At 49.3% G+C, this 52,921-nt stretch carries 49 protein-coding genes; 21 read left to right on the top strand and 28 right to left on the bottom strand.

Going from position 1 to position 52,921, the window contains the following annotated elements:
• From IQ256_RS11350 to IQ256_RS11380, 7 genes are all read right to left on the bottom strand, one after another.
• Positions 1–818: metallophosphoesterase (locus IQ256_RS11350; RefSeq protein ID WP_193855662.1), on the bottom strand; the 818-nt coding region annotated here is incomplete at its 3' end.
• A gap of 155 nt (positions 819–973) precedes the next feature.
• Entirely contained in the window at positions 974–1,873 is a 900-nt protein-coding gene (gene argB / locus IQ256_RS11355; protein ID WP_193855663.1) for an acetylglutamate kinase, read from the bottom strand.
• Positions 1,874–1,921: 48 nt separating this feature from the next.
• On the bottom strand, positions 1,922–2,659 hold the full coding sequence (locus IQ256_RS11360) for a shikimate kinase (RefSeq protein ID WP_228024793.1): 738 nt from the start codon (positions 2,657–2,659) through the stop codon (positions 1,922–1,924).
• A 32-nt stretch (positions 2,660–2,691) separates the two neighbouring features.
• The gene (locus tag IQ256_RS11365) at positions 2,692–3,246 is read right to left on the bottom strand and encodes a DUF3038 domain-containing protein (protein ID WP_193855664.1); all 555 of its coding nucleotides are present in this window, start codon (positions 3,244–3,246) and stop codon (positions 2,692–2,694) included.
• Between the two features lie 106 nt (positions 3,247–3,352).
• Positions 3,353–4,321, bottom strand: coding sequence for a hypothetical protein (locus IQ256_RS11370; RefSeq protein WP_193855665.1), 969 nt, complete (start codon positions 4,319–4,321; stop codon positions 3,353–3,355).
• Between the two features lie 167 nt (positions 4,322–4,488).
• Positions 4,489–5,301: a Nif3-like dinuclear metal center hexameric protein gene (locus IQ256_RS11375; RefSeq protein ID WP_193855666.1), complete on the bottom strand. Its 813-nt coding sequence runs from the start codon at positions 5,299–5,301 to the stop codon at positions 4,489–4,491.
• Between the two features lie 121 nt (positions 5,302–5,422).
• On the bottom strand, positions 5,423–6,340 hold the full coding sequence (locus tag IQ256_RS11380) for a hypothetical protein (RefSeq protein ID WP_193855667.1): 918 nt from the start codon (positions 6,338–6,340) through the stop codon (positions 5,423–5,425).
• 173 nt (positions 6,341–6,513) lie between these two features.
• On the opposite strand from IQ256_RS11380, the gene IQ256_RS11385 reads away from it, so the two are divergent.
• Positions 6,514–8,325 (top strand): SpoIIE family protein phosphatase, encoded by a 1,812-nt coding sequence (locus tag IQ256_RS11385; RefSeq protein WP_193855668.1) that lies wholly within the window; start codon positions 6,514–6,516, stop codon positions 8,323–8,325.
• The gene (locus tag IQ256_RS11390; protein ID WP_193855669.1) at positions 8,319–8,792 is read left to right on the top strand and encodes an ATP-binding protein; all 474 of its coding nucleotides are present in this window, start codon (positions 8,319–8,321) and stop codon (positions 8,790–8,792) included. Before IQ256_RS11385 ends, IQ256_RS11390 begins: the two co-directional genes overlap by 7 nt.
• Positions 8,793–8,870: 78 nt before the next feature.
• Here IQ256_RS11390 and IQ256_RS11395 read toward each other — a convergent pair whose 3' ends face one another.
• Entirely contained in the window at positions 8,871–9,572 is a 702-nt protein-coding gene (locus IQ256_RS11395) for a hypothetical protein (protein WP_193855670.1), read from the bottom strand.
• A gap of 119 nt (positions 9,573–9,691) precedes the next feature.
• Entirely contained in the window at positions 9,692–10,384 is a 693-nt protein-coding gene (locus IQ256_RS11400) for a rhomboid family intramembrane serine protease (protein WP_370623418.1), read from the bottom strand.
• Positions 10,385–10,567: 183 nt separating this feature from the next.
• Between IQ256_RS11400 and IQ256_RS11405 the strand changes: the two genes are divergently transcribed.
• From IQ256_RS11405 to IQ256_RS11450, 10 genes are all read left to right on the top strand, one after another.
• Positions 10,568–11,164 (top strand): pentapeptide repeat-containing protein, encoded by a 597-nt coding sequence (locus tag IQ256_RS11405; RefSeq protein WP_193855671.1) that lies wholly within the window; start codon positions 10,568–10,570, stop codon positions 11,162–11,164.
• 37 nt (positions 11,165–11,201) lie between these two features.
• Positions 11,202–12,662 carry a cytochrome P450 gene (locus IQ256_RS11410; protein WP_193855672.1) on the top strand — a complete coding sequence of 487 codons (1,461 nt, stop codon included), beginning with the start codon at positions 11,202–11,204 and terminating at the stop codon, positions 12,660–12,662.
• Between the two features lies 1 nt (position 12,663).
• Positions 12,664–13,620 carry a folate-binding protein YgfZ gene (locus IQ256_RS11415; RefSeq protein ID WP_193855673.1) on the top strand — a complete coding sequence of 319 codons (957 nt, stop codon included), beginning with the start codon at positions 12,664–12,666 and terminating at the stop codon, positions 13,618–13,620.
• Between the two features lie 217 nt (positions 13,621–13,837).
• Positions 13,838–14,113, top strand: a complete 276-nt coding sequence (locus IQ256_RS11420) for a DUF4160 domain-containing protein (RefSeq protein WP_193855674.1) — start codon at positions 13,838–13,840, stop codon at positions 14,111–14,113.
• Positions 14,106–14,402: a hypothetical protein gene (locus tag IQ256_RS11425; RefSeq protein WP_193855675.1), complete on the top strand. Its 297-nt coding sequence runs from the start codon at positions 14,106–14,108 to the stop codon at positions 14,400–14,402. The genes IQ256_RS11420 and IQ256_RS11425 overlap by 8 nt, the downstream gene beginning before the upstream one ends.
• A 254-nt stretch (positions 14,403–14,656) precedes the next feature.
• Entirely contained in the window at positions 14,657–14,983 is a 327-nt protein-coding gene (locus tag IQ256_RS11430) for an NfeD family protein (RefSeq protein WP_193855676.1), read from the top strand.
• Positions 14,984–15,135: 152 nt separating this feature from the next.
• Positions 15,136–15,708 carry a DM13 domain-containing protein gene (locus IQ256_RS11435; protein WP_193855677.1) on the top strand — a complete coding sequence of 191 codons (573 nt, stop codon included), beginning with the start codon at positions 15,136–15,138 and terminating at the stop codon, positions 15,706–15,708.
• 20 nt (positions 15,709–15,728) lie between these two features.
• Positions 15,729–16,643, top strand: coding sequence for a shikimate dehydrogenase (locus tag IQ256_RS11440; protein ID WP_193855678.1), 915 nt, complete (start codon positions 15,729–15,731; stop codon positions 16,641–16,643).
• Positions 16,644–16,734: 91 nt separating this feature from the next.
• Positions 16,735–17,205, top strand: a complete 471-nt coding sequence (locus IQ256_RS11445; RefSeq protein WP_193855679.1) for a hypothetical protein — start codon at positions 16,735–16,737, stop codon at positions 17,203–17,205.
• 27 nt (positions 17,206–17,232) lie between these two features.
• The gene (locus IQ256_RS11450; protein ID WP_193855680.1) at positions 17,233–17,820 is read left to right on the top strand and encodes a dihydrofolate reductase family protein; all 588 of its coding nucleotides are present in this window, start codon (positions 17,233–17,235) and stop codon (positions 17,818–17,820) included.
• A 39-nt stretch (positions 17,821–17,859) separates the two neighbouring features.
• On the opposite strand, the gene IQ256_RS11455 is transcribed toward IQ256_RS11450, so the two are convergent.
• From IQ256_RS11455 to IQ256_RS11510, 12 genes are all read right to left on the bottom strand, one after another.
• Positions 17,860–18,246 carry a response regulator gene (locus IQ256_RS11455; protein ID WP_193855681.1) on the bottom strand — a complete coding sequence of 129 codons (387 nt, stop codon included), beginning with the start codon at positions 18,244–18,246 and terminating at the stop codon, positions 17,860–17,862.
• Between the two features lie 112 nt (positions 18,247–18,358).
• A complete protein-coding gene (locus IQ256_RS11460) occupies positions 18,359–21,118 on the bottom strand; it encodes an ATP-binding protein (protein WP_193855682.1) in 2,760 nt (919 codons plus the stop codon).
• Positions 21,115–23,187, bottom strand: coding sequence for a response regulator (locus tag IQ256_RS11465; RefSeq protein ID WP_193855683.1), 2,073 nt, complete (start codon positions 23,185–23,187; stop codon positions 21,115–21,117). Before IQ256_RS11465 ends, IQ256_RS11460 begins: the two co-directional genes overlap by 4 nt.
• Positions 23,188–23,569: 382 nt before the next feature.
• The gene (locus IQ256_RS11470) at positions 23,570–23,710 is read right to left on the bottom strand and encodes a photosystem I reaction center subunit IX (RefSeq protein WP_193855684.1); all 141 of its coding nucleotides are present in this window, start codon (positions 23,708–23,710) and stop codon (positions 23,570–23,572) included.
• Positions 23,711–23,793: 83 nt separating this feature from the next.
• Positions 23,794–24,300 carry a Photosystem I reaction center subunit III gene (locus IQ256_RS11475; RefSeq protein ID WP_193855685.1) on the bottom strand — a complete coding sequence of 169 codons (507 nt, stop codon included), beginning with the start codon at positions 24,298–24,300 and terminating at the stop codon, positions 23,794–23,796.
• Positions 24,301–24,423: 123 nt separating this feature from the next.
• Positions 24,424–24,636 carry a hypothetical protein gene (locus IQ256_RS29595; protein ID WP_228024794.1) on the bottom strand — a complete coding sequence of 71 codons (213 nt, stop codon included), beginning with the start codon at positions 24,634–24,636 and terminating at the stop codon, positions 24,424–24,426.
• Positions 24,637–24,788: 152 nt separating this feature from the next.
• Positions 24,789–25,313 carry a photosystem I reaction center subunit XI gene (locus tag IQ256_RS11485; RefSeq protein WP_193855686.1) on the bottom strand — a complete coding sequence of 175 codons (525 nt, stop codon included), beginning with the start codon at positions 25,311–25,313 and terminating at the stop codon, positions 24,789–24,791.
• Positions 25,314–25,597: 284 nt separating this feature from the next.
• Positions 25,598–27,829 (bottom strand): photosystem I core protein PsaB, encoded by a 2,232-nt coding sequence (psaB, locus tag IQ256_RS11490; RefSeq protein ID WP_193855687.1) that lies wholly within the window; start codon positions 27,827–27,829, stop codon positions 25,598–25,600.
• 94 nt (positions 27,830–27,923) lie between these two features.
• The gene (gene psaA / locus IQ256_RS11495; protein WP_193855688.1) at positions 27,924–30,272 is read right to left on the bottom strand and encodes a photosystem I core protein PsaA; all 2,349 of its coding nucleotides are present in this window, start codon (positions 30,270–30,272) and stop codon (positions 27,924–27,926) included.
• A gap of 71 nt (positions 30,273–30,343) precedes the next feature.
• Complete coding sequence (locus IQ256_RS11500) at positions 30,344–31,618, bottom strand: photosystem II q(b) protein (protein WP_193855689.1); 1,275 nt, start codon at positions 31,616–31,618, stop codon at positions 30,344–30,346.
• A gap of 358 nt (positions 31,619–31,976) precedes the next feature.
• On the bottom strand, positions 31,977–32,825 hold the full coding sequence (locus tag IQ256_RS11505) for a hypothetical protein (protein WP_193855690.1): 849 nt from the start codon (positions 32,823–32,825) through the stop codon (positions 31,977–31,979).
• Positions 32,826–33,297: 472 nt separating this feature from the next.
• The gene (locus IQ256_RS11510) at positions 33,298–33,885 is read right to left on the bottom strand and encodes a YqhA family protein (RefSeq protein WP_193855691.1); all 588 of its coding nucleotides are present in this window, start codon (positions 33,883–33,885) and stop codon (positions 33,298–33,300) included.
• Positions 33,886–34,191: 306 nt separating this feature from the next.
• Between IQ256_RS11510 and IQ256_RS11515 the strand changes: the two genes are divergently transcribed.
• Complete coding sequence (locus IQ256_RS11515; RefSeq protein WP_193855692.1) at positions 34,192–35,913, top strand: hypothetical protein; 1,722 nt, start codon at positions 34,192–34,194, stop codon at positions 35,911–35,913.
• A 145-nt stretch (positions 35,914–36,058) separates the two neighbouring features.
• Positions 36,059–37,051, top strand: a complete 993-nt coding sequence (locus tag IQ256_RS11520) for a 2-hydroxyacid dehydrogenase (RefSeq protein ID WP_193855693.1) — start codon at positions 36,059–36,061, stop codon at positions 37,049–37,051.
• Between the two features lie 337 nt (positions 37,052–37,388).
• Here the strand turns inward: IQ256_RS11520 and IQ256_RS11525 are convergent, their stop codons facing one another.
• The 4 genes from IQ256_RS11525 to IQ256_RS11540 all read right to left on the bottom strand — a co-directional run bounded on the left by IQ256_RS11525 (position 37,389) and on the right by IQ256_RS11540 (position 42,493).
• Positions 37,389–37,865, bottom strand: coding sequence for a hypothetical protein (locus IQ256_RS11525; RefSeq protein WP_193855694.1), 477 nt, complete (start codon positions 37,863–37,865; stop codon positions 37,389–37,391).
• 54 nt (positions 37,866–37,919) lie between these two features.
• Positions 37,920–39,326, bottom strand: coding sequence for an ammonium transporter (locus IQ256_RS11530; RefSeq protein WP_193855695.1), 1,407 nt, complete (start codon positions 39,324–39,326; stop codon positions 37,920–37,922).
• A gap of 214 nt (positions 39,327–39,540) precedes the next feature.
• Positions 39,541–41,484 carry a primary-amine oxidase gene (locus tag IQ256_RS11535; RefSeq protein WP_193855696.1) on the bottom strand — a complete coding sequence of 648 codons (1,944 nt, stop codon included), beginning with the start codon at positions 41,482–41,484 and terminating at the stop codon, positions 39,541–39,543.
• A gap of 106 nt (positions 41,485–41,590) precedes the next feature.
• On the bottom strand, positions 41,591–42,493 hold the full coding sequence (locus tag IQ256_RS11540; RefSeq protein WP_193855697.1) for a phytanoyl-CoA dioxygenase family protein: 903 nt from the start codon (positions 42,491–42,493) through the stop codon (positions 41,591–41,593).
• A gap of 319 nt (positions 42,494–42,812) precedes the next feature.
• Between IQ256_RS11540 and IQ256_RS11545 the strand changes: the two genes are divergently transcribed.
• The 6 genes from IQ256_RS11545 (at position 42,813) to IQ256_RS11570 (ending at position 48,865) form a co-directional block, all read left to right on the top strand.
• Positions 42,813–43,583 (top strand): ABC transporter substrate-binding protein, encoded by a 771-nt coding sequence (locus IQ256_RS11545; protein ID WP_193855698.1) that lies wholly within the window; start codon positions 42,813–42,815, stop codon positions 43,581–43,583.
• 160 nt (positions 43,584–43,743) lie between these two features.
• Positions 43,744–45,264 carry a glutamine synthetase family protein gene (locus IQ256_RS11550; protein WP_193855699.1) on the top strand — a complete coding sequence of 507 codons (1,521 nt, stop codon included), beginning with the start codon at positions 43,744–43,746 and terminating at the stop codon, positions 45,262–45,264.
• A 73-nt stretch (positions 45,265–45,337) separates the two neighbouring features.
• On the top strand, positions 45,338–46,129 hold the full coding sequence (locus tag IQ256_RS11555; protein WP_193855700.1) for an MOSC domain-containing protein: 792 nt from the start codon (positions 45,338–45,340) through the stop codon (positions 46,127–46,129).
• A gap of 342 nt (positions 46,130–46,471) precedes the next feature.
• Positions 46,472–48,031 (top strand): sodium:alanine symporter family protein, encoded by a 1,560-nt coding sequence (locus IQ256_RS11560; RefSeq protein WP_193855701.1) that lies wholly within the window; start codon positions 46,472–46,474, stop codon positions 48,029–48,031.
• Between the two features lie 83 nt (positions 48,032–48,114).
• A complete protein-coding gene (locus tag IQ256_RS11565) occupies positions 48,115–48,543 on the top strand; it encodes a universal stress protein (RefSeq protein WP_193855702.1) in 429 nt (142 codons plus the stop codon).
• 136 nt (positions 48,544–48,679) lie between these two features.
• Complete coding sequence (locus IQ256_RS11570; RefSeq protein ID WP_193855703.1) at positions 48,680–48,865, top strand: hypothetical protein; 186 nt, start codon at positions 48,680–48,682, stop codon at positions 48,863–48,865.
• Positions 48,866–48,875: 10 nt separating this feature from the next.
• On the opposite strand, the gene puuE is transcribed toward IQ256_RS11570, so the two are convergent.
• Positions 48,876–49,778: an allantoinase PuuE gene (puuE, locus tag IQ256_RS11575; RefSeq protein WP_193855704.1), complete on the bottom strand. Its 903-nt coding sequence runs from the start codon at positions 49,776–49,778 to the stop codon at positions 48,876–48,878.
• A 92-nt stretch (positions 49,779–49,870) separates the two neighbouring features.
• On the opposite strand from puuE, the gene IQ256_RS11580 reads away from it, so the two are divergent.
• Entirely contained in the window at positions 49,871–50,776 is a 906-nt protein-coding gene (locus IQ256_RS11580; protein WP_193855705.1) for a GNAT family N-acetyltransferase, read from the top strand.
• Positions 50,777–50,823: 47 nt separating this feature from the next.
• Here the strand turns inward: IQ256_RS11580 and IQ256_RS11585 are convergent, their stop codons facing one another.
• Together IQ256_RS11585 and IQ256_RS11590 are read right to left on the bottom strand one after the other, a co-directional pair.
• Positions 50,824–51,372 carry a hypothetical protein gene (locus IQ256_RS11585; protein WP_193855706.1) on the bottom strand — a complete coding sequence of 183 codons (549 nt, stop codon included), beginning with the start codon at positions 51,370–51,372 and terminating at the stop codon, positions 50,824–50,826.
• 145 nt (positions 51,373–51,517) lie between these two features.
• The gene (locus IQ256_RS11590; protein ID WP_193855707.1) at positions 51,518–52,873 is read right to left on the bottom strand and encodes an NAD(P)-binding domain-containing protein; all 1,356 of its coding nucleotides are present in this window, start codon (positions 52,871–52,873) and stop codon (positions 51,518–51,520) included.
• Positions 52,874–52,921 lie beyond the last annotated feature (48 nt).

Here is a 52,921-nt window from a genome sequence, read left to right on the forward strand (position 1 = left end):
AGCGTAATTACGGTCAGCTCTGGATTGCACATGAATCGCCCTGGGAAATAGGTTCCTAAGCCTCGATTGACGTATAGCCAGTTGTTGCCAACCCGGTGAAGTCCTCGGCACCATTCCCAATTGCGGGCGACATGAAAGCAGCGATCGCTCAAGAAGGGCACTCGATTGCGAATCAGGCTCGGCACCCGGTGACGAATCCGTTGCCATACCTGTGGAGCGGGGCCTAATCCTGGCAGGTACACTTGTCCGCCATGGGTGTGTCCCGATAGCTGCAAATCTACACGATGTTTCGATAAAGGTTCTGCTGTATCAGGGTTGTGCGAGAGAACCAGGCGCGGTGTTGTGGGTGAAATCTGCTCTAGAATGCTGGGGTCGAATTCTCCAGACCACAGATCGGCAAAGCCGACTATCGGAAAATCTGCTCCAAAAGGCGTCGCGATCGCGTTCCACAGTACCGGGATATTGCCCTTCTCCAAAGCCTGGGTGACCATCGCTTTTGCCCCAGGTACTGAAATGTCGTGATTGCCTAATACCGCAAAGGTGCCGTAGCGACTAGGCAGCGCTTTGAGTCGGCGAACCAGCTCATAAATAGGTTCTGGCGCTTGGGTAACGAAGTCGCCAGTTAGAGCAATCAGATCGGGCTGGATGGCTTCTACTTTAGCAATCGTTTTGGCTAGCAGCTGATTAGAGAGTCGCAGTCCGTCGAAGTGAAAATCAGAAAGCTGGACAATCACTATGCCATTTAGCCTAGATGGCAGATTTGGGATAGAAATCGTGTACGCATCTACAGAAAGTGCGCCTGATAAAAGCCTGTACATAAGCTTGTAAGTAGAGAGTTACGAGTCTCTGCCGCGCAGTTTCCTTACTATAGCGTTTGCCGACTACGGCTTTTGTCGCCTGAACTTCTTATATCTAAATCTTCGCAACCTAAATATGATTAAACGCTATTCACCGAAAACACAACAAGATCGCCTTACCCGCTAAAACTAGAGGCTACTAGCATGGTACCAATACCCATATCTGAAAAAATTTCGAGCAGTAGTGAATGCGGCATGCGACCATCGAGAATATGGGCCGCGCGAACTCCTTGAGCGAGTGATCGCACGCAGCAATTCACTTTAGGAATCATGCCGCCAGCAACTGTGCCATCGGCAATTAGGTCTCTAGCCTGCTGAATATCTAGCTGATTAAATAGCGTAGTAGGATCGTGAAAGTCTTTCATAATCCCAGGTGTATCCGTCAGCAGGATCAGTTTTTCTGCGCTGAGGGCCGCTGCTAGCTCACCAGCGACAGTATCGGCATTGATGTTGTATGCCTGGCCTGAGGGATCAGCGGCCACGCTAGAGATAACTGGAATGTAGTCTGCGCTCACGAGCGATCGCACTAGGTCAGGTTCTACATGGCTCACATCCCCAACGAAGCCGACGCCTGCTGCTACTGACTGGGGTCTAGCCGTTACTAAGTTACCGTCTTTTCCACATAGACCGACAGCTTTACCCCCAGACTGATTGATCAAAGACACCAGTTCTTTATTGACGCGGCCTACTAGCACCATTTCCACTACGTCCATAGTCTTAGCATCGGTAACGCGCAAACCGTCTTTGAACTGGGGCTCAATACTCAGCTTGGTAAGCCAGGTATTAATTTCGGGGCCGCCGCCATGCACAATCACCGGGCGAATGCCGACACTGGCCATAAAGACAACATCGCGAATGACACTAGCCTTTAGACTGCTGTCTTTCATTGCCGCGCCGCCATATTTGACGACAATAGTACGACCGTGAAACTGCTGAATATAAGGCAGCGCTTCGCTGAGGATACGAACGCGTAGGGCTTCACTTTCAGGGGTGTGGGTATTCGGGTCGGGGGCCATAGGAATAAAGGCTCAAAAAGACTGGCCGTAGAAGGGAGCTTAAGTATCTTAAATATTAGGGGAGACCGGATTGATCGAGGTTTGATTAATTTGAATTTGGTCTACGGCTAGCTTTGGATCGGGGCGAATGCTGGCCTGAATAGCTTTGAGAATGCGATCGCAAGTTCGGCCAACTGACTTTCCTTCATATTCAATGCGAATATCAGCTTGAGCATAGAGATCGCCCCGTTTAGCCATCAATTCTGTGAGCTTGTTAGATAAGTTCGCATCTTTTAGCAGCGGGCGAGAGCTATCACCAGAAAGTCTAGCTACCAGGATAGGGATGGGCACATCTAGCCAGATCACAACGCCATGGTGTAGGTAGCTCCAGTTCATCTGGTCGATGATGATACCGCCACCTGTAGCCACCACCAGGTTGGTATAAATAGATACTTGAGAGAGAACCTGCGTTTCTAGCTGCCGAAACGCAGGTTCGCCAGCACTAGCAAATAGCTCACTCACTTTTTGGCTAGCTGACTGTTCGATCAGCGCATCGGTATCGACAAACCCATAGCCCAAGCGGTTTGCTAGCTTTCGCCCAATGGTTGTCTTGCCAGCGCCCATCATGCCAATTAGATAGAGATTTGTTTTCTTCAGATCGGCCTTAAGTTCGTCGATCCGAAGATTACTGATTTTTGGTTTACTAATTTTGGATTTACGGGCTTTGGGTTTGCGGGCTTTGGGTTTACGAGCTCGGGACTTGCCGGAGGGTTGATGAGGTTGTGTAGCTGAAGTCGGGGGAGTCATGGGCCTGATGAAGCATGTCCTATTATGGCACCTCAGCGCGCCCGGTCGATCAGCGCCAGCCAAAGCTGTCGTTCACCACCGGGCGCGCTGTAAAATAATAGATCTATCAAAAGTCGCAAGGCTAGCTGTGTGAGGGCTTCGGTCTTTAGGCCAGGCGTGGCCATGCGATCGCTATACATATTGCTGAAGTTATCTAGATAATCTCCTAAAACGGCTGCCCTATGAGGGGGTTCTCCCACGGTGCTCAGTGCCTCTAGCCGAGTGATCGCCTCACGCACTCGATCATGGTGGGCTCTAGCCAAGTGACAAACCACTAGAACTAGCGCCCGCGCCTCCTCAACGTCTAGCTTTTTGCGCCCTTGTCCTTTACGCAGTGGACTGGACTGGCGCAATCGCCACAGTCCTACTCGATCGGAGAGCATTTCTGATAGCTTTAGATCTTTGGCTGCTACTAGCACCGCATCGGATCCAATATCTGCCAGTGCCTCTATCGCCATCAGCACCAAGTCTAACTGAGCTTTGATGCTGATAAGCTGAAGCGCTGATAGGTTTGTTACGGGCAAAGACGCATCCACAGCAGTCGACATGATTCAAAAGACTACGGCAATTGTGCCATAGCGAAGTCACCCTTCTATGACTACAGGTATGACTACAGAACTAGCGGCTTATAAGACTAGCTGTGGGTAGAACCAACTATAGAGCGCAGACTTGTTTGCCCCACTGTAACCGCGCGTTCGCACCCTGAGATCTATTTAGACAGTCAAACAGGCTAACCCTCAAAGACTGGCGACCGCGAACGGATCGTCGTTCGAGTAGTCCAAATATCCTTTCCTCTTCTAAACTATTAGCACCAAAAAAAATCGCGCCTACGGACGAGCAGCTTTCTATTAGCTCACTAGATAGCCGTTCCAAGAATTGAGGTGATTGCAATATTGAGGTCGCTGCTGCGCCGCTGAGCGATAGGTACATGCCGTAAGGACGACTCTCTGGGATGGACTCATATAGTCGGCTTAGCTGTAAGGAGCTTACTAGCACGCTGGTTTCTCTGTTCGTCTCGATTTCTTCGGTAGCACTAAGAATAGTATTGGTGCAGATTAGTGAACTTCCTGGCACTGCTGCTGCTGCTAGCGTTCTAGCTAGGCCCTCTCGGCTTTCTTCGACGTCTATTCTGATCCTATAGCTGCCTTCTCTACCGGATTCGTAGCTATTGGCTAGCACGGTGTACCTACCAGTAATCGGTAAGCGAACTACCAGCCTAGAATCGTCGTTAGTCCGGCTAATATCATCGTTCTCACTAATTCTTTCTCCGGTTGGGTCTAACAAAATTAGATACGGATCAAAGTCTTCGCTTTCTAAATAGATCGTGGCATATTCTCCGCTTCGCCCCATAAAGTCGTAGCGGTCGTAGAAGCTACCGTCATCTAGCCGCGTATCTACGTCGCTTAGATTTCCTTCAATGCTAGCCCCTTCAACAATCAAGGGAGCAACAGGGCTAGTTGGTTGACCCAAAGAGCTGCTGGCTAGCAAACCCCAGCAAGCAGCCACTGTTCCTACTGTTGCTCCTAGCGTTAGGGCAACGCTTCCTTTTAATACTGTATTTGATAAACACAGTTTGTCTGGGTTGGGTGTTAATAGCTGATGGCCTAAACGATTTTCAGTCACTTGTACTAATTGAACCTAGGTAACCTAGTTCTATTTATTCACTCCTTACTATTGCATCCGCTCGGACTAATCCGATACTCCGACATGGTCAACTTGACTATCTGCTTATTTACGATCTCACGCAGCCCTCTATTCTTGTCGGAAATTTAACTATCAGGCGTCTATTGTTAGAAAAATTGCCTGAAGTCTTCATCTTGTTCGCTAAGCTGAGACCAAGTAACGCCTTGGCGCTGAAACCAGCCCACCAGCTTTTGACAGGCAGGTCTTTCTGTAGCGTAGTGACCAGCATCAATCAGCACGAGGTCTTGGTCGCGGCTAGCTTGAAATTGATGAAATTTGCAGTCCGCAGTGAGGTAGGCCTGTGCGCCTGTTTGCTTCACCGCATTAATGTAGCTAGCACCAGAGCCGCCTAGTACGGCTATTCTTTCGATGGACTGCTGTAAGTTAGCAGCCGGAGAGTATAGCAAACGCGGTGGAGCCATCACTGACTGAATTTTTTCTAGTAGCTGCTGAAGCGTTTGTGCGGGTAGAAGATTGCCAACTCTGCCGTAGCCCCTGGCGGTATCTTGACCAGGCGCGGTAGGTACTACTGGGGCGATCGCCTGCAAGTCTAGCTGCTGGGCAAGTACGTCGGCGGTGCCATCTGCGACCTGATCAAAGTTGGTATGGGCAGTGTAGATGCCGATATCGTGGGCGATCGCTAGCCGAATCATATCGCCCACACTGTCACCTGCCATCACTGACGAGAGCCCGCCAAAGATCAGCGGATGATGGGCAAAGATCAAGTTGACAGGCAGTCCGTTAGCTTTTAGGGCGATCGCCTCATGCATCACCGCTAGCGTCGGTGTCAAGCACACGAGTATCCCGGCGGGTTCGCGCAGTATGTCGGGCTCTACCTGCCAGCCGCAGTTGTCCCATTTTTCTTGCCAGGTAGGGTTTGCCCACTGCTCAAAGGTGCTGATTACATCACTAATGATCATCTATGGCTTCAGATCGTTTCTTGAAGGGTGCTGTGTGTCTTCAACATACCAGTCTTCTTAACGGTTATTTCTTGTCAGTTGCTTGCTATCGGCTGCTTGAGTGAAGTTATTTTGAGGGAAGTTATTTGAGTGGGACTACACGATTCAACAGTATGCTAGTAGGCGTAGCCCCTGAGAAACTTAGCGTGTAGTCAAACCGTCCGCCGCCGTCATTCTGCCAGCCACTGATTCGATTGTCTTGAGACAGAATCGGATCGTTGTTATAGCTGGTGACGACTGCGAAATAGACATTCGTTTCTGGAATAATCAGCTCGTCGATGTGAGATTGCCGCCCTCCGGCGCTGTCATCCACGCTGGCTAGTAATCGCCCTGCTTGATCAAAGACGAATAGCTGAGAATCGTCGCTAGTATATAGACTGCCAGTTAGCACCTGAGTGACTTCTAGGTTGATAGAGACGCGATCGCCTCGTCCGGCCACGAATCCGTATACCTGACGACCCTGACCGACTCTCCCTGAGACCACGGTCAATCCACGATCTAAATTGACGGATTCGGCAGGCAGCAGCGCAGAGCGATCGCTAAGGTTTAGCGGCACCGCCAGGCGTTCGGCTTCTGTTAGCAGCCTAGTGCGATATTGATTGTCCGTCGCCTCGGCAACGCCAGATTCCCACTCCAGGTACCGGCTTGGGGGCTGGTTTGTTCTAACCGAGTCTAAAGGCGTGACAGTAAGCTGATAAGAATTAGTGCGATCGCAAGCTTCAGAAGCCGCTAAAATCCTATTTGTTAAACGGTACTGCTCCATCTGACGGCGTAGTGCCATCAAAGATAGCCGCTGAGTATCGGTCGTTTGTTCGTCGGCTATAAGGATGCCAGCAACTGTGATCGCCTCACTCCAGCGGCTGCTGCAGATTGCCCGGTCTAAGTCAAAAGTAGTATTTTTTTGCGCTTGTGCAGGCGATCTAGTGAGCAGCATCGCCAATAGTACTCCCCCACAGCCTATGCAACGACCAAACTTTTGCCAGAAGCGAGTTTTTCGCACTTTTGCTTTCTCCTATTCTCCTAAAAAGAGCAACTCCAACCTGTGTATGCGCGCTAGTAAGTATCCCAAGGCGGGCACGTTATGCCTGTCAAATATGGCTAGGTAGGTAATAGATTGTCATGACTTCAGTATGCCCGGCTCATTTTCTATAGGCACTCATAGATAAACATAGAATGCAAGAGAAACTGAAAGTGCTTGTCGTCGATGACGAGCCAAACAACCTAGATTTGCTGCACCGAACGTTTCACCGAGATTTTCAGGTGTTTAGAGCTGCTAGCGGCGCTGAGGCTCTCAAAATTTTGGATGACAAAGGTGAGATGGCTGTCATTATCTCTGACCAGCGCATGCCAAAGATGAACGGTACAGAGCTCTTTAGTCGCACTATTGAGAGTTTTCCTGACACCATCCGCATCGTGCTAACAGGCTATACCGATGTGGAAGATTTAGTGTCAGCTATCAATGCTGGAAAGGTGTTCAAATACATCACCAAACCCTGGAAGCCGAAAGCCTTAAAAGAGACCGTGACTCAAGCTGCCCAAGCGTACAAGCTGGTCAAACGTCGTACTCTCACGCTTAGTCGTGCCCTTAGGCAAGAGTCTCTTAGCAACGAAATTATGACGGCTGTGCGGAGTTCTCTTGACTATCGCAGTACTCTACAGTCAGTTGTCAGTGCTCTAGGACAGGCGGCAACGGCAGACTTTTCAGTGCTCTATCCAATAAATCTCCCGATAAGTCTGACGCCGGTAGATCCTGCGGCAGTAAAATCATCAGAAAGCTGGCAGACTTCAGAAAGCTGGCAGACTTCAGAAAGCTGGCAGACTGTGGAGAGCGTTCTAAAACCGTTGATCTACTATCGGGATGCTGAGGCTGAAAAGCTCGTAAGATGCCACTCTCTTAGTCTTTCGGACTACAGCCAAACTTGGCGACGTTCGTCTCTTATCTCTAGTATAAAAGAGATAAAAATTTTCTCTGAAACATTAGAAATAGAGAACAAAGTTTTCACCAGGATATTTGTTCCTTTTTTGGAAAAAGATACTTTGCTAGTCAGCGTTTGTCTATACAAAGAAACGCAAGATTCGCAATGGATCTCAGAGGCGACTAAGCTGCTGACGCACATCACAGACCAAGTAACATTAGCAATCTCACACGCTAAGCTATATCGGCAAATTCAGTGCCAGTCGATGAAAATGCAGGCAGAGCTGGAGGTTGCTAGACAGATCCAGAGCAATCTTTTGAGTCAGAACTGGCCAGATACTCCGGGGTTGAAGATTCAGGCCCGCTGCCAGCCTGCTAGAGAAGTCGGCGGTGATTTTTTTGAAGTATTTGCTCATCCCCAAGGAGATATTTGGCTAGCTGTCGGCGATGTCTCTGGGAAAGGGGTCCCGGCAGCACTGTTTATGTCGAGTGCAATTTCGGTGCTGCGCCGTGAGCTGGCGCAAGAGCACTCTCCTGAACCGGAAAAGGTAATGAGCAATCTAAACCTCGCGCTCTCTAACGATCTAATCAGCAGTAACTGCTTCATTACGATGGCTTTGGTTCGCTATAGTGCAAAGACATGCCAGCTAGTGTACGCTAACGCAGGCCACGTCTACCCTGTGGTCTGGCCCCATCGAAGACTGGTCAATCAGCTTGAAAAGGATGGATCGGCAGATGAGATAAAACCGACATACTTGAATGTTAGGGGCGTTCCTTTGGGAATTTTGTCAGATTGGCAGGCAGAGGCTGGGAAGCTCAGTCTCTCGGTTGGCGATGTTGTGCTATTGACAACTGATGGCATTACAGAAGCAACGGTAGCTGCGTCAAAGAGCGGTGGCCATGGCAATGGGCACGGCTGTATGTTGAAACAAGAGGGTCTTTGGCAGTTTCTACAGCAGCAGCCTGCTGATCTAGATTTAGACGTTTTACTCTCACATGTTCGCCTTCGCGAGGGAGAACAAGAAGACGATCAAACAATCTTGTCGCTGGAGGTGACATCATCATGTTGAAAACCGAGCTGACTGTCCCTAGCGATCTACGGTTTATGGAGGTGGTGGAACACTGGCTGCTAGAGTCTTTGCGGCTAGAGATTGATCAAGATAACGTAGACTGGGCCGAGGTGAGAATGCGGCTGCGATTAGTGGTGGTAGAAGTCTATTCCAACATTGTTCGACACGCCCATAGCGATCAGCCAGATCTACCCATCCTTATTCGTATTGAGCTAGACGAGAAGAATAACCTTCTGCTAGAAGTTTGGGATCAAGGTGAGGGGTTTCGGCTAGATGACTACGCAGCGCCTTCTCCTTCTGACTTTCAAGAGGGTGGCTACGGTTGGTTGATTCTTAATCGGATTATGGATCGAGTCGAGTATCATCTTCAGGTGGGGGGCGATCGCAACTGCTTGAAGTTGGAAAAAGATTTAGCTTCAAACAATAAGCACCAGAAGCCCCAAAAGCCTCACACAAATAGTGTCTAGAGAAAAGGACACTAGCCAATGCTGGTGCCCCGAGGATGTTTATTGGGTTGAATCGAGGTATTGGCCTCGAAGTGAGTATTAAATAGCGCGGTTGGTGTACAGCGCGATCGCATCTTCTGGTTTGACCACAACGACAGAAGGCGCGGTCGTTCTACCTACCAAAACACCGGCTGCTGCTCCTCCGGCCACTTCCCATATATCGGGTCTACCAAAAACTTCACCGAGAACATAGCCACCAACTGCGCCAATTGCGGCATCACCTAGGATTGCACCTGTTGACGTCTGTCTGGGATCTTTGCGCTCAGATAATAGGTCGGAGCGGGCACTGATGCTAAAGATTTGATTGTCGATTTCGATGGCGTTAGCAACATAGACTAGGCCACCGTCTGAAGGCTCAAACCGACCGCGAATCAAGGTGCCAACTGGTAGCTGTCGCCCGTTTAAGTTAGAGACGTTTTTGATTACAAGATCATAGTCATGTGATTCTCTTTTATCTAGATATAGCGTCTGATTCTGCCTCAGCTTGGTATCTAGAACAGATTGCTGTGTGCTTTGAGTGGGCCTGTTTTGAGCGGTCGTGCTTTGAGTAGGTCTGCTTTGGATGGTGCCAGAGGGCTGTGCGGTCGGATTTGAGCGCTGAGACGAAAAGACCTGAGCACTTGCCTCTAGGGATAAAGGACCAGTGCCCAGCATCAACAGAGCAGAAAGCCCGCCAAAAGCAAGCGGGAGAGCCCAGAATCGAGTGGAATGAGAAGTGAGCGGTCGAGCTAGGGATTTCATTTGCAACTTTCCTTCAGATAAACGCTAATAAGCGCGCAGTCAGTGCGCTATTCAACATGGACCAGCACAGCGTATCGGTCATCTGATGTTGCCTTCAGCCTTGACCTTAATAACTTTGATTAATATAGCCTGAACAGATTGTCAATGGCCATCTGTATGTGCCGTTGAATACTCGTGAGCAGATCTGGCCTGATACCGGCGATGAGGCCACCAACAAAGCCAAACAGATGTCCTTCCCAGGAAACTGCGATCGCCCGAGAATTTGGCAGCATTGCCCAAAGCTGTGCGCCGTATAAGACGAACACAACAATTGCTAGGCCGACTGTCCATAGCGTCGGGACTACATAGCTACCGACTAGCAGAAATCCGATGTAGCCAAAGATCAGGCCGCTAGCACCTAGATGAATCGCCTCTCGACCAAACAACCAAGTACCTAGCCCACCTGCCAACAAGATGATGCCAGTAACCGTGTAAAAGCCGCTGGCACCCTGAAGTCCTTCTTGCAGCAGAACTAGCCAGCCCAGCACTAAGAAAGGCAGCGTATTCGCTAACAAATGGTTAATATCCCGGTGCAGAAAAGGGGCAAACGCAATTCCCAACAGACCGACGAGCTGGCGAGGTCGAATCCCCAACAATTGGCCAAGGCTACCGCCAAATATCCAGTTAGTGAGACTGACCAGCCAGGCCAAAATCAAGCTGTCGCGAAGGATTTCTAATTTGAGGCTCCAAGCCGGGTCTCTAGAGTAGAGAACAAGCGCAATCGCCACCAGCGCTAGATAGATAGATAAAGCTAACGACCTGGATTTGAACACGCTGATTGTCCAGATATTTCTGAAGGGTTGTGGGACAATGTATAGCAATTCTGCTCTTAGCTTGCACCCTCCTCGGAGACTACAACTTTATGTCAAGTAGAGCCAAGTAAAGCTAAGTGCTTAGCGATTCAGGCGAGCTTTGATAGATATGAAGCCCGCTAGATCTAACCCTCAGATGAGACTATGGAAAACGGCATGAAGATGAGAAACTGGGCAGCTTCGTTAGCTGCGGTATGTGTTGGCTGGTGTGTTGGCCTGATAGTGCTGCTGGGATTTGCAGCGCCGAGCTGGGCCTATCTACAAGAAGATGTTGACATGCTAATGAATGACAAAGATTGCCCGGTATGCATCTTGAATGAGGCCGATCTAGCTGGCGCTCAGCTGAGCGGGGCTAATTTGAAAGTGGCTTCTTTGACGGGGGCAAATCTGACAGGTGCAGACTTGAGTAAAACCAACCTGATGCTCTCTGAGCTGATCGAGGCCGATCTGACTAACGCTAGTTTGGCAGGGGCTCAGATGAACGGCGCTCAGCTCAGAGATGCCATTTTGACAGGCGCAAATTTGAGCGGGGCGAACCTGACGCAGGCCAATCTAGAGGATGCTAATTTGGTCGGCGCTAAGCTGATTGATACCGAGATGACAGCGGCAGTTGTAGGCGTTGCTAATTTTACAGATGCAGATCTAACCGGTGCGAATTTGCGGGCGGTGAACCGCAGCCGCGCGATCTTTTGCCATACGACTATGCCAGATGGCGATGAAGAAAATAGAGATTGTGACTAGCATAGGAACAGCGAGCAATTGAGCAGAATGAGAACCTATGTCTAAGTCGGGTGCGATCGCTTCAAAATCAACTAGCCCATCAGACGGCCAGCCAAATAGCCAGCCAGATAGCCAGCCAGTTTCGGTTGAAAACCAGCTGAAAAAACCGCGCGGTCTGACGCTATTTCGGCGACTGGAGTGGGTATTGAGTCCGGTGACCTATCTAGAGCGAACCAAGACAGATACGCCCGACTTTTTTGAAGAAGATACGCTGGGCTTTGGCACGGGTTCGACAGTGATCACCTCTCACCCAGAGGCGATGCAGTATATCTTGACGCGCGATCGCACCACGTTCAGTGCCCCTGGAGACTTCAATCGCATTCTGTCGCCTTTTTTGGGTACTCAGTCGGTAATCATGCTCAGCGATCAGCAGCACAAGGTCAGACGCCAGCTGCTGACGCCTGCTTTTCACGGCGAACGGTTGACGGTATACGGGCAGCTGATCTGCGATTTGACCAAAGAGCTGGCCGGGGCTCTGCCCAAAAATCAGCCTTTGCCCATTCGCCAGCTCACTCAGAAAATCTCTTTGCAGGTTATTTCCCAAATTGTCTTTGGCTTCACAGATGGGCCACGTTCAAAAGAGATCATGGCGACGCTGGCAGCAGCGGCAGATAGTGTGGGTTCACCTGCCTCAGCAGCGCTGCTATTTTTTGACGGGCTGCAAAGAGACTTAGGCCCGTGGAGTCCGTGGGGCAAGTTTTTGCGAAAGCGGCAAAAGATAGATGATTTGGTCTATGCAGAGATACGCGATCGCGCCGCTGAAATTGAAAAAGACGGGGGCAAAGCAAACAGTGAGCGGACTGATATTCTCTCAATGCTGATGGCGAGTCGCACCGAAGACGGTGAGGCGTTGAGCGAACAAGAGCTGCGAGACGAGCTGATGGCGCTGCTGTTTGCGGGTCACGAGACGACGGCTTCGGCGATGGCCTGGGCGATGTATTGGATTCATCAGCTGCCAGACGTGAAAGAAAAGCTGCTAGCAGAGCTTGATCAGCTAGGGCCAGAGGCCGATCCGATGGCGATCGCTCAGCTTCCCTATCTAACGGCTGTGTGCAAAGAGGTCTTGAGACGCTCTCCGGTAGCGATGTTTACCTTTCCGCGTACGGCCCAAGAACCCGTCGATCTGATGGGCTATCGGTTCCCAGCAGAAACGACCTTCCTCGGCTGCATTTTCTTGACCCACCAGCGAGAAGATCTCTACCCAGCTCCTAAAGAATTTCGACCAGAGCGATTTTTAGAAAGCAAGTTCTCCCCTTATGAATTTATTCCTTTTGGCGCTGGATCTAGGCGCTGCGTGGGAGAAGCGCTGGCCCGATACGAAATGAAGCTAGCGGTGGCCAGCATGGTGGCAAACTATCGGTTCGAGCTAGCAGACCAGCGGCCTGAGAACCCCGTTCGCCGAGGGGTGACACTGACCCCAGAAAGAGGGGTGCCAATGATCTTAAAGGGTACTCGATAGCATGGCTACATTCTTTGATCGCAGTCACTGGGGACGCATTCGGCTAACTGGCGCGGACCGAGCGAGATTTTTGCACAATCAAACTACGAATAATATCGAGCAGCTTTCGGCTACTGAAGGCTGTCATAGCGTGTTTGTGACTTCGACCGGGCGGACGATTGATCTCGCAACGGTCTATGCTCTTGAAGCGTCTCTTTTGGTGATAGTGTCTCCGGGTATGGGCAAGCAGATCTATGACTGGATGGATAAATACATCTTCTTTTCTGACGAGGTGACGCTGACAGACGAAAGTGATGAGACTTTCTTATTTACGGTTGTGGGAGAAGGCTGTGACGAACTGGCGCGATCGCTAGGTGCAGACAAATTAGTTGGCAAAAGCGCGTTTACTCATCAGGCGATCGCAGACGATATCCACATCGCCTGCGACGCCGAGCTGGCCATACCGGGCTATACGATTTGGGGACCTGTTGCCAAAGCAGATACTCTCAAGCAGTCCATTCTATCGGCAGGCATCGTCACCGGAACAGAAGCAGAGTGGGAGCGCCTGCGTATTCAGCAGGGACGCCCCGTACCTAACAAAGAGCTCACTGACGACAACAACCCTTTAGAAGCAGGACTGTGGCACAGTATCTCTTTTGAAAAAGGCTGCTATATCGGTCAGGAAACGATTGCCCGTCTCAATACCTACAAAGGCGTCAAACAGAGGCTGTGGGGTTTGACGATTGAGCGCTCTGCTTCAGAAGATGTAGCAGGCGCGGACATCGTATTGGATGGCAAAACAGTGGGTAAGCTCACCAGTGCGACTGACACAGAAGCAGGTTTCTTTGGCTTGGGCTACATTCGCACCAAAGCGGGTGGTCAGGGGCTAGCGGTAGAGATCGCAGGCGCGCAGGCAAAAGTAGTGCCCGTGCCTTTTGTTCAGCATGAATATTACGAATCAGCTAAACCAGATAGCTAAACCAAGAGCGTATCTAGCGGTTGTGAGAGATGTTGGATGAAACTGTCAGCCCTGAGTAGCTAAATAGGGCATTCAGTCACTGATTAGCTAGAAGCGACCAATTTCAGTCTGCAGTAGAACTAGGCGAAGTGGGAAAAAAGTACCAAGGCTTGAGTAGTTTGATGTAGAAAGGACAGAGAATGACTTGTGAATGATTTGAATCAGGTGCTAAGTCATAATGGTTAAAGTCTTTACCTACGGCAGTGTCGTCGTGCAGGTGTTGACCCGTGACGAACACGCCCCGCCGCACGTCCATGTTGTCTCACCAGACTATTCTGTAGAGCTGGACATATCAGCACCAGAAGTAGTGGTAAAGCCTACTTCTAAAAATGCTCGAACTAAGAACACCCCCAAATTCGTTAAAGAAGCGATCTCGCAGGTCACTGCCCATAGACAAGAGTGTAAGAACATCTGGAAACAGTACGTCAACAAGGGAGGATTCGTCGATGATTAAAGCGGTTCAATACTTACCTATCAGCCGGGAAGTAGAGGTTTTGCTAACGGATAATTCTCGCCATGCTTGGCAAGTGGACAATCTAGAAATGGTCGCAAATGTAGATGGAGAAGTTGTGCCGCTGTCGATGCCTACAAGAGAGCAGCTCATAGATGTAATTCCCTATGGCGGCGGCGCATATATCTACTGGCCACAGATAGAACAAATGTTTGAACTAGAGGCGCTATTAGATGGTGTGTATGGCCGTGAAAGTTGGATGAAAAAGCTGAATAGTGCAGTGACTGCCTAGTACCTTGTCCTAGACCTACATATTTGAATCAGAAATAGAGATAAGTTGCGATTGCATGGCCAGAGATTCACTGTGGTTTGGCTGCTCACTTCTGGCATCTTCAGATCTGACATTTTCAGACAGTGGCATTCATAACTCTCTTCATAACTAGCCTCATGTAGCACCTGATCGGGATGAAATCTATGGTTTATACGGTTGAGGCAGGTGGATGAGTCACTAAGCCTTGGCCGTAGTTAACCAGATGAGGCAAACAGATGTCTATGTTTTCTTGGTTGGATTACCTGTCTTCGCCGATTGAAGTAGAACAGAATAGCTTTGAGCGACCATCTCTGTACAAGCAAGGAACCGTGGTTGAAAGCATCGGCTCCGGCGGCACTGGCATGATCAAGTCCCAAGGCATCTACTGGAGAGCGAAGTCCAGTGTGCCTTTGAAGTGGGCTATTCCAGTCGGTACACCTATCGTGATCAAACAGCGATTAGGGCTAACGCTGCTGGTGGAGCCGTTGCCTAGCGAACGTTGTGGGCGATCGTCACCGTTGACTCTATTGCCGCATCGCTATTGTCTCTCAGATTCTCTTTAAAACCCCTTTCCTTCGCCTCAGTTAACGCTTATCTGATTTTCATTTGCTAGCTGGGTGCGAACAGCATACTGATATCAACAAGGCAAGAGAGCCAACGCTTTTAAGCCTTTACCTGTTGATATCAGCGCCTCCTTTGTAGAGGCATTCGCCCTATGCAATTCACTTCTTTTCGACAACAGCTTCAGCGTATTGGGTTTGCGACGCTGGTGACTACTGTTGTTTATCAACCCGCCCTACAGGCGCAAGGGCAACAGATTCCTCAGCCCTCTCCGACTGCTCCGGTAATCAGTACGCTAGTGGCAGCAAATCCTAGTGCTGACGCTTTTTCGCTCAAAGCTAATCAGATAGATTCTCAAATAGATTCTTTGGCAACTATCCAAGAAAAGGCTAGTCCGCTAGCTAAGTCCGTTGATGCCGCGCCTTTTATCGGTACAGACCATCCTACTAGCGGCGCGGCTAAGGTGGTTGAAGTCGATGGCACATCTTACTTAAAATTTGATTCAGCTTTTAGTAGCGACAACGGCCCCGATCTATTTGTGCTTTTGCACACTGAAGCAGTGCCTGAAAGCTATAGCGCAGAAAACTACGTTAACCTGGGCCGGCTGCAGTCGGTAGAAGGGGCGCAGCGCTATGCTATTCCTGAAGGCGTCGATGCGAGCGCATTTAAATCAGCAGTTATTTGGTGCCGCCAGTTCAATGTTACATTCGGCTACGCTACGCTCTAGTCATGTATAGATAAATAGACATGACAATCAAAGGAACCACTCAGCTACTAGGGGTGATTGGCTATCCGGTGAAGCATTCGTTTTCGCCGCTGATGCACAATGCGGCGATCGCACATTTGCAGAAAACCGGCCCGGCTGACTATGTTTATCTGCCTTTTCCAATTCATCCTGATAGTCTAAAAGACGCGATCGCAGGTTTTGAAGCTATCGGCTTGCGTGGATTCAATATCACGATTCCGCATAAGCAAACCATTATCCCTCTGCTAGATGACGTCAGCGAGGTGGCCAAAGCAATCGGCGCGGTCAACACCGTCTGGTACGGCAGCCAAAGTCATAGCGGTCGTCGCAGTGGGGAATCAGGCTGGTGTGGCACCAATACAGATGCCATCGGTTTTCTGGCTCCTTTGAAGGCGCTGAAGCAGGACTGGACTAGCACCCAGGCGATGATTCTGGGTAATGGCGGTGCTTCTAGAGCAGTCGTCGCGGCTTGTCACCAGCTTGGCTGCCAGCGGATTAGCGTCGTCGGTCGCAACCCGGAAAAGCTCGCTTGGTTCGCGGAAAGCTGGGTAAATAGTCCAGATATTGCCGCCCGGTTGAAGGTAATGACCTGGGATGAGCTGCCAGCTCGACTGCATAAGGCAGATTTGGTGGTAAACGCAACGCCAGTGGGGATGCATCCTGATATAGACGCCTCAGTGCTGAGCGATCAAGAAATGGGACTGCTGCCTAAGGGTGCGATCGCCTACGACTTAATCTACACCCCTAGGCCAACTAAATTTCTGCAGCAGGCTGCTGCGGCTGGCCTGACTACTGTTGACGGTCTAGAAATGCTCATACAGCAAGGAGCCGCCGCCTTGGAAATTTGGCTAGATCGGCCTGCTCCCGTAGAGGTCATGCGCCGTAGCCTATTGGATTATCTAGCGCAGTCTTCGTAGCACCAGCGTAAAAACAAGCACGGTTCTAAAGCGTTCCTAAAGCGTCATCGAAGACGGTAAGCTAAAAGAATATTAGGCTAGCCATTCCGTCATGATTTCACTTTTACGTACCCGACTATTCCCTTTGCTTGTGATTAGCTGTCTGTGCTTTCTTAGCTGGATGCCTGCTGCCCACGCACTCACCCAAATTGATCTCAAAGATCTCGTTGCTGAAGAGTGCCCTGCTGATGCTGCCTACGCAGAAAATCTCACTACCAGCGGCTCTTCGATGTCGGCAACCTGCTATTTGGTCAAGGGCACAGCGGTTAACAACTCAGCGAAAGACATTGTGGATGCTGATATCTTTGGCCGGATCTTTGACGCGGAAGGGAACGCCGTGATGAAAAACCGCTATCGCCTAGGTGGAATCGAATATGTGCCTATGGGTGAGAGTCCGTTCTCTTTTAGAATTTCTGTTCCTTCTGTTCAGCCAGCACCGCTGCGTTTAGAGAAGTTTAAGGCGTCTGGATTTGCGAGCAAGGTGCGTCGTTTTCAAGAGTGGAATCAGTCGATTGACGAGTAACAAAAATGGGCTACGAGGGAATTTATCATGAGACAGCTCACGTACTATGTTGCCTGTAGCGTCGATGGCTTTATTGCCCATAAAGATGGCTCGCATGATGGGTTTTCACAAGATGGCGACTATCTTTCAGAGATATTTACAGTTTTTCCAGAAACTGTTCCCTCCCATCTTCGATCAGCTCTAAATATTCAGGGTGAAAATAAGTGGTTTGATACGGTGCTAATGGGCAGAAAAACCTACGAAATAGGGTTGAAAGAAGGGGTATCTAGCCCCTATTCGCACATGACGCAGTATCTCTTTTCTCGTAGTATGAAAGAGAGCCCTGATGAGAATGTTAGGCTAGTTTCGCACAATGCTGCCGACCAGGTAGCAGCGCTGAAAAAAGAGCCTGGGAAAGGCATCTGGCTCTGCGGTGGAGCGGCTTTGGCCACGACGCTCTTTGCGGCTAATCTAATCGATCAGCTGATCTTGAAGATTAATCCATTTTTGATGGGAGCGGGCATTCCGCTTTTCTCTGGTACCGTTCAGCAGACTGCTTTGGAACTAAGTGACAAAACCGTCTATAAAAATGGCGTAATATTACTTTATTACAACGTAATTCACAGTACGACGTGATCTATAGATAGATAGATGCAAACTGGACTGAGCGAAATCCTAGACAAGATCGGAGGTGGAAAGCGCCGAAGCGATTTGGTCTGAAATCGTCATCGGATCATAGGGCTTGGTAATCACAGCGGCTACTCTAAGCTGGTCAAAAACCTTTTTTTCATTAGTCTGTGCTTTCGCTGTCAGAATAACAATAGGAATTTTTTCAGTTTCTGAGTTCTCTCTTAGCTTCTTTAGAACCGTCATGCCGTCCATGCCAGGTAACATCATATCTAGCAAGATAGCGCTGGGCTTTTCAAACTGGGCGATCGCTAATCCTTCTATGCCGTTTTCTGCCATCAGTACCTCCCACTGTCCCGTGATTTCCAAACAGAGCTGAGTGGCTTCTCTGATATCAGCATCATCATCTACGATCAAAATACGTTTGGCTGACATAGCGATTCTCTTTGCGTGTTTCGTCTAATAATAGCGAGTTTAAATTAACTGGGATCTTGCTTTTTAAGTGTTGATGTTAGTTTCTATAGCGATCAAGACTCTATGAAAAACTTTATGATGAAGTCGTATCAGACGCTATAGGAAGCGTAAAAAAGAACGTGCTGCCAATGCCCATTTCACTTTGAGCCCATATTTCGCCCTGATGCTGTCGAACAATGCTTCGACAAATGGCTAGCCCTAGTCCAGTTCCGCCCTGATGCCCTTTATGTGAATTGTTGAGTTGTTCAAACTGTTCAAAAACAGCTTCTAATTTATCTTTGGGGATACCTCTACCTTCATCTTCTACCTTGATCAGTAGGATATAATCACTGATTTCTGATCCTGATGCGATCGCAGCTTTTCCCTTTTTACTTAGAGATTGCGACAGCGCAGAGACATCACCTTTGCAAACTTTCTGCGCCGATATCTTGACTGATGAATGGGCAGGTGAAAACCGAATGGCGTTGCTGAGTAGATTAGCGATAGTCTGAATAATTTTATCTGGATCGACGTATAGCTGAACCGATAGCGGAGAAACCAAAAGGTGGATGCTGCGATTGTCTGCCATAGCCCGCATCTCATCGGCGGCTTGCGCCATGATAGTAGATAGATTGCAGGTCTGCTTGTTTAGTACAACTTTGCCTAGTTTGATGCGCTCGACATCAAGAATATCGCTGACTAATCGAACGAGCCGATTAGTATTCGAAGAAGCAATCTCAATCATGCGCTGCTGCTTTGCGGCTGGAATTTCAATCTGCTTTTGAGCCAACAGTCCGAGCGCCGCTCGAATAGAGGTTAAAGGCGTTCTCAGTTCGTGGCTGACAACGGCGATAAATTCGTCTTTCATCGACTCCATTGCCTGCCGCTCGGTGATGTCTTGGAAAATGACTACCGCACCGATAATTTGGCCATTTTCTCGAATTGAAGTGCTGACATATTCTACGGGAAACTGAGTGCCGTCTTGTCTTTCAAACAAATCGCCAGTCACGTGATGAGTTTGGCCGTGCTTGATCGTGTTAAAAATTGGACTTTGTTGCCATTGGTATCGATCGCCCTCTGGTTTGGCATGCTTGAGTAAGTCATGGACGAACTTTCCGACTAGTGCAGAATTAGGGTGTCCGAGTATCTTGGCAGCCGCTGGATTGGAAAATACGACGTTACCTTTGGGGTCGATGCCGTAGATGCCTTCTCCTGCCGATTTGAGGATCAGTTCGTTCTGATGGCTTAACCGTGTCAAGGAATCTCTAGCTTCTTGCAAAGCGGCGAGGGCGCGTTCGCGTTCAACAATTTCTTGTGTGAGGTGTCTGTTGGTTTCTTGTAGTTCGGCTGTGCGCTGCGAAACTCGCTGTTCTAAGGCAGCGTTGAGCGCCTGAACTTTTTGATAGAGCTGATTTTGATAGATCGTAGAAGAAAATCTATCGATCAAATCTTGCATGAGTCCAATTTCTCTAGGCTCCCAGGCTAATGCCTGATTGTGCCTGATCTCATGCCACGCTTCAAAGGACTGACGGGGCCGTCTTTGCCTAGGATCAGAGGCGTCTAGCCGCCCGGCCCATACGGTTTCAACATCGATAGATTGGCGAAACAAACTAAGATAGCCTAGGAATTGATTTTGGTGAACTAGCTTGGCTATCAGCACGCTGCGAATATCGGCGCGAGCAAATGCCTCAGCAATAGGGGATGGAATGTGAGCGGCATTTGTATCAGAAATTGCCCACAAATTGGCAACAATCTGATTGGACAAGTCATTTTGTAGCCACATTTCCCATTCACTTAGGTGCTCTATTTCTTCTATTGCTATGGTGTTTGTCTTTTGCGGTTCTAGCTGACAATGTGTGAGTTCTGCAGTTTTTGAGGCTAGAGTCTCTAACTTTAAAGTCTTTGATTCTGGCGTTTCTAGCTCTAGATTTTCTATGTCTCGATCTACTAACGCTGATGAAACTGACGCTTTAGCAGCAGCTATCTTCGCTCGAACAGGTTGTCTCCCGGCGAGTACCCATCTATCCTTGACTATCTGATTTGAGCCGATTTGAGCGGAGTTTTGAGGCGTAGGCGAGTCTAACTTCTGGTCTGAACTCGCTGTAGTATACAGCCGTCCACCCGAACACCGCAGCGCACTGATAATATGATCGAGCGCTCTTTGAAGCGGATCTTCGATCGTGGAATGGAGGTAAGAAACGGTTTGGTTGATGATAGCTTCGTGCTGACCCTGCAAGCGGGTGAGCTGAAGCAGATTAGCATGAGAAATAGCAACCGTAACCTGATCGGCAATCAGTTGAACAATTTCTAACTCTCTGTTGCCAAACCGCTTGGGAACGCTGTGGTGAGCTACTAACAAGCCCCATAGCCGATGTCGATGAAGAATAGGAACGACCAGAGAAGACTGCACGCCCATGGCGGTGAGATATTCGACATGGCAAGGATCGACTTTGCGAAAGGAAAGCCGAGTCGATTTTTCTTTGAGTAGGGCCGCTTTAAAGTCTGCACTTAGCAGCGGGCTGAGGCCAATTTCTTGGGTAGAGACATTGACGATGCTGCGCTGGCCTAGCTTCAAAAACAGCTCGCGAGCCTGTTCGGGAATATCTTCGGCAGGAAACCGCTGAGCGAGCAGTGAGGGCAAGTGCTGCCGGTAGATAGCTTCGGCGACGACTTCGCCGCTGCCATCGGTGTGAAACTGGTAGATCTTGACTCGATCGGTTTTGAGGAACCGACGCATCTCATCAACGGTCGCTTCTAGAATTTCGGGCAGCTCAAGCGATTGCCGGATGCGGTTAGTCATCCGGTGCAAAAGCTCTTCTAAATTTCTGACGGTGTTGGAGGAGCGTTGGGTCATGACAGGGAACTAGAAAGGCTGCAATCGACGGCGGCGATCGCCTGCTGAATGTGCGATCGCTTCATTTGGCGACTGAGGTGAGCCAGCAGCTGTGCGTCTGGCAACGATTTCTCTATAAGGTTGTTAGCACCGGCTCTAAAGGCGGCCTGATGCAGATGTTTATCAGTATTAGCGGTGAAAAATACAATGGGCAGATGCCGCCAGTCAGGGGCCTGTCGAACCGTCTGGCATAGTTCGATGCCAGTAAATTGCGGCATCGAGATATCTAGCAGCAGCAAGTCAGGGTTTTCTGCTTGCAGCGTTTCCCAAAAATTCAACGGTTCATCTAAAGTGACTACCTGGTAGTTTCTCTGCGCTAGCCGAGTTTGCAGCGCTTGCAAAATTTGAGGATCGTCATCGACGGCTAGAATCTTGTGAGAAAGCGACGGGGGATGCGATCGCAATAGCTCTATCGTTTTGACGACCCTGGCGACATCTGGGCTACAGAAGAAGAGATAGTCACCTAGCTGCGTAGCTTTGACCCGGTTAGATAGCGAGCCATCAGCGCTACATATCAGCAGCATAAGAGAAGGCACTCTGTGTAAGAGAGCGTCTAGCGCAGATAGCGGCTGTACTTTTGAAGTGCTATCTGAAGTGTTATCTAAAGTACTCTGGGGGGTAATCTTTGAAGCACTCTCTAGCTCGTTGAAGTTAGGCTTATTAAAGTCAGGCTCGTCGAAGTTAGAAGAGAAGGAAGATTCTAGCAGAACAACATCGGGTAGTATCCTTTCGGACTGAGCTGAAATAGCTGTTTTCTCTAAGTCAGCACTCGTATTAGCAGACTCAAAAGACAGCATCTTTGATAAGTCCTCTACCTGGTGAAAGACTTTGACGGTGACGCCCTTTGACCACAGCGTAGTCACTAGCAGTGACGTAATTTCTAACTGAGGATCTATCAAAACCAGCAAAGGCGCGGTGGTTGTTTTTGCGTCTGTATTTTCCTGCTGTGCGATCGCCTCGTCTAATATCTTTTCTAGCGCTTCGATCGATTCTACTAAGCGGAGCCTATCGCCTGGAGAGATAGGAACTTCACCTTCCAACAATAGTTGAATTTGTTTGGCGCATTCAGAGCCCTCGGTAAAGCCAAAGATACCAAGTACTCCGGCTAGACTGTGCGAGCTGCGATAGGCAGATTTTCTTAGCTCTTTGGCAAGACTACCTGTTTGAATTTGCTCACGCGCCTGCTGTAATATCGCTAGTCGAGCGTTTTGTTGACACTTCACGGACTTCCACAGCGTAGCCAGCGCCGCCTTTGTCTGCCGATAACGAGCCTCTACAACATTTGAATCAGCGCCTTGCAGCTCGATAGCTTTAGAGTCTTCAGAACGTGGGCTTTCAGCGGGTAGGCTTTCAGCTTTGAGCGGCTTCAGGCGATAGCCCACGCCATAAACCGTTTCAATACAATCAGCCGGCGCACCCGCGTTCTTTAGCTTTCGCCGCAGCCCTTTTATGTGAGAAGTGACGGTTTCTTCTCCAGGCGCATCGCTGTAGCTCCAAAGATTGTCGATGATTGCCTGACGACTGAACACCTGTCCAGGGTTTCTTAAAAACAGCTCAACCATGGCGTGTTCTTTAGGGGTCAATAAAAGCTGTTGGCCTCGATAGGTTAGTTCTCTACTGTTGACCTCTAATCGCAAATTTTCCCACTCAAACGCGAGTACAACAGAGGTGTTTACCCTTCTTAGCAGCGCTCGCACTCTGGCTAGCAGCTCCTCTAATTCAAATGGCTTGGTGATATAGTCGTCTGCGCCAGCATTGAATCCAGCAATTTTCTTACTGCTAGCGTCGAGCGCTGTGACGAAAAGCACAGGCATAGTGTATTTTTCAGCGCGTAGCTGCCGGCAAAACTCAATGCCGTCTAGCTCTGGCAGCAAGACATCTAGAATAATCAGATTGTAGTCGGAGGCGCTGACCAGTTGCCAGCCAATATGCCCGCTGTGGGCGACATCAACAGTGTAGTGCTCATCAGTTAGCACTTTGTGAAGGATTTTAGCGACTGATTCGTCATCCTCGACGAGTAGAATCCTCATTTTTCAACCTATTGATAAAAGAACTTTTGTTATGTCCTTTAGCCGCTTCTACAAAGGCTTAGCTTTGGCTTGGTGCCAGTCTTCGCCTAATCTTCAACCATCTCAATCTTCAGATGCCTTGATCTTCAGACACCATGCTAAAGCACAGCATCCAGCAGCAATATTTAAGGGCGATGTTCAAGAGCCAGGTTTAGAAGCGAGCTAAAGGGAAGGGTGTAAGAGAAATACCAACAGAGAGAATTAGATTTCATCGCTAATTAAGACGATTCTAGCGGTGCATGTTTCTCTCTCTTCAGAGTATATAAAAAGTTGGAGTGCTGGCTGATGTCTAGAATCAGCCAGCGGCAAGCCTTCTCACAGCTATGGATATAACTAGACTCGCTTAAGGCACGCTATGGAAATAAGTGCCGTACTGCAGTCCTGGGAAAAAATGATTCAGCTCGATCAGAACAACAGAAAGAGAAACTAGAGCCACAGTTGCCATAATGGGCGCACTTGTTAGATATTTGATGAAGTATTTCATACGGAGTCTCCAAACGGTAGCGTTAATCTCGGTAGGGTTAATTGCGGTAAAGTTAGTTGCGGTAGAGCCGATTGAGAAGACTGCTATCGAGGGGATACAGAGACTTCGGATACCGGCGCAGTTAGCTCTCCAGTCGTTAGCTCTTTGAGCGCGAGGAGAGGCCACAGCAGTCCCTGTACAAAGGACTTGATAGCCAGCGCCACATCGATAAAGATTTCCGTTTCTTCTGGTTTGGCATTGCGATTGCTGCTAATCAGGTAAGCTCGGCCCGACCAGCCAATAAACCCAGCGACATAGAAGAAAATTCCGAAGGGAATCAGCACGTCTATGGCCCGATCGAAGCGCAGCTGCTGATGAGGCAGCCCTTCTGCGCCGCAGAGCAAGTTGGCAGCATAGGACTGATAAGGCGTATCAAAGTAGTAGCCGTCTGGGGCATTTTGCATTCTCTCATTAAATGCTGGTGAAGACGCACAGGGAACTAAATGAGTGCCTGCGTAGGCTTCTGAGGCAGCCGCAGCAGGCGATGCCACGTTAAGCCACACAAAAGCGGCTAATAAAAGTGAGAAAAACTTGTGCATAGTCTTGTGCATAGCTATGTTTTCCTGATAAACGAATAAATCTTTTTCCAAATTTTGGCTGAGCCGATAATTGACTTACCTTCGATCGAGATATGGTATGTCAAATTACGGATGGGTCAAATTACGAATAGGTCATTAAGGTGAAACATCTTGTCCCATCGCTTCATTACTCCCTGCGTTGCTACCCATTATCTCAATATCAAGGCCGCCTTCGCCGCCCTCTCTTTCGATCCACAAAAAGGCGATCGCAAATATGGGGAAAGGCAAGATGTAGGTAATCATTGGAATCATAATCCAGGGAAGCCAGGCGGCGGCGTAAGCGCCTTCGAGCTGAGTTGCATCTACCATCTGATTGAATCTCCTATCTAATCTAGGGGTTTAGTGTTTGTGACTGAAACGCCTATCTAGGTGTATTGATAGGCGTATTGATGAGCGTCTTGATGGGTGTCTTACTGGGCGGATCACCAAACGTGTTGTGAAGAACAAAACGAAGAACAAAACTAGCCCACGTTAACCGCACCTCGAAGAATGCTATCGAGCACGTCAAAATTTTCTAGTAACGCATAGGCAAAGATCGCACCCCCTAATGAGCCCATCAAAATGCCACCGCTAAGCTGATACCAGTCTTCTTTTTTACGGAGCGGACGTAGCCGATCTCTAGAATGAGAATTGTATGTGCCGCGCGGATCGCCTTGAAACGTGGCTAGGGCAAAAATAGAAATACCCAAACAAGCCGATACGGTAATGTAAATAGCCGTGATCAAGCCGCTGAGATTGGCTCCGTGACTGCCTTCTTTTAGCGGACCAAAAACCACCTCTGGCCCGACTAGAAAGTAGCCGTGAGCCATGCCAATCTCTAACCCTCTAAGGAAAGGTGTGAGTCCGGGGCGGTAGGCAGGCAGGTTGTTGATAAAGGCTTTAGCTAGGTTAGAGCTATTGATTGGCGTAGCCAGATTACCCAGCTGAGGATTGCCCTGGTACGGCTGAATGGGATCATCGCTGATATAGGCATCGCTAGCAGACATGGAAATAACCTCTCTAGAATTGTGAAAAGGGAATTACAGAAGGGGACTGTAAATAAGTGAATGCATAGAAAGTCTGTGCAAAAAGTCTATGCAAAATGACCAACAAACTAAAAAGAAAGAAGAAAGTTCTGACCGGTCTAGCAGTCAGAACCTGTCTGGGACGAGGAGAGTCCACAGAATGGGTGCCGGGGCGAGGCAAAATGTGAATGAGTGATGCGATCGCCCCAGCAATGCTTTAGATCCGAGCGTTAGATTCGAGCCTTAGATCTGGGCTTTGAACCTGGTCACGGGAACCTACTGCCGGTAGAGGCTATCAGAAAGGCTCCATAGGTCGCTATATTGCCGACCGTAAAGTGAACCAGTCCGACCAGCCGCGCCTGCACAATCGAGAGTGCTACAGGCTTGTCTTTGGGATAGCCAAAGGAGAGCGGTGTGTTCTCGTGGGCCCACATCAGGGTTTCGATTAGCTCTTGCCAGTAGCCCCTCCAAGTGATGAGGAACATAAAGCTAATCGCCCATACCAGATGGCCAAAGAGAAAGATCCAGGCCCAGATGGCTAGATTATTGGTGCCATACGGGTTGTATCCATTAATCAGCTGCGCTGAGTTCAGCCACAGATAGTCTCTAAACCAGCCCATGAGATAGGTCGAGCCTTCGTTGAACTGGGCGACATTGCCGCTCCAGATAGCCAAATGCTTCCAGTGCCAGTAAAAGGTCACCCATGCCAACGTATTGAGCATCCAGAAAGTCGCTAGGTAGACAGAGTCCCAAGCGGAGATATCGCAGGTGCCGCCTCGACCAGGGCCATCACAGGGGAAGGCATAGCCGAAGTCTTTTTTATCGGGCATTAGCTTCGAGCCACGGGCATCGAGTGCGCCTTTGACCAGAATCAAGGTGGTGACATGCAGACCGAGCGCGATCGCATGATGCACTAGAAAGTCGCCTGGCCCAATCGCTAAAAACAAAGAGTTGGTGCCATTGTTAATCGCCTCTAGCCAGCCTGGTAGCCAGACATTGGCATGGTTGGGCCAAGCCGTTGAGGCAATGCTATCAGGATTGGACAGCAGCGAGCTGATGCCGTAGAGCGCTTTGCCGTGAACAGATTGAATCCACTGGGCAAAAACAGGCTCAACCAAAATCTGTTTGTCCGGGCTGCCAAAGGCCACTTCACAGTCGTTGTGTACATACAGCGCCAAGGTGTGAAAGCCCAGGAACAAAGAAACCCAGCTCAGATGAGAGATAATCGCTTCTTTGTGGTCAAGCACTCTAGCGAGCACGTTGTTTTCATTAGCAACCGGGTCATAGTCTCGGATTAAGAAGATAGCGCCGTGGGCGAAGGCTCCTAGCATCAGAAAGCCAGCAATATACTGATGATGCGTATAGAGCGCTGCCGTCGTCGTATAGTCCCTGGCGATAAAGGCATAGGGCGGCATGGCATACATGTGCTGAGCCACCAGCGAGGTGACCACGCCGAGGCAGGCTAGGTGCCAGCCTAGCTGGAAGTGCAAAGAGTTGTTGTAGGCGTCATAAATACCCTTGTGACCCCGCCCGGTATTAGGCGCGATGAAGAATCCCTTTATGCCTGGGCCTTGAAGCGATTCGGTCATCTCCTTGATATTGTGACCAATGCCAAAGTTGGTGCGGTACATATGGCCCGCAATGATGAAGATGACTGCGATCGCCAAATGGTGATGCGCCATATCCGTCAGCCACAGCGACTCGGTTTGCGGATGAAACCCACCCAAAAAGGTGAGGATCGCGGTGCCAGCCCCTTGAGAGCTGTTGAATACATGCTCTGTAGTATCTGGATTAAGCGCATACGCTCCCCAGTCTCCCGTAAAGAAAGGCTTTAGCCCAGCCGGGTGGGGTGGCATCGAGAGAAAGTTATCCCAGCCGACATGCTGGCCGCGCGATTCAGGAATAGCGACATGCACTAAGTGCCCGGTCCAAGCGAGGGAGCTGACGCCGAATAAACCGGCCAAATGGTGGTTTAAGCGAGATTCAGCATTTTTGAACCAGGCTAGACTAGGTCGGTATCGCGGCTGCAAATGCAGCCATCCGGCATAGAGCATGACAGCGGCTAGCAGCAGCAAGAACATCGCGCCTGAGAACAGATCGCCATTGGTTCGCATGCCGATGGTGTACCACCAGTGATATACCCCTGAGTAGCAGAAATTGACCGGGTTGCCAGCACCCGCAGGCGTAAAGGCATCCATCGCTGCCGGCCCAAACTGAGGGTCCCAAATAGCGTGCGCGATCGGTGAGATATTAAGCGGATCTTTGATCCAAGCCTCGAAGTTACCCTGCCAGGCTACATGAAAAAGAATGCCAGAAATCCAGAGAAAGATAATGGCAAGATGGCCAAAATGGGAGGCGAAAATCCTTTGATAAAGACTTTCTTCGGTCATGCCATCGTGGCTTTCAAAATCATGAGCCGTGGCGAGCGAGTAGAAGATTCGCCGAGTGGTCGGATCTTGCTGTAACTCCTGACTAAATTTTGGAAATTTTGTCGCCATGGTTCCAAAGAGATAATAGGTTTTGCATGATGTTTGTTGTTATTTCATCAGTGGCAGGGTGGATGAGAGCCACCCTGCCCGTCTGTTTGTCTCGCTAGCCAATCGCGGCCATCCTGGCTAAGAAGAACGCCCAGGTTGTGACGATGCTGCCCAGCAAATAGTGAGCGGCTCCGACGGCTCTACCTTGGGTAATGCTCAGTGCCCGAGGCTGAATTGCGGTCGTAATTCTCAGCTTGTTGTGGGCCCACACAATCGATTCGATCAGCTCTTGCCAGTAGCCACGACCGCTAAACAAGAACATCAGGCTGAAGGCAAAGACAAAGTGCCCCGCTAGAAACATCAGCCCGTAAGCCGACAGCGCCGAGCCGTAGGAGCTAATTACCTGGGTGGCCTGCGCCCACAAAAAGTCTCGCAGCCAGCCGTTGATGGTAATAGATGATTGAGCAAAATTACCGCCCGTCAGATGGGAAACCGTGCCATTGGCGTCTACCGTCCCCCAGACATCTGACTGCATTTTCCAAAAGAAGTGGAAGATAACAATGGCAATCGAGTTGTACATCCAGAACAGGCCAAGGAAGACATGATCCCAAGCAGAGACTTGACAGGTGCCACCTCGACCGGGGCCATCACAGGGAAAGCGGAAGCCTAGCTCTGATTTATCAGGAATCAGCCTAGAGTTACGAGCAAATAGAACGCCTTTTAGAAGGACCAGCACGGTAACGTGAATCGTGAAAGCGTGAATATGATGGATTAGAAAGTCAGCCGTCCCGAGCGAGATTGGCATCATCGCTACTTTGCCACCAACGGCCACTATGCCACCGCCAAAGGCATAGCTCGCCGGACTAACCACGCCTGGCGCAGTCGTACCCACCCCTGATAGGGCAATGTTCTGGATACCCCCGAGCGCGTTGCCCAAGGGCTCTGCCGCCTGCATGCTACCCACTGCCATAGTCTGAATATGCTGTACCCACTGGGCAAAGATAGGCTGCAGTTGAATGCCCGTATCTGAGAACATATCCTGAGGTCGGCCAAAGGCTCGCATGGTGTCGTTGTGACAGTAGATTGCAAAGCTATGAAAGCCTAGGAACTGACAGACCCAAACCAGATGAGAGATAATTGCATCCCGGTGACGCAGCACTCTATCTAGAACATTGTTGACATTTTCAGCGGGGTCGTAGTCGCGCACCAGAAAGATGCCAGCATGCGCCGCCGCACCCACAATCAAGAATCCACCAATCCACATATGGTGAGTGAATAGAGAGGTCACCGTACCGTAGTCTGTCGCCAAATACGGATAAGGCGGCATCGAATACATATGCTGGGCCACGATAATGCTCAATGAGCCCATCATTGCCAGGTTGATTGCAAGCTGCGCGTGCCAGGAGGTGGTGAGTACCTCAAACAGCCCTTTGTGACCCACTGGGCCAATGAAGCTCAAGAACGGCAGCATCTTTGGGTATCTGGCATCTTCTAGCATGGTTCTGATGTCATGACCGATACCCCAGTTGGTGCGATACATGTGGCCAGCGAAGATAAAGAGAACTGCGATCGCCACATGATGGTGGGCAATATCAGTCATCCACAGGCCGCCAGTCACCGGATTTAGCCCGCCGTTGAAGGTAAGAAAATCGCTGTAGGCCGCCCAGTTGAGCGTAAAGAACGGTTTGATACCTTGGGCAAAGCTTGGGTAAAGCTCTGCCATAAACGCTTTATCCAAAATAAATTCGTGCGGCAATGGAATATCTTGGGGCGCTACGCCTGCATCCAACAGTTTGTTTGTAGGTAGCGCCACATGGATCAGATGTCCTGCCCAGCCCAAGCTGCCTAGACCGAGAAGCCCGGCTAGGTGGTGATTGAGCATCGACTGCACGTTTTGAAACCATTCCAGCTTGGGCGATCGCACATGGTAGTGAAACCAGCCAGCAAAGATCATCAGCGCCGCCATCACCAACGCGCCAATCGCGGTGCAATAGAGCTGGAATTCATTCGTGAAGCCTTCTCCACGCCACATCTGAAAGAGCCCCGAGGTAATTTGAATGCCTCTAAAGCCCCCGCCCATATCGCCGTTGAGAATATCCTGTCCAACTAAAGGCCACACCACCTGGGCACTAGGTCGAATGTGGGTAGGATCGGCCATCCAAGACGAAAAGTTGGAAAAGCGAGCACCGTGAAAGTACATGCCGCTCAGCCAGACAAAGACCACCGCTAGATGGCCGAAATGAGCAGAAAATATCTTGCGAGAGATATCTTGTAAATCGTTGGTATGCGAGTCAAAATCATGGGCATCGGCATGGAGGTTCCAAATCCAAGTGGTGGTTTTGGGTCCTCTCGCTAACGTACGATCAAAATGTCCCGGTTTTGCCCACTTCTCAAAAGAAGTCGGTATTGGACTTTGTTCGGTTGAAGCGCTAGCCTGATTCCTCTTCGGAGGACTGGCGGTCATGAGAACTCTCCTTTTTGAAAATAAACAAACTTAATCGAAGATCGATTACCTAAAACTGAGCAAGGTCGAAGTCAAGAGCGAGGACTGAGCAGATTCGCAGCCGAATCTGCACCAACTGGCTCGACGAACTCAGAAAGCTCGAACTCAGAAAATCTAGACTCAAAAAACCTAGGTTCAGAAAACCTGGGCGGGGTCTTTTCACCCACGGTGTGAATTCCAAGATTTGCTTGAGCCACAACATCAGACCAAGTAGGCACAACAGTTTTCTTAACTGAGATATGCGAGGGCAACTCAAAAGAAAGCCGATCGAAATCAAAGGCTGCTAGATCCACGCCAATCGCCGCCGACCAGATGCCTGCTACCGGCAAGGCCGCCAAACAAAAATGAACAGCTCTAGAGCTATTGAATTTTGCCCCCCGCCACAGCAGAGTCTGCTGATAGGCCTGAGCATGTTCAAAACTGTATGTTTTAGTTTTCTTTGGCCTGTGGCTATTAGTCGCTTTTTTGGCCGCTTTTTTGGCTACCGTTTGGGTAGGGGGACGACACACGGTTGAAGTCACCAGAGAGCCGTGAACCGCACACAGCAGCGCCCCACCCAACACCCCAATCACTCCCATCTGATGCAGCGGACTAGCCAAAATATTATGGTCGGCCTGAAACTGCATCATAAAAGTGAACGTGCCTGAGATGCCAAGGGGCATTCCCGACGCAAACCCTCCTTGTCCTATGGGATAAACCAATAGAACCGAGACAGATGCGGCAACAGGAGCAGTAAACGCCAGCGAAATCCAAGGACGCATCTTCAGGCGATAGCTCAACTCCCACTCTCTATCCTGGTAGCTGATGATGCCAATGATGAAATGCAGGACAATGAGCTGATAGGGCCCACCGTTGATTAGCCACTCATCTAAAGAAGCCGCTTCCCAAATCGGATAGAAGTGCAAACCAATTGCAGCAGACGTGGGAACAACCGCTGCCGTAATCAGATTGTTGCCGTCGAGTAGAGAGCCTGAAACCATACGTCCGGTTCCATCCATGTCAACCGCAGGCGCAGCAATAATTGCCAGCACAAAGACAATGGCCGCTGTGGCTAAGGTCGGAATAGCCAACATTCCAAACCAGCCAATATAGATTCGATTTTCAGTACTAGTTACCCATCGACAGAAGCGCTCCCAAGGGGATAGTGGCTGAGAAGAGGGCCAGAGCGATTCGGCATTTCTGATAGCGTTTTTGGCGCTAGGGTCAGTACTGATTAAAGGACTTTCGAGATCGACCGCCTGGACTGGGTCGAACGGCTGTTCAAATCCCTCCAGAGAGCTTGTTCTACCAAAGCCAGTTTGTATCATCTCATTTTTCCCTCGTCTTTTTCGGGGGTGCTAAACGGTTGATCAACCTATCCCGATTGATGTCGTTCAGATTAGAGAGGAAAAATGGAGAACCAATGGAGAACCTGTTTGCCTTCGCAAAAAGTTACATGGATCACATTTTTACGCGCTTCATTTTCTTTATGCGCTCTGCAGCAAGTAGCATAAAAAAACAACAAAGGCAGATGAACTGAAGTGCCTTTGTTGTTCAATTTAGGTATTATCTGATTTTTGTTGATCTATGCCTATGGCGCTGTACTCGACCAACTAGGCTAGGCTGTTAGCACAGCGTAGATTCCTGTCTACATAGGCCCATGACTATCCTTGACTATGTCGATAATCATACAGAGACAAGTACTCTCCCTTCGTTTTCAGCTAGCTTCATCTGAGCATCCCAGAAGTGAACCCATAGATTGCAGTATTCTTCGCACATAGCTTCGACATTTGCATACTGATCAGAAGAGAGAGATTGCATAAGCACGTACCAAAGGTCGTCCTCATGGGTATCATCATCACCTTCAGACTCGTCGTCATCGCTGGCACCATGAACCATGTAATATCCTTTTGAGGTGTCAACGCCTACTGTTTTTGCATTCTCACGAAGCGGCGCGCTGAAAAGAACAACAACCCTCTCCCCGGCTGCAAGCAAACTAACCACTTCTGAAAGATCTTTATACGAACTCTCTAAAAAGCTTCGTAGTTTGCAAGAAACCTCGCTAGGCTGATACTGCTCTCTTTCGATACGGCCAATTCCAAGCTCATCAAGCACTTCTTCGTAGAGCGGATAGTGAGCACCTAGCGCGCTGCCTCGATAATAGCCAGCACTGTCAACGCCTGGCTTAAATCCAAACTCATCTAGCGTGTTTAGCGTCAGTAAAAACCGAGCGTACATCTTTACCCCAGACTCAAGGTCTGGTTCGAGCTGCTTTGTTTGTACTTGAGCCATCAGCAGAGCATCCGTAAATATCTGTACGATAGCGTGGCGATACTCTAAGTGAATCTGACGAATTGCCTCTAGGTCGAACTTGGAGTTGTTCAAAGCTTCGATAGCTGGATGCTGAGTAACCGGATGCCGTCCAATACGCTGACGCAAGCGGTTTAAGAACTTGCTGTTTTGTTCCCACCGTTCGTTTGAAACGCTTCCTCTCAAAAGATCTCTAGCTGACTGACGCGGGTTATTTAATTGCATTGTTCGGTAATCTCTGATAAATACTGCAGGTGAACCTACTTACGTAATTGCGGGTTCTTCTATATTGAATAGTAAAATTTATGAAAAAACAGTAAGGTTTTATAATAATTACCTAAATATGTTTAGAAACATTTTGAACAGCAAATAATCGCGCATTAAACAATAGCAATCACACTGAGTTTTTTTAGTGTAGGTGTCTCTTTTGTATCGTTATTTGCGTGATTGTGCTGAATTTATAAGCTAAGTCAATTGTCGTAGGCTGCTTTGTACTCAGCTTACTCTGACTAGGAATATACCGATGGATGTGACTATATCTTTCGTGTTTATTCGTTATGCTCTAACCATTTACTCAACTAAATTAAACACAGCATTTCACAGATGCCGCTAATGAAATCGAGTCGTGAAGCGGGCAACTAGAATGAATAAAGGTATTTCGCTTTGCTAATAGAACTGATATTAGGCGGCGTATGACCTATTGAGTTCTCTTTGATTGATTGAAAGGTTCTTCTTTATTTATTTGAGATCGGTTGTTGTTAGTTACTTCATGCATTTTTGTATACTGCAGCTGTAAGAGATAGCTGCTGACAGAAATTAGCAGGATGGCAAGCGCGCCGTAAGCTAGGTCGCTAGCTTGATTGAGCTCTAGTCCCAACATTCTCTTGAACAGGCTAACAATAAGAGCAACTACAATCACCTGCACCAACTTACTTTTTAACTCTTCTAAAGACTCACTTTGTAGAATGTTGACTTCGTGCTCAAACTTGACGTCGATTTCGGAAATAAACAGTTCATAGATGCCTAGCGCGAAAATAAGAAGAACAATACCAATTAGATAGTGATCTACGCCGCCAATAATGTAGGAAACTATTCTGTTGGTAACTTCACCTTCTGGATCGGTTATATCAAATCTCAAACTGAAGCCTGCCCAGATGTCTAGTGTGCCGATGATGAAAAATTTGACTGCGCTAAGCAGGCTGAAGATGACGGGCAATAGCACAAAGAACCTGAAGTTCCAGATGATCGTCTCAAAGGCAATCTCTAATTTTTTGGATGGTCTCATAGGCTCTCTTGACGTCACTATGTGTGTCTAGGCATATCTAAACTAGGCGCGTCTAGCTGGGGAGATTAGCTAGACGATATACGATTGAACCATACTGCGCTGTGGCGTGGGTCTACGCTCAGAGGTATAAGCGCAATTAAGCCGCAGCAGCTAGCCACTAGAAAGCAGTGGTGCGAACTGGCACAGCTAATGTTGAGACATATGGACAGGCTAAGTTTGATAGGTGTATAGCCGCAAAATCACGAGATATATGTACTCGTACTGTGTCTTGCGGCTCTTTTGTTTATAGATCCGTCTTGTTCCGCCATGCGTCCTTCTCGATTTCGATCTTTTTTAGCGACTGCGCTTGTTGTGGCTTTTTTGGTTGGCCTGGCAGGCTATGACATGCCCGTAGATGCTAACTATCCCAGCTATGCTTCAGAGCATGACTTTTCAGAGCGCGGCTTTGGTCATGGCTGGGGTGGCCAGCAAGCTTGGGGAAATCACCACGGTCGCTACCGGCTGACCGAACGTAGGCATGGCTATTTTGTCTTTGGGGTGGATGGGCGTGACGGACGAGAGGGTAGAAGTGGGCGGGCAGCCTCAGATAAAGCAGATAGAACTATTGATCTGGTAAATCTGGCTGCGCCTGAGGCTGCCTATGATTTTTCAGGCGATGATGGTGAGCCGGGCGAAGACGGCATGCCGGGCGAGCTGGCTAGAAGCTGCCAGGTACCCTATCGACCGGCCTATTCGCTGATCGGTGCTGATGGCGGCAATGGTGGCAGTGGCGGCAGCGGCGGGGATGGCGGTAATGGCAGCGATGTCTCGATCTATTATGAGGATGTGGCGGCGCTAAGGCAGGTGGCGATCGCAAACTCAGGCGGTAGCGGTGGCCGCGCCGGACGAGGAGATTTGGGAGCGGATGGCTGCGAGTGTATTGAACCTGCCTGGGTCGTCAAGTTTTGCGAATGGGAAGTCTGGCGGCGACGCAATCCGATAGAAGGTCAAACTGAAGACCCGGAATGGGAATACGCCGCTAGAAAAGTCGCTCCCTGTTCAGGGGTGAGACATGTAGATATACGAGAGCATGTGCCGCCCGTAGAGAACCGTGACTATGTTCCGAGTGGATACTCAAGATATGCCGACGACTATCGCTATGACCTTCGCTATCAAGGCGTTTCGCAGACTAGAAGTTTTGGCTGTGAGGATGGCGATCGCGGTGAATCTGGCTCGGACGGACAGGATGGTGCGAATGGCCGCTACGGTAGCTTTCGCCTGATTCCCCGCGCTGACATTCCTCAAGAGAGAATTGAGTACAGTGGCCCACTGAGCGCTCAGCTCGGTCAAACGGTTGAGCTAGTCAAAAATATCTGGGAGCAAAGAACGGGCTTGCGATCGCTCCTGAGTCCGGCTTCTGATATTCCTGATAGCTACACGTACTTGAAATCAACTGAACGGCCAAAGTATCGTCTAGAGTGGGCGGCAGCGGCAACGCCAGAGAGTCTAGGCGTGGTGGATGTGAGTACGAGCGTCGCGGCTCGATCGATCGGCGACCACGCCGTGCTGACTCTCAACATTCCCGGCACGCTGGACTATAGCTTGAGTGAAGAATCTGGCGTGCAGGTAGCCAAGATCACAGGCGGGTTTTCGCCGACTCGGGTAGAGTCTTTTGAGCTAGAGCGCGTCTCTGCTAAAGATGGAGAAAGTCAGCTTGTCTTAGTGGACAAAGGAGACTTACGCAATCTGCTGCCTCGAACAGAGATTGAAGTAGCGCTGCTGACCAAGCAGTCGGCTAGCGGGCTGACGACGGAAACTTATCAGCCTCGCAATGAAGCTACTTTCGTCCTCAGAAAAGGGACAGAACCGATTAACTTTACCAATCTCAATGTGGCTGGCAACGTCTACACTTTTGATTTGGGCAGACGGTTTGGCCCCTGGCTCAAACCAGGCTATGAGGCGCTGTATCAGGTGAAGATTCAACAGACCACCAACAGCGGCACGGTCTATACGCAAACGGAAGAAATTCCTTTTCAGGTAGATGTATAGCAAACAGCGGTATTCATTTTGCTGCCTGCTATACAATAGCGAGCGGATTGCTATACCAAAGCCCCGTAGCAGCCTACGCTTAAACCTTCGCCTTTACCAGGACAAAGTTCAGTGCTTAGCGGCCTTCTAAACCTTTTATCAGCTTATGAAGATTGCCTTTTTCAGCGCTAAGCCCTACGACAAACAGTCTTTTGAGACGGCTAACCGAGCCTTTAACCACGATCTCACTTTTTTTGAGTCTCGCTTAACCCCTAAGACAGCGGCCCTAGCGGCTGGATTTCCAGCCGTGTGTGTCTTTATCAATGATGAACTCAGCGAAGACACGTTACGAGAAATTGTTGCAAACGAAACCCAGCTAATTGCCCTGCGCTGCGCTGGATTTAACAACGTAGATCTCGATATCGCCACAGCACTGAATCTGAAAGTTGTCAGAGTCCCGGCCTATTCACCACATGCTGTGGCTGAGCATGCTGTTGGGCTAATAATGATGCTCAACCGTAAACTATACAAAGCTTACAACCGAGTTAGAGAAGGTAACTTCGCTCTACAGGGTCTGCTGGGTTTCGATCTGCACGGCAAAAACATCGGTGTGGTGGGCACAGGTAAAATTGGTGAATGCTTTGCCCGGATTATGAATGGGTTTGGCTGCAATCTGCTGGCTTATGACGTGCGGGAAAATCCGGCTCTCGTAGAATTAGGCACTCAGTATGTAGAGCTGCCAACTTTGCTGGCTCAATCTGATGTAATTTCTTTGCACTGTCCGCTGCTGCCCGACACCTACCACATGATCGATGAAGAGAGCATACGCCAGATGAAACCTGGAACTATGCTAATTAATACCAGCCGAGGGGGCCTGATCGATACTAAAGCTGCTATCAGCGCACTCAAGTCCGGCCAGCTTGGACACTTGGGTATCGATGTCTACGAAGATGAAGGCAGCTTGTTCTTTCAAGATCTCTCTGACACGGTTATTCAAGACGATGTTTTTCAGCTACTGCAATCATTTCCTAACGTAGTGATTACAGCGCATCAAGGGTTCTTTACCCAAGAAGCGCTGACTAACATCGCGAACACAACCCTAGCGAACATCCGCGATATTGAAACCGGAAACGCCTGCGAGAATGAAGTGAGTCTGTAAGCAAATGTGCTATTACAATATCAGCCTGCACCAGAGATTCTGGCTACCTGTTTAGCGAAGACGGAAACCCGAGGGCTGAGCGGAGTCGTAGAGCTTTGCTCTTCTCGAAGAGTAGTCCGACTGGGTTGTGCCTAACTCCTTCGGAGACGCTCCGCGTTGGCTTCGCCTCGCCGCTGGCGTTACGACTCCGCTCAGGCAGCGTTATACGCTACTTTAAGGCTATGTACGCTAAACAGATGCGATTCTGGTGCAGGCTGATAACTAAGCGCAATACATAGAAGAAAACTCGCTCCTATGCTTTACTAAAAAGTCTCTAGCTGTGTTCTATATTTGTGTTCTATCGTCTGGTTCTGTACCTGCGAAGAGAGCGAGACTTCCGCTGCTTTCTTAAGCGACTAAAGGTGGGAAATCCGAGACCCACCATACCCAGAAGCCCCATAGGTGATGGCCCTGAGCTAGAACGAAGATACTTTGTCAGAGCGTTTGTTTTAACGCTATTGTGCTGAAGCGTATCTTGCCCCTTTCTTTCGGCCACGGTGGTGGATGTCTGCTCAGGCGGGCGATGGTTGATCGCCACCAAGGAGAGCAGTCCAACCACAATGAATGAACTGAGATTGTTCATCGACTTGTCGGCGCGAGAAGGTTCGGCGGGGGTTCGATAGGTGCTGGCGATGAACCAAATAAAGATACCAGCAGCGACTATCAACGCAATGTTGTTGATGACGGGGCTATTAGCGAAGGTATAGATAGCACCTTCTGTGGGACCATCGATCGCGCTGTTGAACTCTTCAAGAGTAGAAAATGGGCTAGACATGATTGAATTTCCTAAAATATGGCAATTCTGCACTCAATAGAACCAATCGCGCTCTTACAAGGTCGGCATACCGGGCTGGGGTGAAACAGGAATAGCAGGCGTCTGTCTCACGCCGTTTCCTTCAGCGAGGATGGGATATTCTGGATAGCCTTCCAAGCCGAATTCTGTGAGATCCAACCCACCGATTTCTTCTTCAGGTGAGACTCTTAGCATCCCTAGCTTTTTGAGTACAAAGCTGACGCCATAGCCAGGAATGAATCCTAGAATGATGGTGCATACAAGTGTGCCTACGAGCTGACCGATAAAGCCTGTCAGCGGGATGCCGTCCCCTTGCGGATAGCCAGTTGCCATCACGCCTACTGCCATCGCACCAATTACGCCGCAATAGCCATGTACCGCAAAAGCACCTACTGCATCGTCGATGCCAGCTTTTTCCACAGCGTTGCCGACAAAAGGCATAGTGTAGGCACCAATAAACGCAATCAGAATGACAATTGCTGGACTATAGAGGTCTAACCCTGCACCGACGGAGATGATGCCCGCTAGACCGCCGGAGATAGTGTAAAACGGGTCGGCCTTGGAAGAGATGTAGGCACCCACAATTCCCGAACACAGCGCTAGCGTTGTATTAACGCCTATCGAGGCTAGGGTCATCGGCGTACCGTAGATAGTGATTTCTACCGATTGTCCGGGTACGAAAATTACGCAGGCAGCGAGGAAAGCGTAGAAGCCTACGAAAATTAGCATTAGTCCTACCATCGTTAGCGGCAGATTGTGAGGCAAGATTGCCCTTGGCTTACCTGTGGTGCTGTCAAACTTGCCGATGCGAGGACCCAGGTTAATAAGAACGCCCAAGGCAAAGAAGCCTGCAACCCCGTGCAAGACAGCCGAACAGCCGAAGTCATGATAGCCGAACTGAGTCAGGAACCAACCGTAAGGATTCCATCCCCAGGCCGCCGCGACTACCCAGGTAAAAGAGCCTAGAACCACTGCCAAAATTGCGTAAGCACCTACTTTTATACGCTCGATAACTGCGCCAGAAAGGATTGAGGCGGTTGTCATCGCGAAAAGGGAGAATGCGAACCAGAAGACGCCAGTGAGGTTGTCGGCCACATTAGGGCCGAGGGCTGGTGACCAAGGATAAGAGGCTTGCACTAAGCCTAAAACTTCTCCAACAACGCCTTCGGAATTAGGATCTGTCCAAGGTCCAACAATACCGCCTTGCAGTGGAAACAGTGGGAAGGCGTTGTATACCCACCAGCCAAAGAAGAAGAATGTAAGACCAACAATAGACAGCGTTAAGAGGTTTTTAACCATTGTGGCCAGGACATTTTTGGCCCGTGAGGCTCCGCCTTCATAAGCTAGAAATCCAACGTGGATCAAGAGCATGAAAACGGAAGCCCAGTAGTAGTAGGATTCCGAGACAAACGTTGCTAGAAATTCTTGCGATTCAGGAGTCATAGAGCGCTCCGCATCATAGGGTTGATTAGAGTGGGTTGATTAGGGTGAAAGCTTGTTATGACAAGAGTATGCAATGTGACTAACATACGAGTTGTAGTCATCAATACGGAAAGACGCTGATCTTGTAACTCTTTTCTTGCAGTTGAAAGACCTTTAGGAACGGTGGGATCTTCTAATGTTATTAGCGCCACTAGCGACAGATATTAGTGGCAGGTTAGTGACAGCAAGTCTGTTTTGCAGGAGAGGGCGGTACGTCATTGGCTGGGTTTTCATCAAAGAAATTAAGCGGCTTGAGCATAAAGCCGATCGTCGCGACAGGCATGATGGGCCAGTCTTCGGCGCGGGGTGAGTGGCTGTGGGCGAAGGTGTACCACACGACGATATCGGTATCTTCTATGGCGCGATCGCCTTCAGTCCAATGCGGCAATCCGGCCCCGCCTGGGTTCTGATTAGGATAGTCTCCGGCAGGATACTTTTCATCTTCGTGAAAGGGCGTCACCCATAGATGTTGGCTCATGTAGGCGGCTCGCTTGCTGACGCTAGCGGAGGGACGGGCCATCGGCAGCGTATTGTCTCCTGGCATGAGTTTGTAAGCGGTGGGGTAGCCCATCGCATTTGTCTTAGCAGGATTGACAATCTTCCAATATCGCCCTTTCATCGGGTCGATCAGCCGCTGAGCCGCTTTCTCTGTCGGCAATAGCGTGGATTTGGCATAGAAGGCATTGCCGTAGGGGTTGCCAGGCTCTTCCTCTGGCACGATATCGACTTCATAGACAGAATTGCGATCGCCATCTACGCACATATCCATGCGAACATTGAAAATATGCTGATGAATCGGTGCATTGAGCTGCGGGGCAACCAGCGTGCCATATTTGGGCACTTCGCCCGGCATCATCGCCGCCGTACTGACCACGCCTGTTAGCTTTACTTCATACTGAATCGTGCCATCTTGATAGAAATACCAATAAAAGCCGTATTCGTAGTTGCCTACAGTCGCGATAAAAGAGATCACCAAGCGACGCGATCGCCTCACCTCAGTCTGCTCCGTCCGCCAGTCCATATGTTTCCACAAAATGCCAAAGTCTTCTTCGTGCAGACAAATGGCATTCTCGATTTTGGCCACTTCTCCCCGAGAGTTTGTAATAAAGCCATCGAAGTAGTAAATCTCTCCTAGGCAGTCGCAGCCCAGGGTCAAAGAGTTTGCCAAAGAGCCAATCCCGTATTCACCGACATCAAACGCATTTTTGCGATAGTGATGAGGAGAAGGATCGCCGTAGGGGACTGTCATCTCAGCCAAAGAAGCCCGGTAGAAGATTGGTCTTGTCTCTTCTCCATCCTGATAGGTAACATTGTACAAAACGAGTCCTTCACGCGGCGTGAACCCAATGCGAATGTTCCACTTTTGCCAGCTAATCTCGTGATCGTTTACCTCAAAGCTAGGGCCTTCTGGCTGCACAATCTCTAGCGGCTTGATATCTGTTCTATAGTTCTTGACATACTCGGGCGTATAGTTGCCATCTTTGGGCGGCAGAGGCACCACGCCATAGTCCTCTACCCGGATGACTTCCATCTTATTGAGATCGACGACTGGAATCACCCCTTCAATGGGCCGAGCGTAGCCGTGATCGGTCGGATTTGCCCTGACCCAGCACAGCGCTCTTGAAAGGCGCACCCCTGCTTCTTCTGCGATGCCATAATTGCCAGCAGACCAAGGATCTACCATCACCAGATCTGGATCGGTGATCCCGCGTTTGGCAATAGCCGCCTGAAATTCAGGGCTGGCCTTCACCGCCGCCTCGCATTCAACGAATTCGTCAAGCATGATCGGCGGCTGCACGTTAGGAATGTTTTCCCAAGAAATCACCCGGCCATCGTTGAGAGAAACAACAGCTTCATAAGTTCTACCCGTGGCATTGTCTAGCAGCACAAGAAAGGCTTTTCGCTCAATACTGTCGCCAGATTTAAAGCTTAAAACGGTTTCTTTACTGGGCTCTTGTAAGGAGACACTGGCAAATCGTACCGCCTCACCTAAAGATCTTTGCTCTTTGACAATAGCTACTGCTGCTTCAATTTCATCGGGCGTTAGCGGTTCTAACGGATGACTTATACTCGGTGGAGTTGTCAGCTTTTGTTTGGGCTTTTCTTGAATAAAGGTCATGAAGAATGGCTTCTCGCTAAGAAGCTATGGAGGGCTATTGTTAGAAAGCTAGTGATGGCGAATTAGTGTGGGTATCAGGCAATTCAGATGATTGTTTGAGGGTTGTCTAGACGGTGGCTTTCTCTGCTGAATAGCTCAGCGCGTCTGGGTAATATTCGGCAAGGTGCGGGCTACGATAGCCATCTTTTTGCCAGAGGATAGGAAAGAAGGTCTCGTCCATCTCGGTGCTGCCTAAGCGCTTGTAGCGACCGTAGATGTAGCCGGCTGCATTGGTCGGATGAAACTGAGCATTTGAAGGAATGGTGTGTAGCCCCATGCTGTGAAAGGTGCCTTCGGTGCGAGTGGTTTTGCATAGCCCGTGCCAGGTGCGCCCATGATGCAGAGCGCAGCCGCCTGCTGGCACTTCGACGACGACTAGCTCTGGCTCTTCAACGCCCGCATTCTCAGCGGCCTGAAGCATGGCCCAGCGATAATCTTTGGTCGGCGCATGAAATTCACCCTCAACTGTGGCCAATGGCCATTTATGAGACCCTTTGACATAGACCAAGGTGCCGTCAGCGGCGGCAGCGTCATCTAGCGCTACCCAGCAGGTCATCATCTGAGGCGGATCTAGATAATCGATGTAGGCACCGTCTTGATGCATTGCGATCGCCTTTGCTCCTGGCGGCTTCATCCAGAGACTGTCTTGACCGATCCGAGCCCCTTCCCATTCTGCTAAAGTCGCCGTCAGTCGGCCAATTTCAGCAGAGAGCACCAGGCTGGCAATGGTGCGATCGCATTTCCAAGCATTGCACATTTCCCTAGTCACATCTGGCAGGCTCAACCCCGGTCGCCAGTGCCACTCATCGGGATAAATGCCCGTTTCAAACTCTCCGCCAAACAGCGGCTCCATTCGAGCCGCAAGGCGCTGGGCAAAATCAGGTGGAATAAAATTCTCCAGAATCAAGAAACCATCTGTTTGAAACTGCTCGATTTGCGACTGAGAAAGGCTAACGGGCTGATAGCTCATGATGATACGAGGCGATACACAAATTCTTTAAAAAGAGCTATGGCTTGGGAGGCCGTAGTTCAAAAGGCTACAGTTCAGGCGTTTAAAGAGCCGTCGTGCGTGAGCCGAAAAACAAAGGCACAACGCTGCTGCAGTTGACAAAAAGTCTTGAACAAACTCTACTTGTCATAATAAGTTTATCTGGAAGAGAAACGGTATTCTCTGCTACTTTCGATCTAGAAATTAATAAAGAACGAAGACTCACAACAAAAGACTAAGCAGGCCATAAAAGCTTGAGAAAATGACCAGAAAAGACCAAAATTCGTGAGGAATTATCAGCATGCAATCTGCAGAAGCTTTGTCAGCAAATCTTGAAGTTTCAGCCACGCAGCAGTCTTTAACCAAACGACCCGGCTATCTCAACATTGTCGCTAGCGACTTTGATGCACGGCCTATGAGCTATATCAATGAAGCAGGCTACCGCACCGGGTATGAGCCGGAGCTAGCTAGAATTGTGTGCGATCGCCTGAATCTCAAACCGGTATGGCACAACCTGCCGATGGAGGATTTCTACACTAGCCTAGACCCTACAACAAACAGCAAGTACGACGTTGTTTGGTTCAACCAAGCAATCACACCCGAACGTCAAAAAGCAGTCTCTTTCACACAACCCTACGGCCTCTTCGACGAAGCAGTATTAGTGAAAAAGTCTAGTGCCGTTGCTTCTCCTGATCAGCTGACTGGTCAGCGTATAGGCGGTCTAGCAGATAGTACAAATATTGCTTTAGTCAAAGGCTTTTCCGGCGCTCAGGCTATCCCTTACCCTGGCAGTGACAAGGTATTGCCCGAAATGCTAGCAGCTTTGCGAGCGGGAAAAATTGACGCACTGATCGATGACGAATTAGTGCTGGTTGTCGCCGCTGAAGAAGACATAAGTTTGCGTCTAGCATTTACGCTACCGACTAAAGCCCCTTTCGCGATTGGAGTTTCAAAGACGCAGCCTCTGCTTTTATCTCAGCTTGAAAATGCTCTTTCCGAACTGATTGCCGACGGTACTCTAGCTGAGCTTTGGACAACGTGGATTCCATGGAAGCCTTTTCCATTCTCGTAACAGTCGATACAGCCTTGTCATAACAAGTTGGATTAACTGAGGAGGGAGTCTGACTAATGAAGTCAACTGACATCGCAGCGCAACCATTGTTAGAAGAATGTTAGAAGAATATTATCGGTTGCTAAAAGACTACTATCAATAAATTACGGAGAGCCCCGCTGTGACCGGAGTGATTATCAGAGCTAGTGTCTCAGAACAGACATCAACTGCTTCAACCGATCTACAAAGTTATCTTGAATCAGCGGGTAGAGACGAGAAAGTCCGGCAGGTGCGCGCCAAGATTGACGAACTGGGTATTCAATACATCTACTATCAGTTCATCTCTATTACCGGCAAGATTGTTGGAAAAGGCGTACCGTCGGATCACTGGGAGAAGACGGCTGAAGGCGGCATTCAGCTAGTATATGGCGCGACGGTAAATCTGGCTCTAGATCGCCGACAACAGTATGTAGGCTATGGCCCAGAGGCCGCTGAGCTAGTGGCTATCCCCGATGTTGATACATTTTGCCAACTGCCTTGGGACCGGCGAGTTGCTAGAGTCTATTGCGTATGCTTTCGCAATCGTGAAGAAGAAGAAAATCCCGGCGGCTTTCTCACAGCAGACTGTCGCGGCAATTTGATCCGGCTGCACGAGGCTTTCCAGACAAAGCACGGCCTGCACCTGCGCCACGGCTGTGAGCCAGAGATGATGTGGCTAAAGAAAGGCCCCGATGGCAAGCCTGACGGCGGCGTGACCAAGCCTAACTGCTATCACATCGATCAGTTTGAAGAATTGCGCCCGGTGTTCTTGAGAGTAATTGAGTACAGCCGGGCGATGGGCCTAGATATGATTCAGGGCGATCATGAGGACGCGCCGGGTCAGCTAGAGCTGAATTTTATGTATGACGATGCGCTAAGGACGTGCGATCGCCTGACGACCTACCGCCAAATCTGTGCTCAAGTAGCCCGAGAATTCAATCTGATTGCCTGCTTCATGTCTAAGCCTTTCTTAGGCGTCTCTGCCTCCGGCTGTCACCACAATCTCTCTTTATGGCGCGGGGGCGACACGACCGTAAAAACATTTGGCATGGACACACTTCTCGGCCTAGAAGGAAACTACACCTATCAACAGGGCGGTGAAAATACCTTCATGCCAGTTCCAGGAAAATCTCCTCGCATTCCAGGCCCGATTGGATTGAACTGCATTGGTGGTGTGATCGCTCATCTAGGCGCACTTACGGCGGTGGGCTGTTCTACTGTCAACTCCTATCGTCGTCTGTGGGACGCTGGCTTTTGGGCACCCGTCTACTCTGACTGGGGCTATCAAAACCGTACTTGTGGCTTGCGCGTTTCTGCGCCTGGGCGGTTTGAATATCGGGCGGTAGATTCGATGGTAAATCCGTACCTAATGGCCGGGGCGATGCTACAAGCTTTTGACGATGGGCTGAGCAACCAGCTAGATCCAGGCGAGCCCGAACAGCGCAACATCTATGAGGCGATGGAAGCTGGCAAGCAAACGAAAAAGCTGCCTATGTCCCTAGGCGAAGCGCTAGATCGGCTGGCTGAAGATGAGGTGATCCAGTCAGCCATGCCGGGTGAAATGTACGGACTATACGAAGAGTACAAGCGCGATGAGTGGATTCGCTTCCTAGCCACTACCAGCAACTGGGATGCTGAAAACTATATGCACTGTTTGCCTTAAAAATTTAATTATCTACACTTAGAGATTTATTTTCTCTTAGTTTCTTTTTGTTCTTCCATTAATGGGGTATGAAATGTCTACGGTTGGCACAATTGAGAGCATCTGGCGCTATCCCGTTAAAAGTATGCGAGGAGAAAATCTTGCCGAAGCTTTTGTAGCTTTTGCCGGACTTATGGGCGATCGCGTCTACAGTTTTGTCACAGACAAAGGCAATCCTGGGTTTCCCTGGTTCACTGCTAGAGATACAGAATCTCTGTTGCTTTATACCCCTCGTTATAAGCAAGCTAGCGCTACGCTCAAGCCCAAAAATCTTGAAGCAGCACAAGGCATGGCCCCTGGCATCAATCCGCTGACTCCAACCATTCAAGACTTTTCTGTAGAGGTAGAAACGCCTGAAGGTAAAAGCTACAGCCTGGATGATGAAGCTTTTTTAGAGCATCTTCAAACCCTTAGCCAAGACCCAACGCTCAGAGTTCATTTCACTCAAAAGAGTCAGTACGACTGTAGACCACTCTCTTTATTCTCAGTTCAACTGCAAGAATTATTGTCTGACCAGCTAGCCGTAGAAATTGACAAGCGTCGGTTTCGAGCAAACTTCTACGTGAGCTGGAATGAGGACATGCCGCCGCTGTACGAGAACGAACTGCTTGGCAAGCGTTTGAAAATAGGTGATCAATTAGAAGTCAACGTGCTAGAGCGCGATCCTAGATGCAAAATGATCACCTTAGATCCAGAGACTTCTGAAGCTAATCCCGATATTATCAAGCACCTCGCAAGTACTCACGAAGGCTACGCTGGTGTATATGCCGCCGTTTTAGTAGAAGGGATGGTCAAAGCAGGGGATACTATTGAGCTTTTGGACTGAGCCTTTGGACTGAGCTTTTGGACTGAGCCTTTGGGTTGGGCATTGGGCCTGAGAGTTTAGACGAAGCTGACAGATAAAGCGGGTTGGCGTGATAAAACCTTGAGTTACAACAACTCACGTATCTTGGGCTACAGTATCCCCAACTGTATAGGGATACAACCGTTAACATGAGCCCATAAAAAGCCCCAAAAGCTCTCTGAGGAGCTTCTAAAAAGAGCCAAAAAGTCTTATACACATAGGTTTTAGCCATTAAATAGTTGATATGAAAGTGAGTGCCGCAACGATAGCTCTGTTGTTGCAGTTCGGTTTTTATCGTTTACATAATTAGAAACAAGGACAGCTATGAGACAGCTATTGTCTAGCTTCAAATATAGGTTTTATTTTTTAGTTGCCGCTACGGTTTTAATACCTCAGGCAGTTTTTGCCCAAGACGGCGAGGGTACAACAGCATCAGTCGGTATTTTAGAATCTATTTTTCAAGGAATAATTAACGTTCTTAATCTAGTATTTTACTTCAAGATTGGGGGCGAAAATGGCATACCGTTTATCGTTCTTTGGTTAGTCGCTGGGGCTGTCTTTTTTACGCTGCGGATGAAGTTTATCAACGTCCGAGCCTTTAAGCATGCGATTGATATCGTCCGGGGTAAGTACGACGATCCTGAGGATGAGGGTGACGTTTCTCACTTTCAGGCATTAGCAGCAGCGCTCTCAGGAACGGTGGGAATCGGAAATATTGCCGGGGTGGCGATCGCGATTCGGCTAGGCGGCCCTGGGGCTGCTTTCTGGATGACGGTGGCAGGCTTCCTTGGGATGTCGAGTAAGTTTGCAGAATGTACGCTCGGTCAAAAGTTTCGGACAATCAAGCCCGACGGTACGGTGGGCGGCGGGCCGATGTACTATCTTTCTCGGGGGCTTTCTTCTATTGGCATGAGGGGCTTTGGCAAAGGCTTAGGCGTTATCTATGCCGTGTTTTGCGCGATCGCCACGATGGGGGCGGGCAATATGTTTCAGGCTAACCAAGCCTACGCAGCTGTGTCGAACGTGATTCCGTTTTTCGAGAATGCAAGCTGGCTGTTTGGCTTGATCCTAGTGGCTATTGTTGGCCTAGTAATTCTGGGTGGAATTGAGAGAATCGGAGCGGTTGCCGGTTTTTTAGTGCCCTTTATGGCGGTAATCTATGCCTTGGCCTGTGTGTGGGTAATGCTAGTGAGGTTTACCGATATTCCAGCAGCGATTGGAACAATCGTTTCGACAGCTTTTGTGCCGCAGGCGGTCGCTGGTGGCTTATTAGGCGCGATTGTTATTGGATTTCAGCGAGCGGTTTTCTCTAATGAGGCCGGGATTGGCTCGGCTGCGATCGCCCATTCAGCCGCCCGTACGGACGAACCAGTGCGAGAAGGCATTGTGGCTTTGTTAGAACCCTTTATCGATACGATGTTCATCTGTAATATGACGGCTATTGTGATTGTCTTAACAGGCGTCTACGCAGATCCGGCCTCCGCCGACCTAGACGGGGCTAGACTATCAGCGGCTTCTTTTGCAACGGTTATTAGCTGGTTTCCCTATGTAATTGCGATCGCTGGCTTCTTGTTTGCTATTTCCACCATGATTTCTTGGAGTTACTACGGGCAGATGGCTTGGTCCTACCTGTTTGGTGAGGCTTCGGTGAATGTGTACAAGGCGCTATTTCTATTCTGCGGATTTGTCGGTTCAATCATCAATCTTCAGCTAGTTCTAGAATTTAGCGATATTCTTTTATTAGCGATGTCTATCCCTAACCTGCTAGGTTGCTTCTTCCTTTCTGGCATAGTGGCTAAAGAGCTAGAGAGCTACATGAGCCGTCTGAACTCAGGTGAAATGTTGGAGTCTGTGCTAGAGGCCAAAGAGCGCGTTTTGAGGTAGATAGTGAGAGAGATAGGGTGTGAAATGAACAACGAATTCCGTTACAGCCTAGGTAAGCAAGACAACATAAGTGGGGATAAGTGATGAACTGGCTCAAGAAAAAAAAAGTTCTGGTTCCCACTGATCTCTCTGAGTCATCTTATGAGGCGATTGCTGTTGCCAAAGCGTACGTTGAAGATGCCTCAGGCTTACAAGTTATCCATAGTCTGTCGCCGCTGCATCCAGCCGATCCAGCGGCGATGTGGGATACGCTGACAGATGAAGAACGCAAGCAAAAGGTTCATAGTTTCATCAGCGAAAAGATGAACGATCTAGGCTATACCGGCGTTCATATTGAGGTCACGCTTGGCGATCCGGCCACTCAGATTATCGAATTCGCTGAAAAGACAGGAGCAGAGATGATCGTAATGCCTTCTCAGGATCATAAAAGTCTCAGCCGTTTTCTGATTGGTTCGGTAGCTGAGCGGGTGATTCGCTCAGCTCACTGTCCTGTTTTAGTGCTCAAATCTTAGGCGTAGGAGCATACGCTTGAATAACGCGCCGCTATGGTTGGGTTCGCTGCACTGGGATGCTAAGAACTATATGAATTGCTTGATCTAAGCAAATAGTCTTTGTAACATCTGAGAAATGTTAACGGAGCGCACTGCTATGAAGAAGCTACTGTCTGCTTTTCTATCATCTGTTGGCGAGATCGCAGCCTGGCTAGAAACCGATCCGGCGATCCTTTCAATCATGCCCTGCGAGATGGCTAGCTTTGATACCACAGCCGTTGAAATCAGCGCTTTTGAGAGCAATAGCTTGGGTCAGCAGTCCGACTATGACGCCCGATCATAACGGCTGATGTCTAGGCAAATGACTTGTGCCAATGCCTGGCAATATCTACGCGCCGACAGATCCAAACCCTCTCGTGGTTTTGCACATAGTCTAAGAATTTTGCTAAGGCAGCCGTTCTTCCAGGTCTGCCAGAGAGCCGACAGTGAAGCCCGACGCTCATCATCTTAGGAGACTGCTGACCTTCTGCGTAAAGGACATCAAACGCATCTCGTAAGTAGGCGAAGAACTGATCGCCTGAGTTAAATCCTTGGGCAGTGGCAAAGCGCATATCGTTGTTGTCTAGCGTATAGGGAATGACCAGATGCGGCTGGCCGTAGTCATGATTCCAATACGGCAAATCATCTGCATAGCTATCAGCATCATAGAGAAAGCCGCCTGCTTCGACGACTAATCGCCGGGTGTTGGGACTGTTGCGGCCCTGGTAGAAGCCTAAGGGTCTGCTGCCAATGATCTGGGTGTGGATGTCGATAGCTTTTTGAATGTGCGATCGCTCCACGTCTTCTCCCACATACTGATAATCAATCCATCGGTAGCCGTGACTAGCCACCTCCCAGCCCGCTTCCACCATCGCCTTGCCCGCGTCCGGGTTTCTCTCTAGCGCCATCGCCACCGCATAGACCGTCAGCGGCAAATTTCGCTCCGTAAACAAACGATGCAGCCGCCAGAACCCGGCCCGACTACCGTACTCGTACATCGACTCCATATTGAGATGACGCACGCCTAGCAGCGGTGAGGCTCCAATAATCTCAGAGAGAAAAGACTCCGAAGCCGCATCGCCGTGTAAAACACAATTTTCGCCGCCCTCCTCGTAGTTAATCACAAACTGAAGCGCTAGCTGAGCTTGGTTTGGCCATTGTGGATTCGGCGGGCGCTGCCCGTAGCCGACTAGATCTCGGGGATAGTTTGCAGTCATAGAATCCGTTCCTTTATGCTCTAAGGCCATTAACCAGCATATTATCTAAAAGAGTACTTTAAAGTTGTTCTAAATTCTCAGGTTGCTAACCAATGGTGTCATCTCAGAGCAACGAACAAAACATCGGGAGTGCGTATACTATCCGAACGATGACTTGTGATCAGTTGGCGATCGCGATTAAGTGGGCCGCTGCTGAAGGCTGGAACCCAGGACTACACGATGCGAAATGCTTCTACGCGGCTGACCCCGACGGCTTTTTGATGGGATTTCTAGATGGTGAAGCGATCGCCAGTATTTCAGCAGTGCGATATGGCAAGACGTTCGGCTTTTTAGGCTTCTACATCGTTAGGCCAGAATGGAGAGGACACGGCTACGGCATTCAAATATGGCAGGCCGGCCTCAACTACCTTCAGGGGCGAAATATTGGTTTAGACGGTGTGGTTGAGCAGCAAGCCAACTACGTCAAATCCGACTTTCAGCTAGCCCATAGAAACATCAGATACGAAGGTACTGGAGGGCTAGGTGAAAACCCGCCTCAGATCGAAAAGATGTTAGGCGACGACATTAGCCTTGTTTCTTTGTCGTCAGTCTCAAGAGAAACTATCATCAGCTACGATAAGCGTATTTTTCTCGATAACCGATCTGCTTTTCTTCACTGCTGGCTAAGTTCGCCTCGTCATGTTGCTATTGGCTTGATGAACAATAACAATCTCGTTGGCTATGGGGTACTTCGCCCTTGCCAGCTAGGATACAAAATCGGGCCGCTCTTTGCAGATACTCCTGAATTCGCAGAGGCGATTTTTCTCGCACTCAAATCTCATGTTCAACCCAGCGTTCCATTTTACCTAGATGTTCCTAGCGTGAATACGGCGGCTGTTGATTTAGCCAAAAAGTATCGTATGACTAGCGTATTCGAGACCGCTAGAATGTATACTCAACAGCCGCCAGCGCTACCCTTGAACAAAATATTCGGCATTACAACGTTTGAGCTCGGCTAGGCCATTGATTCATAGTCATAATTCAAGCGTTCTCTTACGGAATTTAGCTAGACACAGATAACTGAATAAACCTCATATATTCTATAGGGACCTGGTTCGCAATTCTCTAATACTCCAGACTCGACTACATTTTTTGCTTCCTTATACGAGGAAAGTAAACAATGGCTGTTGGTTGGAATACTCTCAGCGAGGTGATTACATGAAAGCGGTGAACATTCACAAACCGTATGAGCACAGAATGATACGATATCAAAGCCTTCCAGTTTCGATTTCTCAGGGATCTTGACATTAGTCTCAAAAGATTTTTCGCCCTGGTACTGGCCCCATTGACGTGTATCTTCATCCCACTCCATCTCGCTAGACATGTAGAAGAACAGCTTCATCTTCTCTAGCGATATATTCTTTTGCTCAGCTATCGACTGCATGATAGCTGGATGATTGAATAGCCAGTAACCATTATGTTTCCATTCATTGATCCAGTCGCAAAAGTCTTCTGAGATGCATCCACTTACAGAATATAGATCTTTGACACTGCCTGCTTTTAGCCAGCTCGGCTTTTCACAGACTTGTTTGAACATATACCCAACTGGAATCATAGTGTTTGTCTAGGTTTTATTAGACCGAGCCGAGCTGCGTACTCTGTGGCCCTGTACTCTGTGGCTCTACCCTCTTGTCAAAGACTTCATGCCTATCGTCAGCAGATCCAAGAGCAAAGATCGGGCAAGCAAAAATCGGTAAAGACTAGCTCTGCAGCGCCCGCTTTGCTAAAAAATCTGCCATTGAATCATCCATCGCCTCAATCCACGGCGTGTGATGAACGGGCGCTTTGGTACCCGTACAGGGAGAAGTAAACGCCTTGTCGCGATAGCCTAGAATGCTGTGCTCTTTGTCGTGTTCCCATTCCTTGAATAGCGATACTGTCATCTCCCAATCGCAAGACGCATAATCTACCGCTTTAGCCAGCTCAATAATGTAATCCTTCTGATAGTCAATTTGTTCAAAGGCGTCGTTTAGCGCCTCTTCTCGCCCTTGCCAGAGCGCAATATCCTCAGCCATCGCTGCGGCATCGGGTAGAACAATGCGACCTAGAACCACATCGCGGGCATACCAAGCTTGCACATCAAACATACTGAAAGTGTAAAACTGATCTTGCATGCCAAGATACATCAGCTTTGGGTTTGGCTCCCAGAAAATTCCTTTATAAAGAGAGCCGGGATAGAGACGATTCTGGGTCTTTAGACGCAGGTTGTCGGCTAGGAAGGGAAAGTGATGCTGATAGCCTACGCATAGAACAATTGCATCTGCGGCCTGAGTGCTGCCGTCCTTGAAGTGAGCTGTTCTACCTTCTATATGTGTGAGAAGAGGAACTTCCCTGATGCCCTCTGGCCAGTCAAAGCCCATGGGTGCTGTGCGGTAGCTGATTGTGACTGAGCGCGCCCCGTATTTATAGCTTTGCAGCGCAATATCTTCCGCAGAGTAGCTGCTGCCGACTACAAGCACATCCTTTCCGGTAAACTCGCGGGCCTCACGAAAGTCGTGGCTGTGAAGCACCCGGCCTGGAAAGCGATCAAGCCCCTCAAAAAATGGCACCCTCGGTACGGAGAAATGCCCTGTACAGACAATGACATGGTCAAAGTCTTCTACCAGTTCGCAGTCAGCTACTAGGTCATGAGCACGAATGCGAAACGTATCTGTTGATTCAATGTATTCTATATAGCGAACCGATGTGCTGAAGTGAATATAACTTTCCAAGTTTTCCTTCTTGGCGCGGCCAGTGATGTAGTCGTAGAGCACTTCTCTGGGCGGAAATGATGGAATAGGCTGGCCAAAGTGCTCATCAAAGGTGTAGTCGGCAAACTCCAGACATTCTTTCGGGCCGTTAGACCAGAGGTAGCGGTACATGCTGCCATGGACAGGCTCACCGTGCGGATCAAGTCCTGTGCGCCAGGTAAAGTTCCACAGACCGCCCCACCCGGCCTGCTTCTCAAAACAGACAATTTCAGGAATGTCAGCTCCTTTTAGACGCGCTTGCTCAAAGGCATGAAGTTGAGAAAGTCCGCAGGGACCCGCACCAATGATTGCAACACGCTCAGCCATTTTAAGTTTATTCCTCTAGAAAAATTGTTAGGGAAAATTGTCTAGACC

Source organism: cf. Phormidesmis sp. LEGE 11477 (assembly GCF_015207105.1).
Taxonomy (GTDB): domain Bacteria; phylum Cyanobacteriota; class Cyanobacteriia; order Phormidesmidales; family Phormidesmidaceae; genus Phormidesmis.

Coding starts and splice junctions, on each gene's coding strand:
- argB (WP_193855663.1), bottom strand. CDS start 1,873: ATGGCCCCCGACCCGAATACCCACACCCCTGAAAGTGAAGCCCTACGC.
- IQ256_RS11360 (WP_228024793.1), bottom strand. CDS start 2,659: ATGACTCCCCCGACTTCAGCTACACAACCTCATCAACCCTCCGGCAAG.
- IQ256_RS11365 (WP_193855664.1), bottom strand. CDS start 3,246: ATGTCGACTGCTGTGGATGCGTCTTTGCCCGTAACAAACCTATCAGCG.
- IQ256_RS11375 (WP_193855666.1), bottom strand. CDS start 5,301: ATGATCATTAGTGATGTAATCAGCACCTTTGAGCAGTGGGCAAACCCT.
- IQ256_RS11385 (WP_193855668.1), top strand. CDS start 6,514: ATGCAAGAGAAACTGAAAGTGCTTGTCGTCGATGACGAGCCAAACAAC.
- IQ256_RS11390 (WP_193855669.1), top strand. CDS start 8,319: ATGTTGAAAACCGAGCTGACTGTCCCTAGCGATCTACGGTTTATGGAG.
- IQ256_RS11395 (WP_193855670.1), bottom strand. CDS start 9,572: ATGAAATCCCTAGCTCGACCGCTCACTTCTCATTCCACTCGATTCTGG.
- IQ256_RS11405 (WP_193855671.1), top strand. CDS start 10,568: ATGGAAAACGGCATGAAGATGAGAAACTGGGCAGCTTCGTTAGCTGCG.
- IQ256_RS11410 (WP_193855672.1), top strand. CDS start 11,202: ATGTCTAAGTCGGGTGCGATCGCTTCAAAATCAACTAGCCCATCAGAC.
- IQ256_RS11415 (WP_193855673.1), top strand. CDS start 12,664: ATGGCTACATTCTTTGATCGCAGTCACTGGGGACGCATTCGGCTAACT.
- IQ256_RS11420 (WP_193855674.1), top strand. CDS start 13,838: ATGGTTAAAGTCTTTACCTACGGCAGTGTCGTCGTGCAGGTGTTGACC.
- IQ256_RS11425 (WP_193855675.1), top strand. CDS start 14,106: ATGATTAAAGCGGTTCAATACTTACCTATCAGCCGGGAAGTAGAGGTT.
- IQ256_RS11430 (WP_193855676.1), top strand. CDS start 14,657: ATGTCTATGTTTTCTTGGTTGGATTACCTGTCTTCGCCGATTGAAGTA.
- IQ256_RS11435 (WP_193855677.1), top strand. CDS start 15,136: ATGCAATTCACTTCTTTTCGACAACAGCTTCAGCGTATTGGGTTTGCG.
- IQ256_RS11440 (WP_193855678.1), top strand. CDS start 15,729: ATGACAATCAAAGGAACCACTCAGCTACTAGGGGTGATTGGCTATCCG.
- IQ256_RS11445 (WP_193855679.1), top strand. CDS start 16,735: ATGATTTCACTTTTACGTACCCGACTATTCCCTTTGCTTGTGATTAGC.
- IQ256_RS11450 (WP_193855680.1), top strand. CDS start 17,233: ATGAGACAGCTCACGTACTATGTTGCCTGTAGCGTCGATGGCTTTATT.
- IQ256_RS11455 (WP_193855681.1), bottom strand. CDS start 18,246: ATGTCAGCCAAACGTATTTTGATCGTAGATGATGATGCTGATATCAGA.
- IQ256_RS11460 (WP_193855682.1), bottom strand. CDS start 21,118: ATGACCCAACGCTCCTCCAACACCGTCAGAAATTTAGAAGAGCTTTTG.
- IQ256_RS11465 (WP_193855683.1), bottom strand. CDS start 23,187: ATGAGGATTCTACTCGTCGAGGATGACGAATCAGTCGCTAAAATCCTT.
- IQ256_RS11470 (WP_193855684.1), bottom strand. CDS start 23,710: ATGAAATACTTCATCAAATATCTAACAAGTGCGCCCATTATGGCAACT.
- IQ256_RS11475 (WP_193855685.1), bottom strand. CDS start 24,300: ATGCACAAGACTATGCACAAGTTTTTCTCACTTTTATTAGCCGCTTTT.
- IQ256_RS29595 (WP_228024794.1), bottom strand. CDS start 24,636: ATGGTAGATGCAACTCAGCTCGAAGGCGCTTACGCCGCCGCCTGGCTT.
- IQ256_RS11485 (WP_193855686.1), bottom strand. CDS start 25,313: ATGTCTGCTAGCGATGCCTATATCAGCGATGATCCCATTCAGCCGTAC.
- psaB (WP_193855687.1), bottom strand. CDS start 27,829: ATGGCGACAAAATTTCCAAAATTTAGTCAGGAGTTACAGCAAGATCCG.
- psaA (WP_193855688.1), bottom strand. CDS start 30,272: ATGACCGCCAGTCCTCCGAAGAGGAATCAGGCTAGCGCTTCAACCGAA.
- IQ256_RS11500 (WP_193855689.1), bottom strand. CDS start 31,618: ATGATACAAACTGGCTTTGGTAGAACAAGCTCTCTGGAGGGATTTGAA.
- IQ256_RS11505 (WP_193855690.1), bottom strand. CDS start 32,825: ATGCAATTAAATAACCCGCGTCAGTCAGCTAGAGATCTTTTGAGAGGA.
- IQ256_RS11510 (WP_193855691.1), bottom strand. CDS start 33,885: ATGAGACCATCCAAAAAATTAGAGATTGCCTTTGAGACGATCATCTGG.
- IQ256_RS11515 (WP_193855692.1), top strand. CDS start 34,192: ATGCGTCCTTCTCGATTTCGATCTTTTTTAGCGACTGCGCTTGTTGTG.
- IQ256_RS11520 (WP_193855693.1), top strand. CDS start 36,059: ATGAAGATTGCCTTTTTCAGCGCTAAGCCCTACGACAAACAGTCTTTT.
- IQ256_RS11525 (WP_193855694.1), bottom strand. CDS start 37,865: ATGTCTAGCCCATTTTCTACTCTTGAAGAGTTCAACAGCGCGATCGAT.
- IQ256_RS11530 (WP_193855695.1), bottom strand. CDS start 39,326: ATGACTCCTGAATCGCAAGAATTTCTAGCAACGTTTGTCTCGGAATCC.
- IQ256_RS11535 (WP_193855696.1), bottom strand. CDS start 41,484: ATGACCTTTATTCAAGAAAAGCCCAAACAAAAGCTGACAACTCCACCG.
- IQ256_RS11540 (WP_193855697.1), bottom strand. CDS start 42,493: ATGAGCTATCAGCCCGTTAGCCTTTCTCAGTCGCAAATCGAGCAGTTT.
- IQ256_RS11545 (WP_193855698.1), top strand. CDS start 42,813: ATGCAATCTGCAGAAGCTTTGTCAGCAAATCTTGAAGTTTCAGCCACG.
- IQ256_RS11555 (WP_193855700.1), top strand. CDS start 45,338: ATGTCTACGGTTGGCACAATTGAGAGCATCTGGCGCTATCCCGTTAAA.
- IQ256_RS11560 (WP_193855701.1), top strand. CDS start 46,472: ATGAGACAGCTATTGTCTAGCTTCAAATATAGGTTTTATTTTTTAGTT.
- IQ256_RS11565 (WP_193855702.1), top strand. CDS start 48,115: ATGAACTGGCTCAAGAAAAAAAAAGTTCTGGTTCCCACTGATCTCTCT.
- IQ256_RS11570 (WP_193855703.1), top strand. CDS start 48,680: ATGAAGAAGCTACTGTCTGCTTTTCTATCATCTGTTGGCGAGATCGCA.
- puuE (WP_193855704.1), bottom strand. CDS start 49,778: ATGACTGCAAACTATCCCCGAGATCTAGTCGGCTACGGGCAGCGCCCG.
- IQ256_RS11580 (WP_193855705.1), top strand. CDS start 49,871: ATGGTGTCATCTCAGAGCAACGAACAAAACATCGGGAGTGCGTATACT.
- IQ256_RS11585 (WP_193855706.1), bottom strand. CDS start 51,372: ATGATTCCAGTTGGGTATATGTTCAAACAAGTCTGTGAAAAGCCGAGC.
- IQ256_RS11590 (WP_193855707.1), bottom strand. CDS start 52,873: ATGGCTGAGCGTGTTGCAATCATTGGTGCGGGTCCCTGCGGACTTTCT.